The sequence below is a fragment of the Melioribacter sp. genome, from assembly GCF_049325435.1.
Lineage (GTDB): Bacteria > Bacteroidota > Ignavibacteria > Ignavibacteriales > Melioribacteraceae > Melioribacter > Melioribacter roseus.
In genome coordinates this window covers 1-57,671 of record NZ_JBMOLD010000018.1, presented here as the reverse complement: position 1 = coordinate 57,671, position 57,671 = coordinate 1, and the positions used below count along the sequence as shown (strand labels likewise).

The window sequence follows — 57,671 nt, the reverse complement described above, 5'->3', positions numbered from 1 at the left end:
TCATAAAATAGCAATTAATCTCAAAATAATCTTTTTAAACGAAAAATTTACTCCTGTGCGAAAATATTTCGCATGCATTTTTAAAAAAGTAAGAAAATGTACCGTATTTATATATTGAACCTGGAATAATTTTTGAGTAAAATTATTTTAAATATTCATTATTAAAAGGGGGCTCCAATGCTAAAAAAATATACTTTTTTTCTAATTCTTTTTGCTCTTGCTTTTAGTATTCAAGCGCAGCCGTACGCTTACCTGTCGATTAACGACCCGCATGCATGGGGAAATTACAACCCTGTTATTAACAGAGCTCAGGTTGTAGTAACGCCGGAAGGAGTTTTCAGCAAGGTCGACCTCATACTCGAAGTAGCGACTACCGACACATATTTAAACAACGAAAAGCAGCTCGAGATTGTGCTTAATTTTTCATTGCCGGAAGGAAGCGTGGTAACTGATCTGTGGCTCTGGGTAGGAGACGAAATCAGCAAAGGACTTCTGCTCGATACATGGACTGCGTCTACTATTTATGAAAATATCGTCAACCGAAGACGCGACCCTGCGGTATTGTACAAACGGTCTGCAAACAATTATGAACTGCGCGTTTACCCGCTTTTTCCCAAATCCTTCAGGAAATTTAAAATTCAGTATTTGACGCCCAACAATTGGTACAGTGAAAAGGCTCTCCTTCCTTTACCCTACCACATTTTGAATGCCGCAAACAAACCCGTAGGGACTCTTGAAATAGCCGCATTGAACTTTAATGAATGGAGAAATCCCGTATTAGCCGGCAAGGACGGCGAGTTTGTTGACGCCTCCGGAACGGAATATCCAGCCGACTACGAATATGTTTCATTCGCGAATGTTTCAAGTCTGCCGTCGAACTTTGCGGTTGAATATCCCAATCCGATGATAAACGGAGTCTACCTGAAAAAGTACGACGACGGAGAAACGGGATACTATCAAATGGCTCTCTTCCCGGGCAATACGATCATCGATAAAAAGAAGAACAAAGTTTTATTCCTCATTGATTACGACGTAAGAAAAACTACGCTTACAAAAGACGACATAGTTTCAAATCTAAAGACATTGATAAAAACGAATTTGAAAGAAGACGACCAATTCAACATTTTTTATTCGATGCTAGGCACCCAACGGCTGAGCGAGAATTGGATTAACGCCGACACCAATTCAATTAACGCCGTACTGGAATACTTCAAAGGCGGTCATCTTTCTTCCTACAGCAATTTGGCGACATTATTGAACGACGGTTACGAATATCTCCGGAATAACGGAGACAGCGCCGTCGTTTATCTGATGGCTTCTTCCGATCAATTCGGCAGCTTCGAACAGGCAAATCAATTGATAAACGACCTGCAAACTTATTACTCCCCTTTGCCGCCCACATACATTTTCGACTTCAACAACAATAATTTTTACTATTATTATTTCGGCAACAGATCGTATCTGGGCAACGAATATTTTTACACAAACCTTTCGAGATTGACGGGCGGAGACTACAAAAGAATAAACAATTCGCCGCTTGCAACAATGAACGAACTCTTCGGACAAATAAGCGGATTAATAACTTCGTTCGATCTCTATACGACTCTGGAAGCCGGTTTTTGTTTTAGCAGACAGAACTTAAAAAGTATTGAAGCCTCCATCAACATCGGCGAACCGATCGTACAAATTGGCAAATATATCGGTAGTTTTCCATTTACGATAAAAGCCTCAGGAATATACGACTCTAAACCGTTCACGTCGACTTTGAATATTTACGAAAACGAAATAGCCGACGCCGACAGCACAACAGCGCAAATGTGGACGGGATGGTATATAAGCAGTCTCGAAAAAGGGTATTTAACAAACAAAGAAATAATTGAACTGGTCGATTTGAGCGCTCGTTACCGCATATTGTCTACTTATACTTCATTCCTCTGCCTGGAACCCGGGGACACGATTTGTATAGAATGCGTTCAGGAACAGCAGGGGGGCAGGAACGACGGTGGAGGCATAATATCGGTTGACGAAGAGAATGAAGTTCCCACGGAATTCGACGTTAAAGCTTATCCGAATCCGTTCAATTCGCAGGTAAATATTTCCGTTACTTTGCCTGCCGAGGCAACTAAGGAAAATATCAAAATCAAAATTTATAATTTACTCGGACAGGAAGTTAAAACATTCGAGTATACGCCGAACAGTTCAAATATTATTAATCTTTTCTGGGACGGAAAAAACGACGAAGGGGAACAGCTTTCTTCGGGCGTTTATATCTTTACGGTCTCGGGAGGCGCGTTCAAGAAATCGATCAAACTCGTTTACATGAAATAATCCGAGGGCAAAGAGGGGGAGATATCAATCATCTCCCTCTCTTTTTTTATAAGATTAATTATATGTCGGCAAAAACGAATATTCTTTTGCGTAATAGAGCATCTGTTCGGTAAAGTCTTCGGGATATTCAATTTTCACGTCGATAATTTCGTCGCCGTTCATAACCGGGACAAGTACGGGATTTATAAAGCCGGCATACGGAGCGATATTAAGTTTTTTATAACGTTCGAGAACTTCCGCATGGAGCGCCCTGTCGACTTTAACGCCGTAGTTTTCCACCAGATTTTTACCCGCTTCATAGTCGCCTTCCGATTTAATTCTTTGAATTTCCCTCAGAAGTTCTCCGAACAAATCGCGTAATTTCCGATAATCGTTAATTACAAAATAAGTTTTTCCGTCTTTAACTTTCTTTTCGATTACATTGTCGTTCCTACCTTTTTCATAAACCCACTTGGAAACGAGCTGCCGGTTTCTCATGTGCGCCTGTTCGATATCGTCTCCCAATTCAACGCGGGCAAGCTGAGTCATCAAGCCGTTTCTGATATAACCGTCGTATTCCGCTTTACCGACTTCGAGGGAAGGCATAACTCCCAGATCGACAAGTTTGGGATCCATAATGAAATAGAGAGCCACCAGATCGGCGCGCGCTTCTTCCAGTACGGATGCGTAATTTTTGAGAGTTTCATTCGGCTGACCGACGCCCGGATTCAACTGTCCTGAAGCGTGTCCTATCACTTCGTGCATGTCGGTATGAAGATCGCTTGCCAGCGCCCCGTATTTTTTTGCGCGTTCTATTTCTTCCTGCGAGTAGGCGAATTCTTCAATCAATCCGCTGCTTTCCGAAGCTTTATTGTAAGAATGAACTATGTTTCCCAAGTTAACCGATTTAGATCCGTATTCTTTTCGTATCCAATTTGCATTGGGAAGATTTATGCCGATCGGCGTAGAAGGCGAAGCGTCGCCCGATTCAACGACGACGGTTATTACTTTAGCCGAAATTCCCTTAACGTTTTTCTTTTTATGTTCAGGCATTATGGGCGAATTGTCTTCGAACCATTGAGCGTTGTCGCTAATGGCTTTAATTCTTTTGGTGGCTTCGAAATCTTTGAAAGAAACGACGGATTCGAAATTTGCTTTATATCCGAGCGGATCGTTATAAGTTTCGATGAATCCGTTGATAACGTCGACGACGGAATTTGTATCCTTGATCCACTCGATATTATATTGATCCCACAGTTTTAGATTGCCGGTCACATAATATTTAACCAACAAATCGAGAGCTTTTTTCTGCTGTTCGTTTTCCGCCACCGCCATCGCTTTTTCGAGCCAATAAGTAATTTTGTCGATTGCCAGATGGTACATTCCTTTATACCGCCAGGTGCGTTCGAATATCTTGCCGTTTTCTTTAACGAGTTTGGAATTCAGTCCGTACGATACCGGTCTGGTATCTTTCGGGTCGGCAAGACTGTTATAAAAGTCTTCGGCTTCTTTTTGCGTTACCCCTTCGTAAAAATTTACCGCCGATGTTTTAATCAGGTCGGCGTTCGGGTCCTGATTTACCTTTACCGGATCTACTTTTGGATCAAATAAAATGGGAGTCAGTTTGTTAATAAGATCGTCCGGGGTTTCGTTATTTTGCAGAGGTAGTTCCCATTCGTCCGAACCCTTTACAAGTTTTGCAAAATATTCTTTTGAAAATTCCGGCTGGAATTTTTTATTGGAATAATGATGATGAATACCGTTTGAAAACCAGACTCGTTTTGTATATTCCATAAATTTTGCAAACTGAGGGTCGTTTCTGTCGCCGTTATATGTTTTGACGATTCCCTCGAGCGTTCTTCTTATATAAAGATTATGTTTATAATTTTGGTCCCAAATTATATCTCTGCCTGCCAATGCAGCCTGATAGAGATAGTAAACTAATTTTTTCTGATTTAGAGTAAGTTTGTCGAAATTGTCGATTTTATATCTTTGAATTCTAAGATCGGCAAATTGCTCCGCAACATATTTGAAATCGTCTTTCTTTTCGGTAGTGCAATTCATAAGCGAAATTCCTATAATACTAATTAGAAAAAAATTTTTAAGATTCATGACTACTCCGTCATTAATTAATTTTCAGTGTCGCTAAAATATCATTTTGTAAAATGGCAAACAAAAAGTCTTCTATGGGAGAATCAAGATGAACATACAAATTATCGGAACGAAAAAATGCAACGACACAAAAAAAGCGGAACGTTTTTTTAAGGAAAGAGGAATTAAATTCCATTTCAAAGACCTTACCGAAAAAGGTTTGACAAAAGGCGAACTCGATAATATTATAAGAAAAATCAGTCTCGACGATTTGCTCGACAAAGAAGGCAAACAATACAAAAAGAGAAATCTCGAATATATGGTTTACGATATAGAAGAAGAGCTGCTCAACGATCCGTTGCTGTTAAAAACGCCGATAGTCCGGAACGGAAACGACGTAACCCTCGGATATCAACCCGATATCTGGAAAAAATGGATTTCAGAATAGCCCGTCGAGGTTAATATTCCTTGCTTTCAATTCGTCAATTAACGAGTTGTAATCGGTATATCTGACCGCATCCCAGCCGCATCGTTTGGCTCCGTCCGCATATTCCTGAATATCGTCGATAAAAAGGTGTTCTGAAGAAGGAACTCCGGTAAAAGACTCGACCGCGCGGTAAATTTTTTCTTCCGGTTTAACGGCGCCGACTTTATGCGAAAGAAAAAGTTTGTCGAAATATTTCAGGAATTCGTAATGCGAATATCCGTATTCTTCGTGAATCTCATTGGTGTTGGAAAGAAGAACAAGTTTGTAATTTTTTTTCAATACGGGCAGCAATTTTATGACGTCGTCGTTTGTAGTAAAAATGTCCGAAAAGATTCCGCAGAATTCTTCGCTGTCGACTTTGCCTTCGAGCCATTCGCACATCTTATCCAGAAACTTTTCTCGGCTGATCTTTCCCCGTTCAAAGTCTCTGTGAAATTCGTAATTGCTCGCATAAAGCCGCGCAAATTTATTTCCAAGTCCGTCTTCAATTTTATTGATTCTTTCAATTGCTTTATTATAATCAAACGGAATAAGAACGTTGCCCAGATCGAAAACAATAACCGAATAACTCATATAAATCCCCGAAATATTTTTGTAAAGATATGTTATTCCCCGCTCAGTTGAAATTTTCGAGTTGATTTTTAATGTAGCCGATTCTTTTCTCGATAAACATTTTTATGTTTTCAGATTCCCGGTCGATGTCATAACCATTTGCATTAAGCCATCTGTCGTTATTATAAGCCTCCCTTATGACGGTCTTCATCGAATCGATTTTGGGAAATAAAACCGAAGCGTTGAATACTTCTTCGAGCAATCGTTCGAAGCGAGCTTTATAGATTTTTCTGTATTTCGGATAATTCATAAGCTTACGAACAAGATAATTATCTCCCGGGAAAGCGGTTCTGTAATCGTCCCAAACGAACGTTCTGTCGAGGTCCCACGGCACAATCTCGAATTTATTCGAAAACGCATCCCGTCTCAAACAGAAATTATGAATTATCCCGTCCCAATTACATATAAGAACGGTTACAGCCCAGTATTGCAAAAATTTATCCACGTCGAATATTTTTTCGAGCTTTTCGGGGAAATCGGGTCCGTCGTAGCTCGTTGCCGCAATAAGTTTTTCGAGCGTATGATAATTTTCGTCTTCGGGAAATTTTTTTTCGTAGCCTTTCCGTACGTCGGGCAAATCTTTATAATTAAAAAATGCAAATCCGTTGTAGGCTTTATATAATTCCGACGTCTTAATATTCCTTCTGACAAAAAAATCCTCGTCAATCGGCTCGATTAAATAATAGAGCCCTTCGTAAGCGTCATTAATGTAAAAGGCTACGGGTTGAACCTCAAAAGTTATGAGGTCGGTACGTTTAAAAATTTCTATTGCGAGAAATGATTTCAACATAGAAGGATCGATCGCCTGAGAATTCAATATGACTTCCGAACCTTCGAAAAACGGATCGCTCCCCTCTTCGTAAATAATACGGAAGTTCTTTTTAAAATTGCCGCGCGAGCTGAATCCCTGATGCCTTATTTTAACTCTGTGTTCTTTGCCATTCGCATTTAACCGGGCTGTAACTTTCAGATTCGAATATGCGTTTTTCCTCAGAAGTCCGTAGTTCTCTTCCGATATTTCGATACTGTAAACGGGAAGATTATAATTTTCTACGGCAGGCGGATCGGCGATAAAATCACAGGATGCAGTCATAAGCGTCGCGAAAAGCAAGCACAAATATTTTATCGTTTCCTTTACCATCTCACCTGAAGTTGAACAATTACGCTGCTGTCCGTTAACGATCGCTTTGATTTACTAAAGGGATGATTACTTGCCGCCAAGTCGCCGTTAATCATTAATCGCGCATTGTCGTTGAAATAAAAGTTGAAACCTAACATAAGCTGAAGTTTGTTGACGTCGGTATAATCCATATTATTTACCAGAACCGCTCCCGAAAGGACGGGTTCGAAACCGCGGATAATTTTGTTTTCAAACAGAAATATTTTAGACGTAATAAATCTGACCGCTCCAAGGTAAACGTCGTTATCTCCGCCTTCGAGGGCGCTGTAATGCGATTCGACGGGATCGAGCCCGTAATAAACCTCCAGAACGGAAGCAATGCCCGATATAGTATCGAAAATTCCGGCATTAACAGCCGTTGCATTAGGAATTTCCGTATCGCGAGTACGTATTATCTGCAGATTTGCAAAAACACCGTCCAACGACGAAATAGATTTTTTAACAGCTTTAATTACATAACTTGCAGTATGAGACTCGTTATAATGCATTCCTCCCAGCAATAAAAAATCATCCCCTTCCCATTCGATTTGTATTCCCGGTTCACGGTTGACATAACCCAGCGGTTCTAAATACCGGTTAATAATACTGCGTCTTATTGTAGGCAGTTTTTCTCTCGAAGTCCATTCCTCGTAACCGAACCTCTTCTTTAAGTCGCCGACTTCAAGTTCCAAATTGTCCGACAATTCGAACTCAGCCGACGCTTCATAAAGAATAATTTCCCTGTCTTCGGAATTTCCTCTGATATCGAGTTCCACTTCCGTGTACTTATTGATTTTATATTCGAATTCCATCTTGGCTTTGTAATAGCTCTCTATATAAATTCCGTTATACTCGGCTTTGCCGCCTATTTCGAAATAACCGTCGTAGCTTACTTTCTTTTGAGAATAAAGAAGAACGGGTAAAAGTTGGATTGTCAAAAAAATCAATAATAATCTACGCATCTTTAAATTCCAGAACTGTGAAAAAGCTTTCGGCTTTATTGAACACAAAATCGAGAAATACTTTTACGGGAGTATTTTTTTTCAAATTGACTATATAGTCGACAACTAGTTTATCGTTCTTGTCGGTCTTTAGCTGGTAGATATCCCACCATTCGACTTCGGCGTCCAGCAGTTTTTCAATTGCAGCTTTGCCTTCGTTTATGTCGTTTACTAGGATCCTGAGTATGTGAGATTTTCGGGAAACCTCTTCTTCTGTAAAATTGAGCTTGGAAAAGATTATCAGCATTGTTCCGATAAAGACGGTCGAGACAAGCGCGACATAATAATACTTAAATCCGCACGCTACTCCGATAGCCATCACGAAAAAGATATAAGCGGTATCCTGAGGATTTTTAACTTTTGTGCGGAATCGAATAATCGACACCGCTCCTATAAGGCCGAACGCTCCCGCGAGATTATTGCCGATGACGAGCATAACTGACGAAACTACGGCGCTTATAAACACAAGGGTTTGAAGAAATTCCTTGCTGTACTTTTTCTTTCTGTGGGTGATGTGATAGACCCACGCTACGAAGAGCGAGAGGGCTGCAGTTGCCGAAAGGCTCAGCAGCGCCTCTCTAACTCCAAATCGAAATGATTCCAGCAATTTAAGCGTTTCCAGGCTATGCATAATTTCCTCCCCCGGTTTACCGGGGCAATTTATTTATCAAACCATCTTTTCAATATTCCACACAAAAGCGTGAATACCCTGCTCTTCCGCTTCGCGATTGATTTGACGCACTTCCTCGAGCAACGGGTCTACCTTATCGTCTTCTATAACCGTAAGCACAACGGCATTTTGACTCGGCCAGATATGCGTGCCGAGGTGGGGCTCGCCTTTATCCGAGCCCTGACCGTGCACGTTAATAAATCTTGTAAAGCCTCGAATGGATAATTTTTCCAGAGCTTCGTCCACTTCCTCGGTTATACCGTGATTATATACAATCATTACAGCTTTCATTTTTCACCTCTCAGTCTACAATTTTTTTCTGTTTAACTTTAGTTTCGAAATACGAATAGAGAACGGGCACTAGAATCAGCGTAATCAACGTCGAGAAAAAGAGACCGCCGATAGTCGAAATGCCTAGCGGCTGCCATATTTCCGAACCCTCGCCCGTGCTGATTGCCAGCGGCAGCAGACCCAGCAAAGTAGTAAATGTGGTCATCAATACGGGACGCAGTCTGTTTCTGCCCGAATAAATAATCGCTTCGCGTAATTCATAACCGCGGGCTCTTGTAATATTCGTAAAGTCGACAAGCACAATAGCGTTCTTAACTACTATACCGACGAGCATAATACTGCCGAGGAATGCGATCACGCTGAAAGGAATTCCCGTAATAAAGAGAGCGATGAAAACGCCCGTAAAAGCAAACGGCACCGAGAACATAATTATAAACGGATCGAGCAGCGATTCGAACTGAGCGGCCATAACCATATATACCAATATAACGCTAAGCGCAAGCAGCAGCATCAAGTCTTTGAAAGTATCGCTCTGTTGTTCGATCTGCCCGCCGTATTCGATAGTTGTATTCGGAGGCAATTCGATACCGGCAACAAAGTTTTGAATGTCCGAAGTAACTTCGCCGAGGGATCTGCCTTCGACGTCGGAGAGCACTGCAATCACGCGCTCCTGCTCTCTTCTTTTGATAGTAGGAGGAGAATACGCCTGAACTACTTTGCCGACGTCTTTCAGTCTGACGGTCGTTCCCAGCAAGGTTTTAACAGGCAGATTTTCGATGTCGTCTATGCTGGTTTTCTTTTCAGGCGGAAGACTGATAAAGATATCGTACTCGTCTCCCAACTCCCTGTATGTAGTCGAAGTAATGCCGTAATAATGACTTCTCAGAGCGTTTCCAACCATAGCCGTATTTAATCCGCTCATCGCCATTTTATCGCGCTGCAAAACTATCTGCAATTCGGGCCGCGGGTCTCCGATGTCGATACGAACGTCTCTGGTGCCTTCGATTGAATTCATATATTCTTTAATGCTGTTAGCGATTTTGTACGATTCATCGAGGTCGGGACCGATAATATCGACTTCCACGGGAGCGCCGGTAGCCCCTGTTAAAAACGCGCCGGCTCCGGCCGTATTTACGCTAATGCTTTTTATTCCCACAAACGAATTGAGCCGTTCCCTCAGCGCATCAGCCATTTCAAATACGGAACGGTTTCTCTCGTCTATCTTCGACGTTTTGAATTGGAATGTAGCTATATTCGTGCCTTCGCTTTGACCGAACAGAACAGAAGAAAAGCCCTGGTCGTTAACTCCCGAGCGGGCTGTCATATATTGAACTTCCGGAAAATCTTCTTTAACAATACGTTCGATTTCCTTTACGTAATTGATGGTTTCTTCGAGTCTTTTGCCGGGTTCTATTTCCAAAGTGAGCTGGAACTGCGAGGAATCCGATTTCGGTATGAATTCGGTTCCCAACGTTCCCAATAACATTATGGAAGAGGCAAATATCAACAAAGCGGTCAGCACTACGGTTTTGCGATGATCCAAAGCCCATTTGAGAACTCTTGTATAAAAATTATCGACGCTCTCTAAAGCGGACGATAAGCCTTCATCAATTTTTTTAAGCAGAGGATTCTTTATCGGTTTTTCTTCTTTGCGCGATTTCAGAAGTTTAGAAGAAAGCATCGGAATGAGCGTCAACGCCGCGAGTAACGAAACAAGAATCATTACCGTAACAAGAAATCCGAGCTGATTAAAAAGAATTCCGGCTATACCCGAAATAAACACCAGCGGGAAAAATACCGCCACGATAGTAAACGTGGCTGCGGCGACGGCAAGCCCCACTTCGGAAGAGCCGAAAACAGCAGCTTCGCGCGGTCGCGCTCCCCGTTCTACGTGTCGAGCTATATTTTCGAGTATAACTATCGCGTCGTCTACCACCAATCCGACCGCAATAGACAAGGAAGAAAGAGAAATAATATTTATAGTATTGCCCGAAAAATAGAGATAAATAAATGCGCCGATTAATGACACAGGTAATGTTAGCACGATAATGAATGTGGCTCGCCACTTTCTAAGAAACAGCAACACTACAAAAGAAACAAATACGGCTCCGAGCAATACCGCTTCTGTAAGATTATTCACCGATTGAATAATAAATTCGGACGAGTCCTGGGTTATATCGATTTTAACGTCCGAAGGCAGATTCTTTTTGAGTTCCTCGATTTTGGCTTTTACATCTTCGGCAACCTGCACCGTATTGGCGCCGGACTGTTTCTGGACGATAATGAAAAGTCCTCTGCCGCCGTTAAGACGAACGTCGATCGTTCTGTCCTTCAAGCTGTCCTTAACTACGGCTACGTCTTTAAGATAGACTAATCTGCCTCCCGATTGGGAAACGACAATATTTTTTATATCATTAACATCAGTAAATTCGCCTGGTACTCTGAGGTTGTACTCCATGTCTCCGACTTTAATAGAGCCGGAGGGGAGGTTCACGTTTTCAGCCTGTAATATTTGGGATATCTGCGCCGGCGAAATATTGTAGGCCTCGAGCTTTTTAGCGTCGACATTAATCAATATTTGTCTTACCGGGCCGCCGAAAGCCTGAACCGTGCCCACGCCGTTAACGCGTTTGAGCGGGTCGATTATTTCTCTTTCGACAAGTTTGTTGAGTCCTACATAGCTTTCTTCAGCCTGAACCGCAATAAAGAGGATCGGGAATATATTTGTGCTGAATTTAAAGATGATCGGGTCTTCGGCGTCGTCCGGAAGATTTCGCTTTGCAAATTCGAGAGCCGAACGGATATCGTTCGAAGCCTCGTCGAGATTTGTGCCGTATTCGAATTCGAGCTGAACAACCGAAATATTGTCGATCGATACAGATGAAATCTTTTTAAGATTTGTAACGGAGCTCAAACCGCTTTCTATTTTTTTACTTACATTTATTTCAACGTCCTGCGCGCTGGCGCCCGGATATTGCGTCAAAACGCTTATGTAAGGCGGATCGATTTCCGGGAACAAATCGATAGGCAATCTCTGAAAGGAAACCAATCCGATTATAACTATCGCTATAAACAGCATGATAGTTGTTATCGGTCTTCTTACTGAAATTTCTGGTAGATTCATTTCCCTCTCCTTTTACTCTGCTTTAGCTTTGATTTCGACGGCGGAACCGTCTTTCAGGAGTCCCTGACCTTTAGTAACAAGGTAATCTCCCTCGGACAATCCGCTTACTATTTCCACAACAGAATTAAATTCCTTGCCTAATTTTAATTCCACTCGTTTAGCCGTATTGTTCTTTACAATGAATCCGTAATAAGCGTCGGAACCGAGCTGTTTTAACGCAGCCGAGCGGTTTATAATAATGCCGTCTTTAGCTCCGATTTCAATTGAAGCCCTTACAAACATTCCAGGACGCAGAAGATTACCGTCATTTGGCACTTTGACTTCCGCCTGGAATGTCCTTGTAGCGGGATTTATAGCAGGATTAATCCTGTTAATTACTCCCTTAAATTCCTTATCGGGATATATATCCGTTTTTACTATTACAGTTTGACCTGTTTTAACAAGATTAAAATCTGATTCGCTTACATTCAGAATTAATTTCAAAGGATTTAATTGCATCAACGTTACAATTGTGGGAGCCCCTCCTGTGGGCGCCAGCAAAAAGATTTCCCCGTCGTTCAATTTTTTGGACGTTACCACTCCGGAAAACGGAGCTCTGAATTGAGTGTTTGTAAGCAAAAGGTTATACGATTTCTCAGCCGATTCGTAAGCGGCTTTTACCTGATCGAACTGAGACTGTGAAACGGAGCCGGTTTCGTAGAGCGGTTTCATTCTTTCGTAATTGTCTTTTGCCAGTTGGTACTGAAGTTTAGCCTGAATCAATTGGGTGTCGTCCATCTGAAAAAGCAGATCGCCTTCTTTAACATAGCTGCCTTCTTCGACAAAAATCTTTTCGACTCTACCGGTTGTCTGCGCGCCCAGATTGGCTTCTTTCCAGGGCTGCAGAGTGCCGACGAGTTCGATTTCTCTTTCAATGCTGGTCTTTACAACTTTGGTTACTTCGACCGGCACGGTTTTATCCGCTTTAATTTCTTCTTTTTTCGAAGAACAACCGGTAAATCCGATAAACAAGAGAAGCAATAAAGCCGCCAAAATTTTATTCGATTTCATTTTTAGTTCTCCTTGATTTCATAATTAAAACTTTTGCCCGTTATCTCGTGCAGATCGGCAAGCGCCGAATGGAAATCGTAAACCGCCTGCAGACGATTTAATTTAGCCTGTCGCAGCGCAAGTTCGGCGTCGTTAACTTCGAGTTGAGTGCTCAATCCGTTTTCGAGTCGCGTTTTGGCTATTTCATATCCCTTTTGCGCCTGTTCGACGGTTTTCGACTGCGCTTCTATTCTTTTAACAGCCTGCGATATATTGTAGATAACGCTGCTTATCTGAGTTTTAATTGCTTTTAAGAATCCTTCTTTTTGTTCGACCGCCTGGTTGAGCGAAATTTCCGCTTGTTCCACCAGAGCGTTTGTTTTAAAACCGTTGAATATCGGCAGTTGAACCTGCACGCCGACAAGGAAAGTTTTTACCCATTTATAATCCTGGAATTTGAAGTCGTTCGACTGGGTTTGATATTGATAGTTGCTGAAAGCTGCAAGCGACGGATAATATGCGGCTTTCTGAAACGACACGCTCTTTTGGCTGATTTCGACCTGTTTATCGAGCATTTCGAGCTGAGGATTATTTTTCAAAACTTCTTCGAGCGCCGCATTATATTCGGGAACGATATAATTCTCGTCGTAATTAAGTTCGCCCGTTACGTCGATATTTTTAGATGCATCAAGACCAATTGTAACTTTGAGACCGTCGAGAGCCAATTTATAGTTGTTTTCGGCTTGCAATACAGCCGGTCTTAAATTTTCCACCTGGACTTCGGCGCGCAACAAATCATAATCGGACATAAGTCCCTGCGCGTTTAATTTCCTGATATTTTCGAGATTGTCCTGTGCGTTTTTTAAGCTTTGCTGCATTACAATTTTATATTCGCGGGCTAGCAATACGCCGAGGAATGATTTTTTAACGCTGGTAACTGTTTTTATTTCGGTGTTGCGTAAATTTACTTTTGCAATATCAATTCCGAGCGAGGCAGTTTTTGTGCCTTCAATTAAGGAAAGAGAAAAAATCGGAAGGCTCAAGCTGACAGCCGCATTGTATGAATTGTCCGATCCGATTTCGAGCGTCGTTCCGAAAGGGGATCCGGGAGGCAGAAAAATAACCGGTTTATTGATATATCTTTGATACTGCGCGCTTGCGTCGATTTTGGGATAATAGCCGCTGACGGTTTCCCTGAATTTTTCTTCCGACTTGTTAACTTCCATACGCGCAATTTTAACATTCGGATTGTTCTCGAGGGCTAATTTAATAGCCGTATCGATATCGAGGACGAGTTTTTCGTTTGTTTGACCGAAAACAAGTCCCGCCGACATTGCGATTAACAACCAGATTTTTTTCACTTTTTATCCTCTCTTTTGTTTATTAAACTTATTTTTTGGGGAGGTCCAATTCCTTTAACTTTTTCCTTCCTTCATCGGTAAGAATGCCTTCGAAAATAATTCGGGAAAAATAGATGTGGGCATTCTTTTCCGTAATAGGAAGTTCCTTGATTACCTCCGGAGTAATAATATTGTGAACGGAAGAAATCAAAACAGCGACCAGTTCGCTCAGAATATCGTTTCTGAAAAAACCGCTTTTGGTTCCTTCGTCGAGTATTCTGACAATGCGGCTTCGCGCTTGTTCTTTTCGATATTCTTTCAGCTCCGCCCAGATACCGGGATGATTGTGCACAAGGTCTTTTATCATATTTCCTTCAAAGCGGGCTGAATTTTTTGTCACATATTCCATAAGCCGTTTCAGCTTTTCAAAAAAGTCGAGGCTTTCGTTATTAAACAGCTCGTCAAAAAATGTTTCGAAATCGACTTTAATCTTCTTAATTACTTCTCGGAGAATATGTTCTTTGTTGGAAAAATGTTTGTATAATGTCTTTTTACTGATGCCGAGGTCGGCGGCAATTTCTTCCATTGTAACTTTGCCGAAGCCGTATTTTTGGAATTTCTCTTCGGCTAAGGCTAAAATACGATCCTGTAATTCTAAATTTTCGCTCAAAATAACACCTTTAATCCTATTCTATGGAAACGAAATTTGTGTAATTCGTTTCCTCAAATATATAACCTCTTCGTTGTTCTGTCAAGCATATTTCAAAAATCTTCTTAAGAAAAGTGGAGAATATTTGTATTATCTAAAAACATCTATTCGGTAAACGCCCGGATTATGCCGGCAAAATATCCGAAATCACGCATTTTTTAACATTGCTAAATTTATTTTTAGTTCCATTAGGATATTAATTATTATTTACGTATGTTTGTTATTGAAAGACAGTTGATATAGAAGTTTACTAAGAAGTAATAGCAAACCGCTTAACCCTCAGTAGTAGTTCCATAGCACCTGTCATAAAAAAACACAAACAACAATCAAAAAAAAGGAGCACTCTTATGGCAGAGCGCAAAACAGGAACTGTTAAATGGTTTAACAGCTCAAAAGGTTACGGATTTATTTCACAAGAAAACGGCGAAGACGTATTCGTTCATTATCAGGCTATCGTAAGCCAGGGATACAAATCCTTAGACGAAAACGACAACGTGGAATTCAATATTACTCAGGGTCCCAAGGGGCTGCAAGCTACCGAAGTGAAAGTAATATAAAAATAAATTTCAAAAGCCCCGCAACGACGGGGCTTTTTTTTATACAATTCAGAAAACCCTTCTGCAAATGCAACGGCATCGTTTTATACAGACCGCATTTTATTATTCATTTGGAAGTAAAAGAATAATTTCTTAAGTTAGTACCCGTAAGACAGTTGTTTTAGAAGTATACGAAGTAGTAGAAGCAACCCGCTCGAACCCTCAGTAGTTCTTAACCTCTGTCTAAAATAAACGTATTTACAAATTTATTTTAAGGAGCATCTGTTATGGCAGAGCGCAAAACAGGATCTGTTAAATGGTTTAACAGTTCAAAAGGTTACGGATTTATTTCACAAGAAAACGGCGAAGACGTTTTTGTTCATTATCAGTCGATTGTAGGCGAAGGCTACAAGACGCTGAATGAAAACGACAAAGTTGAATTCAGTGTTACTCAGGGTCCGAAAGGTCTTCAAGCATCCGAAGTGAAAGTAATTCAGTAAGCAAATAAACCAAAAGCCCCCGTTTCAGCGGGGGCTTTTTTATCCTCTCTATTTAACCTCAAACAACGAATCCGGCAAACCTGTATTTATCTCAATTCCATTTACGTTTAATTCTATCGACTGAGGTCCGAAACTCTGTATATATTTGAACGGGTATTTAACCCCGTCCACTTCTTTATAATCGCTCATATCCATTGTTTGAGTAAAGCTTCCTTGCGGAGTCGAAATCGAAGATACGCTCCTAATTAACAACCAAGTATCGGGGTCGTAGTATTGCGTGGTCTTTTTGCCTCCGGCGGAGGTCAATACCACCCGGTATGCGTCTTTTCCGTTAATGTTTTCCATTCCCGTCAGTTCGGGTGTGATTCCGTATTTCGAATAATCGAGCACGGCGTCGAGAGCTTCGTTTTTGAGCGACTCGAGTTGATCGCCTTGAAGTTCCTGTTTCTGACCCATTGCTTCCACGTAACCTTTCTCGCCGTCGAAGACGGTCTTTTGCTTAAAGACCCCGGCGTCGACTTCCTGGTACAATTTGTTGGGGTATTTTTGATAGAGCGTCACATTTACATTCATACCCTGCATCGATCCGCTCATTTTAACGGTTCTGTCCTTAACCGCCGCAAGCTTGTCGGCTCCGCCGACCGCCTCGACGTAATTTCTGATTACCTGCTCCGCCGTCAAGCCTTCGGGTATTTTTTTCATTGTCGGGTCATACGGATTGCCGTTAATGTCGTAATATTCGATTTTATTCGTAACTGTAAATTTAGTCAGCTTGTCGGCTACTTCGTCTACGCTGCCGACCACCAGAATGTAAGCATTATTCGGCTTTATATATTTTTTTGCCGTATTGTACACGTCGTCTATCGTAACGGCGGCGAGATTTTTCAGATAATTTTTGTAATAATCTTTCGGAAGATTATAACGCGCTGTATTAACCGCAAAACGGGCAATCGTAGCCGGATTTTCGAGGTCGCGAATAAAATTGCCCGTCAAATAATTTTTGGCTTTTGCCAATTCGTCCTCAGATACCTTTTCGCTGCGTATTCTTTTCATCTCCTTCAATATTTCGGCTACGGCGCTGTCCGTAACGCTGTTGCGCACTTGCGCAAATGCAAAGTAAGTTCCCACTATCGGATCCGGTCGCAGCGCCGAATAAGCGCCGTAGGTATAAGCCTTATCTTCGCGGAGATTCATAAACAATCTACCCGTTGCGCTGCCGCCCAATATCAGATTTGCTACAGACGCTTTGATAGCGTCTTCCGATCCTACGGGCAATTCTACCGGATAACAAACCGATATAACGGATTGGACGGAATTTGCCCTGTCCACCATTGCAACTTTCGTAATAAGAGGAGGCTTGGGCGTGTTATACTTATGTTCCGGAACGTTTCCCTTTTGCCAGCCGCCGAGATATTTTTCCACAAGTTGTTTTGCTTCTTCAAGACTAATATCCCCGACAATTGCCAGATAAGAAATGTTGGGTTTGAAATATGTTTGATAGTAATTTTTACATGCATCCAGACTGATCGCATTCACTGTTTCTTCCGTTTCGAGTTCTCCATACGGATGATCTTTACCGAACATCAACACCGAACGAACTCGTCTTGCTATTGCATTCGGTTCGTCTTTCGATGCCGCAAGAGAGGAAATCATTTGTTTTTTGACCTTGTCGAGCTCTTCCTGTTTGAACTCCGAATTCATAATAACGTCAGCCATAATCTCGAATATTTTGTCTTTATATTTCGAGAGCGCCGACGCCGTTATATTGTCGGCCGAAGTTGAAAACGAAGCGCCCAGAAAATCGATTTCTTCGTCGAGTTTGTCTTTCGTTCTGTTTTTTGTTCCGGTTCGCAATAACTCGCCAACGGCTTCCACATATCCGGTTTGCTCTTTTTGCAGCGCCGGGTCGGAATCGACTTGTAAATAAAAAGTAACTTTCGGCAGTTTGTGATTTTCCACCACGAAAACTTTGAGACCGTTCGGCAGTTCGAACGACTCGTATTCTCCGAGTTGAATTTCGGGCGCGGGTCCCGGCTCGGGCAATCGGCTTCGATCGACTTGAGCCAATACGGGAATCAAACCCGCAATTAATAAAAGTGAAATTATTTTCTTAAACATTTCTATGCTCCGTTAAATTTTTATTTCTTTTCCATTGATTTGGGCAAATAATAAAGAACGACTCTGTTTTCTTTCGTGAAGTATTTATTGGCTACGCGTTTAATATCTTCGCGTGTAACTTTCATATAACGTTCGATTTCCGTATTAATCAGATTCGGATCGCCGAAATAAACCAGATAGTCGGCAAGATTTTCTGCAATGCCAGCGACTCTCGAATTTTGATTGACAAAATCCGATTCAATTTGATTGCGCACTTTTTGGAATTCGTACTCGCTTATCAATTCTTTTTTTACTTTATCGATTTCCGATTCAATAGCATTCTCCAGATCTTCGGCTTTAACGCCTACGTTCGTAAGTCCGTAAACAATAAAAAGTCCGGGGTCTTCCAGAGACAGGGGAATCGAACCGACCGCCAAAGCCATCTGCTTTTTATCCTTTATTTCCTTTTGAAGACGAGCGCTTTCTCCTCCCGACAACAGAGTCGTCAGCAGGCGCAATGCGTAATAATCGGGCGTTCCCTGTTCGGGAATGTGATATGCAAGCACAACCATCGGAAGTTGTACGTTGTCGTAGACTATTTCCCTTATTTCTTTTTGCTGAGGCGGCTCGACTACTTCAGGTCTCGGAATCGGTTTATTCCCTCTTGGAATATCGCCGAAATATTTTTCAACCAGTTTTTTGGTTTCTTCAATATCGATGTCGCCCGCTATCGAAAGCGTAGCATTTTCAGGCACGTAAAACGTCTTATAGAATTCTATGAATTCTTCCAGCTTTGCCTGGTCGATATATTGCGCGCTTCCGATCGGAATCCATCTGTACGGATGCACTTTATATGCGTTGCTGAATATCTTTTCGAGCAGCGAACCGTAAGGACGGTTTTCGTAGCTCTGTTTTCTTTCTTCTTTAACCACTTTCCTCTGGGTTTCCACTCCGATACTGTCGATTTTCAGATGAAGCATCCTTTCGGATTCGAGATAGAGCCCAAGTTCAAGCTGATTCGAAGGGAGTATTTCATAATAAAAAGTTCTGTCGAATGAAGTATTTGCATTCAATTGCCCTCCGGCAGATTCCACAATCTTAAAATATTCTCCCCTCCCAATATTGGGCGAGCCCTCGAACATCAGATGTTCGAAAAAATGCGCAAAGCCCGTACGTTCCGGGTCTTCGTTTTTGCTTCCGACGTGATACAACACCGTAACGGCTACGATCGGAGTCGAGTTATCCCGGTGCAAAATGACATTCAAACCGTTATCGAGTTTATAATGGACAAACTCGATTTTTTTAGTTTGAGCCGTAATAAAACCGGATATCAGAAACAGGAATAAAAATGAAATATGTCTTTTCATTGGTTCTCCATAAATAAATTGGGATGATAATAATTCAATTTGAAAGTATCATTACGGAAAATAAAACAAAATTTTATTTATATTAAATAAAAAAATTACCCTAATTTGCCCGCGGTGGCTCTATGGACAACAACAGTCCTGCTAAATTTACAAATTTTTTGAAGAAAAGACCCCTGAAAATCGCATTGATTTATTTTCTTGTAAGTTCCGCCTTCACTGTAATCTCAATACTCCTGACCTTTGATATTGAGACCGACCCCGATACATTAAAAATTGCCGCAATTACACAAGCAGTTGCCTATATACTTCTTACCGCTCTGATACTTTATTATTTACTCCAATACGACACTAAACAAATACTCCAGCAAAATGAAGAATTGATTGAGCAGGAAAAGAGATGGAACTATGCTTTCGAAGGAGCCGGCGACGGAGTGTGGGACTGGAATATTAAAACAAACGAAGTATTTTTTTCGAAAAATTGGAAGACAATGCTCGGTTACAGCGAGGACGAAATAGAACACGATTATCTTGAATGGGAAAGTCGGCTTCATCCCGAGGATAAAGAAATTGTTCTAAAAAAGCTGAAAGATTACCTGGAAGGCAGGTCGGATATTTATTCTGTGGAAAGCAGACTTCGAACAAAAGACGGCTCTTACAAATGGATTTTAGACCGCGGTAAGATTTTTGAGTGGGACAAAGACGGCAAACCGCTCCGTATGATCGGCACCCATACCGATATTTCAGAATTTAAAAAGCTCAAAGAAGAAAAGGAATATTTGCTGAGTCAATTGCAATTGGAATTCGAAAGAATGCCAATCGGCATGATAATTCTCAATCCCGACTTTACAATAAAGGAGTGGAATCCCACAGCTGAAAAAATTTTCGGCTATAAAAAAGAAGAGACGACGAACAAGAAAATTCACGAATTGATTACGCCTCCGGAAATGCGTTCGGAAATCGCAAGGCATTTTCGGGAATTGATTAAGAAGAAAGAAACTCAAAAATCGACAGAGCAGAATATAACTAAAGACGGCAGACTTATTCTCTGCGAATGGTACGACACCCCGCTTTACGATTCAAAAGGAGAATACAACGGGCTGATGTCGATGGTAATCGATGTAACGGAAATAAAAAGAAAAGAGGAAGAAGTAGTTCGCAACAGAGAGCTTCTGAACCAAATACTGGAAACTAGTCCCGTCGGCATTATCTCCGTCAATCAAAACGGCATAATAACCTTTGCAAACGAAGCCGCCCAAACCATTCTTTCGGCTAATAAAGACAACCTGGTAAACAAAAACTGTCATTCGGACGAACTTACTTTTTATACGGCCGAAGGAGAAAAACTAGAGGATTCCGCACTTCCGTTTAACATCGTAAAAACAAGCGGCGCCGCCATCAGAAATAATCTTTACGGTTACAAAAGCGCAGAAGGTTTCAAAATTTTGTCGGTCAATTCCACGCCGTTAAAAAGTCCGGACAATGAATTCGAAGGAGTCGTTTGCACGGTCGAAGACATTACGGAACGCTATAAAATCGAAAATGCGCTTAAAGAAAGCGAAAAAAAATTCAGAATTTTATTTATTGACAATCCCCATCCGATGTGGATTTACGACGTCGAAACAATGAAATTTGTTGAAGTTAACGACTCCGCGGTATATCATTACGGTTATTCCAGAGAAGAATTTCTCAACATGACAATTGCAGATATTAGACCCATAGAAGATGTTCCATACCTGATTAGAAGCGTACGCGAAGATACCGAACCGACGCAGAGACACCGGGGATGGCGTCATCGAAAGAAGGACGGCACAATCATCTATGTCGAAATCAGTTCTCATGCATTGCCTTATACGCTCGGGGGAAATTACCGGCTCGTAATGTCAATCGACATAACCGACCAGTATCTGGCTGAAAAAGCGCTTCAGGAAAACGAAGAGAAATTCCGCATTTTAACCGAGACGACGTCGAGCGCCATTTTTATCTACCAGGGCAAAAAATTTGTTTATCTAAATCCATACACCGAAATAATGACCGGCTATTCTAAAGAGGAATTAATGGGAATGGAAATTTGGGATATTATTCATCCTGATTTCCGAAACGAAGTAATGAAAACGGGAATAGCTCGACTGAAAGGGGATTCCGTACCCGGCAGATATTCATTCAAAATAATTACAAAGGATGGCAGTGAGCGTTGGATCGACTTTTCCGCAGGCACAATCACATTCAAGAATAAACCGGCAGTAATCGGAACGGCATTCGACATTACGGAAATGAAGAATGCAGAAGCAAGTTTGAACGAATCCAGAGAACGATACAGGCAGCTGGTATTGCACATGCAAACGCTCAGAGAATCCGAAAGAGCCGCCATAGCTCGTGAAATGCACGACGAATTGGGTCAATTGTTGACGTCCCTTAAAATGAATTTATCGATTATAAAAAAAGACATTAACGAAAAACAAATAATGGACATGTCTACCGTTGTCTCAGAATTGGATTCGATGTCGGAGCTCATTGATCGTGCGGTTAAGGGCGTAAGAAAAATGATAACGGAATTGAGACCCGAAGTGCTCGATAAACTCGGATTGGTTCCCGCTGTTGAATGGCTGGTGGAAAATTTCAAGAAAACTTCAAAAATCGACTGCAGTTATAAATACTCTCACGAATCGATTCAACTCGATTCTGAAAAAGAACTGGTCATATTCAGAATTATTCAGGAAGCTCTGACAAACATCGGCAGACATTCGAAAGCTACAAAAGTAACCGTCTCGCTAATAAAAGAAGGAAACTCTGTCCGTCTAACAATTAAAGACAACGGCATTGGCTTCGATAATAAAGCGCTGAGAGGCAAAAAGACGTTCGGATTGATGGGAATGCAGGAACGCGCCGCTTCGATTGGCGCCTCCTTCGAAATCGAAAGTAAAAAAGGGGAAGGAACAGTCATCACATTAAAATTATGACAGATATCACAAATTTTTTTATTTTTTAGCTAAAATAACCTTAGATTATAACCATAATTAAGGTTAGTTATGTTAACTATATATATAGCCGACGATCACTCTTTGATAAGAGAGGGCATTAAGAATTTAATAAAACACGAATCCGACATGAAGGTAGTCGGAGAAACCGGCAATCCTCTCGATATCATAGACGACGTAATGAAATTAAAACCCGACCTGATTATACTCGATCTGTCTATGCCGGGCAGAAGCGGGCTCGATGTGTTGAAGGATATTAAAACTCTCCTGCCCGAAAGCAAGATTCTTGTAATGACAATGATGCCGGAAGACCAATTCGCCAAAAGAACTTTAAAAGCGGGCGCCTCGGGTTATATTACAAAGGATTCCGCAGTCGACGAGATAATTAATGCTATTCGTAAAATTTCATCGGGCAGAAAATACATCTCGCAGACTCTTGCCGAAAAACTTGCCGAAGACCTCGAAGAGAATAAAGCCGACAAAGAGCCGCTAGAGCTTTTATCCGACAGGGAAATGTTAATTCTAAAATTAATCTCTACCGGCAAATCGCAAACCGATATTGCCCGCGATCTGAATCTGAGCGTCTCGACAGTAAACACCTACCGTAGCCGTATTCTTGAAAAACTCGATCTGAAATCGACCGCCGACCTTATCCGCTTCGCTATTCAGCATAACATTAACGAGTATAACTCGTAGTAATTTTACTACGCCTCTTTAATTATTTTTGCTACTTTTTTCTTCAAACGCGAGTTTTATATTTATTACGACTTAATTTATTTATTTAAAAACGGCAGAACCGATAATGAAAAAAGTGCTGATCGTTGACGATTCTCATATTGTACGACATAATCTTAAAAAGATTATCGACTCAATAGAAGGAATTGAGCTCTACGACGAAGCCGAAGACTATCAATCTGCCATAGAAAAAATTGTCGACGAAACGCCCGACATTTTGATTCTCGACATCAATCTCGGCGAACAAAGCGGCATCGACATTTTGTACAAAATCAAGAGCGGATTAAATTCCAAGCCGATTGTCATAATGTTTACAAACTATACCGATCCTATTTTCAGGAAAGCCGCTAAAGAAGCCGAATATTTTTTCGACAAGTCCGCCGATATTGAAAAACTGATATCGACGCTGAAAAAATTGGGCGGCAACGGAACGGTTGAGTAGTAATTTTACTACGGTATTTGCGAGCGATTTTCGACGCAAAAATAATTTTTTTACTATTTGACGCCTTCCGTTTGTTCTTTAAGTTGCTGATAAAATTTAAGCCGGTTGTAGTTGTATGAGATTACTTGTTTTCGAATATTCAAATGACGTAAGAAAAATTATCGCTAAACAAATTGAGTTGATTAATTCGCAGGCAGATGTTATTTTGACACGTAATCTCTACGGAACGGTTAAAGAATTATCCAAGTGTTCTTTTGATATTGTAATTATTGACGGCGACAGCACCGAAGGCGAGTTGAAAAAAGTAATCGAGTTAACCAAATCGAAAAACAAAGACGCTGTTATAATTCTTTTGACGTCGTACGACATTCCGATACTAAGGAAAAGATTTTTCGACCTGGGTGTTGATTACAATTTTGACAAGTTGACAGAATTCGACAGTTTTTTGAAAATATTGAAAACCGTTATTTCGGACGTTAAAGAAAAAGAAAAAAACAAAGCGGTGTAAAAATTTTTCTCGAATTTTTTTGTGGCTTTTTATTATGTTCTTTTTATATTTGTCTAAGTAAATTCTTACTGACTCAAAACAGAAAAAAGTTTAAAACACCCTCAACTACTATATAGAGGGGAGCATGCTCAGAGAGATGTTTTGCCCTCGACATCTCTTTCCTCAGCTTCCCTCTATCCCCTTCCTAAATTAAAATCCAATTATAAATCGAAGTACATTTTAATGTAAAAATGCCGATTGTCATTCCGGCGATTTTCCGTTATGTTTTTTGTGGAATGATAAAAGTAGGAAACTTCGAAGTGGAAATCCCTCACGGGTTCGTATTTTATGGTTAGCAATATTAAATCGTTGCCGAACCTTATCCCGTCGAGGAAATCGATATGTTCGGGGTCAATGCCCTGACGGTGCGACACAAGCGGATCGCCGCCCGCGTTGAACACCAAGTTGCCCAATGCGTCGTATATATTTTCGCCGTTTCTTACGTATCTGTATTCCGCTTCCAATCTCAATTTTTCGTTCACATTATAAGCGGTTTTAATAAGCAACTCGTCGGAATTTGGTCCGATCCGGTGCCCTAAAAGCTGGCTGTGGGCCGTATAAGAATTTTTAAAAGTGATATGCGAATAAACATACGGTCTTATTTTAGTATATTCCGCAATCAACGATAAATCATCCAAACCGAACGGCGAATACCAGAAAGCGCCGATTTGGTAAGCCGTTTTATTCGAATAAAGATTCAGTTCCTGCAGGTGCGACAGGATATTTTCATCGAGGAAAAACGTTCCCTGCAATTCGAGATTTTTCAAGAATTTTGTTTGCATATCCAGAAACAGAACGCCGTTATCCCTGTCCTGCAACGACATTTCTTCGAATTTATAGAACGCAAACGGATTCAAATACGCCAAATCGAGACTCCTGCCCGTATAGATAACCGCTTCGCCTATACCGGCATTAAACAATCCCGGAAACGAGAGGGTAAATTTATTATAAGCGATATATTTTGTGTAATTGAGAGAGCGGTCTTCATGAAATTCACCCACTGTTGAACCGTGCAACGAATAGAAGTTTAATATGCCGTAGCGAAAATTCATCCTGATAAAATCGATATAAGGATGATTGCCGGTAAGCGCGAGCGGCTCTCCGTAGCCGTAGCCGAGTTTTATTTTTTCCCTACCGATTTGAAAAGCCAGATCCATCCCTTCCGCAGGTTCGGTATTGTAGCGCAAATATCCTTCGGTAAAATCGTAATTGGAAATATTCTCGATGTTCTCGTAGAATTTGAAATTGTAATTCAACCTCGGGTCGAAAATCGGCGCTTTGCCTGAAGAGCCCCACACTCCGCCTTTTTGTATCGTCATACTGTAACCCAATTTTCCGAACAATGTACCGCGCATGCGAAATCCGATATCGAGCAATTCGGAATTATTGATTTTTGGTTTAACAATTTGTCCGTGCATAGCGCGGCCCAGTATTTCGAAGTAAAGATTTGCGTTTTTGTCGTTATACGAAAACGCGTTTTTAACCCTGTCTTCAAACAGACCTTTCAATCCCGCTCCGTCAATCAGATTAACGACATTCGATTGCGCCGGGTCGAATTCCTCCGCGAATTTGGCGAGCAATCCCGTTTCTGTTCCGGACAGTTCGTTACTCTTCTTCCGTATGTTCTCAAGAAAGTTCCACACCTCTTTGCGGGATAAATTGGAATTGTCTTCATAAATATTGTCAAGAATACCTTTGACTTTCATTTCTTTTAAGAAAATATAGACCGGGTGGTCTAAAGGCACATTTTCCTGTTGAGAAAAAACAGGCATAACGATAACGAATAACAATAACGAAATAATTTTTCGCTTCATATTTTCTTACACATCTTCTGTTTTGGGACGCAAAAATTTGTTGTATAAAAGCAAGCCGACAATTGTGGCAAGTCCTATAGAACTGAAAATGAGCCATAAGATTTGGGGATTTTTCAAATTGTCGACAAAGTGAACATACAGGTTTGCTCCAAGAACGCCTCCTATTCCGCTGCCGATTACACCGTAAAGAAACGCATAACCAAGATAGAGCGCCTTTTTATCCTCCGGAGCAATAAGACCCACGTAACTTATAAATTTAGGATGCGCGGTCATTTCGCCGACGGAAAAAATAAAAATTCCCAGAATAAAAACGTAAGGGTGAGTTGAAATTGCGAGTATTCCCATTCCTATTGTTCCGAGAGCTATACCCGTAATCATTGTAGGCAGCGCCTTCTTGTTTTTTACCAGATTGGAAATGAATATCTGCAGTAAAATGATTGTGCCGGCATTAATAACCGTTACATGTTCCACGTCGAATTTCCAATTCGGATTCGAAACAAAGATTCCGAGAGCGGAATTTACAAGATTATTTACCGGCGTTGTATCCACATATTCTCTTACGTACCAGAGCACCGTGTCGAACTGTTGGAAATAGAGAATCCAGAATCCCGAATAAATTACAATCATAATTACGAATCTGAAATCTCCGAGAACTTTTACCATATCGACAAGAACCCGCGCCAACGACTTTGTATTGCTCGGTTTTTCCGGTTCCTTGTACACAAATATGTTGAGCAAAATAAGCCAGCCCGTTCCCACAGCCGCCATTACGAAAATATACGACCACGATATTTGCTTCAGCATCGGTACGAGAATAAGAGGGAATAAAAACGCGCCCAGATTAATTGTCCAATAAAATATTCCGAAAGCAAGCGTTGAATTCGATTTGTCCGTGCTGCGCGCAATCGTACCCGATATAACGGGCTTAAAAAATCCCGCGCCGATCGCCATCAAAATCAAACTTGCAAAAACCAGTCCGTAAGAAGTAAAAAGAGAAGTCAAAAAATATCCGCTGCTCATAAGTACGAATGCAAACATAAGAGTTTTTTTATAGCCGAATCTGTCGGCTATTGCTCCGGAGAGAATGGGCAAAAAATAAAGCAGCGGCGTAATGGTGCTTTTGATTATACCCACGCTCTCTTTTGAAAATCCGAGCCCGCCTTCGTCTTGGCTTATGACAAGATAAACCGACAGGACAGACATAACGCCGTAATATGAGCCTCGCTCAAAAAATTCCATTGTGATTACTGTCCAGAAATTGCGGGGGAATTGAGTGAGAGTTTTTTTGAAAGACATAGCTATCCTTACAATATGGAGAAAATCTGTACCCCCGGCGGGAATCGAACCCACATCTCGAGCTCCGGAGGCTCGCGTTCTATCCTTTGAACTACAGGGGCATTTTTTTCTACTTCCAAAATAATAAATTTGCGCTTAACGGAAATTATATTTTCATTATTTCTTTTCTATATATATATTATCCTTTGTCAGTAAAACTATTTTTATGATATCATTTTAAATGAGAGGAATTTATGTCCAAGACAATGAAAAAATTAGTCGACGATGTAATCACGTCTTTAAAGAAACTCCCGGAACCGGGCAAAAGAAGCGGCTCTTTCTGGGACTTCATGAAAAGTCAATTAACCGAAGAGGGCGAGTGGGAGCAAAAACATATAAATACGATTGAAAAAGAAATCGACAAATTTCTCTCTAAGCTCGACAAGAAAAACATCGAGGAATTATGGGAATCGACTCCCGCAGCCGAAGATTCGCTCGGGGCGAAACCTTCAGTAAAACAAATGAAGAGCGATATAACCGACGAGCTGGTTGGACAGGTAATGGACCGAATGGACGAGAATTATTCTAAGCGGGATACTTTTTTCAGCGAAGACGACGAATATATTTCCGCCGATGACGATGAAAAAGCGGATTCGGAAGACGAACCGCCGCTGGTGGACATCGACAATGTCGATTTAGACGACGAGGATATCGATATCGACGATCTATTCGGCGACGACTTCGAAGACGACGAAGAACTGTATTAAAACGGAACGGAAATGGAACTCGATATTTACCAGGTCGACGCTTTTACGTCAGAATTATTCAAAGGCAATCCCGCCGCTGTTGTGCCTCTGGAAAATTGGCTCGACGATAATTTAATGCAAAAAATTGCGGCGGAAAACAATCTTTCGGAGACGGCGTTTTTTATCAAAAACGGGGACAATTACAAAATTCGTTGGATGACGCCGGTTTCGGAAGTTCCTCTTTGCGGTCACGCCACGCTCGCCGCTGCGTTTGTCATTTTCAATTTCATCGAAAAGAATGCGCGGGTTTTAAATTTCGTTTCAAAAAGCGGACTTCTTTCTGTCTCGAAAGAAAATGATTATTTAACGCTCGATTTCCCTTCTCACAAACCGAAACCGACGGCTGCTCCCGAAGGAACATTCGAATGTTTTGGCAGAAAACCGATCGAATCGCTCGAAGACGGTTTTTTCCTTCTGTTGATTTTCGACGACGAAGATTTTGTTCGCAATTATATTCCCGACATCGAAGCTATTAAAAAATTGCACCGACATGCCGTAATCATTTCTGCAAGAGGAAAAGAAGTCGATTTCGTCTCGAGAGTATTTGTGCCAAACGAAGGTATCGACGAAGATCCGGTTACCGGCTCGGCTCATACCGTTCTAACGCCTTATTGGTCCGAAAAATTAGACAAAAAAACTTTAACCGCGCGCCAGGTTTCGAAGCGAGGGGGCGAATTAATTTGCCATTACCTGGAAGACCGAACAAGGATTAAAGGCAATGCTGTTCTCTATCTAAAAGGTAAAATTTATTGCTAAATGAGATAATTACCCAAAAAAATTTTCGCATTGCGAAAATTTTGCGCAAATATCATATCTTAATAGAGTCAATTTTAATCAATTAGATGAAAAAGCAGATATTATTTCTTTTGGTTTTGGCGGCGTTTGTTTCGTGCGACGCTCCGCATTTGAATCCCTTCGACCCCGAAAATCCGGACAATAATCTCGGTTCGGTTGAAGGCGCGGTTTATCTGTCGGGCGAATCCAAACTTCCGATTGCCAATGCCAGGATTACCTGGTCGAATCAAAATGTGTACTCTCTTTCGGATTCAACCGGAAAATTCAAACTCGAAAACCTGACTTTGTCCGAAGGATGGCTCTTTGTAGAAAAAGACGGCATGACGAAAGATTCGGTTTTTATCAACTGGAATTCGGGCAAACACATCGGCAATCTGGAATTTCAGCTTTCTTATAGAATCGGTTCTTTTGACGGCTATGTCTTTACAATAAACAATCAGCGCTTGGCAAACGCAAAAGTTTATTGGAAAAACCAGAACAAATTTTCGCTTACAAACGAAGAAGGCTACTATCTGATTGAAGACGTACAAATGGAAGACGGTTGGATTTATTTTGAAAAAAAAGGCTATGCGGAGGATTCGGTTTACTTGAGCTGGGAAAATCGAAATAAGGTGCGTATCGACAATCTGGTGCTGTTTCCGACCGTGGGGCAGCTTGACGGTTATGTTTACTCCGGTTCGGGCGGCGAACTTTCCGACGTAAAAGTATATTGGAAAAATCAGAATTTGCTTGTATTCACAAACTCAAACGGCTTTTATAAATTCAATGAAATTTCGCTTGAAGACGGTTGGTTGATTTTTGAAAAGGAAGGATACTTTGCCGACTCCGTTTATGTTATCTGGAGCGGCGCAAACATTAAGCACCTTGAAAATATATTCCTTTCGCCCTCGCTGGGTTCCATCGACGGCTTTGTCTATTCGGCGCCCCGAAACCCCGCTTCGAATGTAAGGGTAATCTGGCAGAATCAAAATATAATCACTTATTCTAATTCTCTCGGATATTATAAACTTTCCGGCATTACAATAAAAGACGGATGGATTAAATTCGAAAAAGACGGACTGAGTCCCGATTCGGTTTATATTGAATGGAACGGCGGCAACAATATAAGAGCGCAGGAAAAAATTCTTAATTACACAAAAGTCCGCCTGTACGGATACGTCAGGACTCTTTCTCTGCCGCGCAAACCGATACCAGGCGTAACGGTATTCTGGAAAAACAAATCGATAATAACTCAAACGAATTCCTCCGGATTTTATGAGTTCAGAGACATTGAACCGGAAAACGGCTGGCTCTATTTTGAAAAGGACGGCTACAGTAACGACTCGCTTTACGTTGAATTCTCCACTTCGTCTTCCAAATTAGCCGACGATAAATACCTCAACTCGACGCCCGTTTTGCAAAACCTGCAAATTTATTCGAGCGTGCAGAATAAATATCCGGACGTAAAAAATTACAGAATGATCGTTCAGGCGACCATTACCGACAACGAAAACGACATCGACACGGTTTTTGCGGCGAATAATTCGCTCGGATTCAAAAAACGGCTGGTCTTTAATCCCGACAACGGATATTTTGAGAACACATTTCGAACTACGGATTTAAAAGTTGCCTCGTTAGAAGATCTCATCGGATTCGATTTCACTATTCTGGTAAAAGACAAATTTGCCAGAGAGTTTAATGTAGGCAAATCGAATATCAAGAGAATAATCAATCAGGAAATATCGATAGAAAGTCCCGTCAACAAAGCGGAAACCGGCGCCAGCCCTACATTTAAATGGAAACGCTTTACGCCGGGATTCAAATTCAGATTCAAAATACAAGTTTATACGGACGAACTTTCTCCGATTCTTGTTTGGGAAAAAGACAATATTTCAAAAGACGCAATAGAGCAGGTATGCGAAACCTCGTTGCCAGCAGGAGATTATTACTGGGTAATCTGGTGCATCGACGATTACAACAACAACTCTATTTCAAAACCGGGAACATTTACGGTAAAGTGAAATGAAATTTATTCCTCAAAATATCAATCACATAAAAAATCTCGACAAGGAAGAATTCGAGGCATTGTTTCAATTCAGTCAGATATTGAACTCGTCGCCGGGACAGGATTCTCTGATTGAAGACGCAATGGATATAGTAATCAATATAATAAATGCCGAACGCGGTCTGTTTGTCAAGTACAATGAAGAAGAAAATAATTTCTCGATCATAAGCGCGCGAAAAATTTCAAATGAATCGATAACCGATTTGAATCAATTTTCATCCGGCATTTTACAAAAAGTAATTTCGGAAAAAAGACCTTTGCTTTATCACGACGTTATGGGCGACCCGAATCTCTCGCAATTTGCAAGCGTTCAGATTCACAGTATAAAATCGGTAATCGGCGTTCCAATTATCAGGGACGATAAAGTGTGGGGAGTAATAATTGCCGACAGCACAAAAAACCGGCAGGAATTCACCGAAGAGAATTTGATATTTCTGAATTTTTTTTCGAACCTGCTGTCGCTGGCGCTCGACAGAATATTAAAACTGGAAGAACTCGAACGCGAAAACAGAATTCTGATAAACAAACTCGAGTCCGTCGAAGAAATACCCGAGATGGTCGGTCGTAGCGTGGTAATGAAAAATCTGACTCAGGTTATTCATAAAGTAGCCCAGACCGACGCGACTGTATTAATTACAGGAGAAAGCGGCACAGGAAAAGAAATTGCCGCAAAGGCAATTCACCAGCTCAGTAAAAGAAAAGACTTTCCGTTTCTGGCGCAATTCTGCGGTTCTATACCCGACAGCCTTCTCGAAAGCGAACTCTTCGGGTATAAAAAAGGAGCTTTTACCGGAGCGACCGCCGACAAGCAGGGACTGCTCGAAGCGGCTGATAACGGCACTTTCTTTCTCGACGAAATTGCGGATATCTCTACCGCCCTTCAAGCCAAATTGCTGAGAGTTTTGGAAAACAAAGAAATTATTAGACTGGGCGACACCAAAGTAAAAAATGTAAACGTAAGGATTATAGCGGCGACCAACAAGGATTTGTCCGCGCTTGTCAAAGAAGGTAAATTTCGCGAAGACCTTTTTTACAGGCTCAATGTATTTCCGATTGTAATGCCGCCTCTGCGGGAACGGCGGGAGGACATTCCCCTGCTGGCTACTCATTTTATTAAAAAGATTTCAGGCAAAAACATCCCGATTGAACCCGCGGCAATAAAAAAACTCGAAAATTATTACTGGCCGGGGAATATTCGTCAACTGATTAACGTTATTCAGCGAGCGGTTATACTATGCGATTCCCAAAAAATAACCGCCGACCATATAATCCTCGAAGGCACGCAGGAGCTTATGGATTTCAAGGGCACTCTGCGCGATTTCGAAATGATGCTTTTGAAAAAGCGACTCGAAGAATTCAACGGAAACAGGACTTTAACAGCAAAATCTCTCGGAGTTTCGGTGCGCTGGATCCAAATGAAACTGAAAGAGATGGAACAAAAAGCCGATGAGCGGTAATCCGGAAATAATGTTCGAGAAGTTCGAAATTCTGGAAGTTCTCAAAAAAGACGAACACGCAGGCGTCTATCTCGCCAATCATATTTATTTGAGCAAAAAAATTATACTCAAAGTTCTGAACACCGCCAAGATTTCCGATCCTTCATTGGTCGAACGCTTTAAGCGAGAAGCCAAATTGCTTGCGCGACTCGACCACCCGAATATCATCAAAGTTCTCGACTTCGGAACTTCAAAAGAATTCTTTTATATCTCATTCGAATATATCGAAGGCAAAAGCCTGCGAAACGTATTGCAGGAATCCGATTTAAGCAAAGAAGAAAAACGACGGTTAACCGTCCAGCTCTTTAAAGCGTTGAACTTTGCTCATGCGAATCGAATCATTCATCGCGATATCAAGCCCGAAAATATATTCGTCGACAAAAACCTGAATCTCAAACTGGGGGATTTCGGTCTCGCGCTTTCTGCCGAAGACAATTTTGTTACAAGTCCGTATTCCATTGTGGGCACGCCGAGCTACATGTCGCCCGAGCAGGTATCGGGGTCGCAATTGACGCACAAGAGCGATTTATTTTCCGCCGGCGTTGTTATTTATGAATTGTATACCGGGAAAAATCCGTTTCTGAAAGACAACGTCACGCTTACGTTAAACGAAATAATGTCTTTCAATGAGGATGCGATTAAAGAAAATCTCGAAGGACTCGACGAAGACATCAAAGATATACTTACAAATCTTTTGAAGAAAAAACCGGCGGCGAGATTTGAATCGGCGAAAGAAGTTCTTAATAAACTCAATGTAAAAGACGAACCTGTCGAAATCGAGAAACAGGCAAAACCTGTGCTATCGAAGAGAAGATACGGTATAATTGCGCCTTTGATTGCGCTGCTTATTATAATCATTGCAGTTACGATTATAGTAAAAGAAGAAGCAACTCCGGAACTTAATCAGCCCGAAAAAGAAATTACGTCGAATTTAGACGCCTCCGCAAAAGATAATACCCCGGTTAAAAATACCGAGCCGGAACATAATCAGTCGAATGAAATCAGAGAGCCCGAAAAGACTAATAACAATACTGAAACGGCAAGCAAGTCAGCGGAAGAACAGCTGCTGCCGGCTAATGAGACGGGGGAAGGCGGACTCTTTATAGAATGCTATCCCTGGGCTGATGTTTATATAGACGGCGAGAAAATCGAAACCACTCCGTTGAAAAAGCCGTTGACCTTACCCGCAGGAGAGCATACATTGAAACTGGTTCATCCCGATTACCCGATTTACTCGGATATATTAAGAATTGAAAACAATAAACTTATGAATCTGAAAATCTCCCTGGAATCGCTTCTCGGATTCCTGGATATTAAAGTAAATCCGTGGGGAAACGTCTATATAAACGGGAACTACAAAGGTCAAACCCCGTTTAAGGAATACATTAAGGTAAATCCCGGTTTCGTCAGATTAAAAATTACAAACCCTAATTTTGCAGATGTCGACACAACCGTTTATTTGAAACAGGGAGATACTCTCGGTTTAAAATTTATACTCTACAAGAAATGACTGGTATAATAATTGATAAAAGAATTTAAAACGCAGGCAGCAAATGAAAAAACTGATACTAATTTTAATATTGCTCACGCAACCGTTATTTAGCCAATATTATCAATGGCAAATAATTCCCGGACACAATATGCCCTACCCCGTTTCGGGAGGTCAGGTGGTTTTCGATACCACCTCAAAGAACAATCAATATTTCTATCTCCTCGGCGGACGCGACGCTTCGAATCAGCCTGTAGATTGGATTCAGGAATACGACGTAATAAACGGACAATGGAAAATAGCGGGGAATCTGGATCAGCCGCGTTCGGAGTTTGTGGCAGACATTTGGGGAAATTCCATTTTCTATTTCGGAGGAGTAACCGATACGTCGTTGCTCAAAAATAATATCGGAGCATGGAATTTCAAATCATACCCATCGGAGCCGGAAATTTATGATACGTCGCTAATTTTCGCTAGGCGCTACTCGACGGGTCATATCAAAAACGACGAGCTCTACATAATAGGCGGAAATCCGGTTCCCGGTATAGACGCCGAAATGCCTTACATCGTAGGTTACGATTTGAAAAACAAAGAAATTAATTTTACCTATGGTACAATAAGCGCAAACTTGCCCGAACAACAAATGACCGTCCTTTACAATAAATATATTTATATCTTCGGCGGAATTCTTCACGGAGCATTAAACCAGATAAACAGGCTCGACCTTGAAAACAAAGAATTCGTAAAACTCGACAATGTGCTACAGACGCCGCGCGCAGGCGGCGTTGCGATTTACAACAGCTTTTTGAAAAAAGCTTTGATTATCGGAGGATACAACGAATCCGAGCCGGCGCTCAGCAAAGTCGAAGCGGTCGAATTTCTCAGCGGCGGTTCAATACTCATATCCCAGTTTGCTTCTCTGAGAATACCGCGCCGTTACCCGATGGCTGTAAATTACTACGGCACGATTTTAGTCTTCGGAGGAATCGATCCGCAAGGCAACATAGTCCCGCAAATCGAAAAACTCGTCAACAGTCCTACCACGCTCAATCAGGACGACGACGTCTTGCCGTATCAAAACACATTGCATCAAAATTATCCCAATCCTTTTAATCCCGAAACGAAGATCACGTTTGAACTTGCCAAAAGTTCGTATATTTCGCTCGACATTTATTCTCCTACAGGCGAGCTGTTAATCAATTTGAAAAAAGGCGAATTGAACGCCGGTCGACATAATTTAATCTGGAGCGGGGTCGACAGATACGGAAACAAAGTCGGTTCCGGTATTTATTTGCTGAGATTAGCGGGCGAAGACTTTCAATTATCCAGAAAAATCGTTCTTATGAAATGAAACAAAAATTCTATTTAATCATATTATCGATTTTCGCGTGGTCGTCTTTATTTGCGCAGGTTATTTCTTACGAAGCTCTCAAAAAAGAATTCAATTTATTCGAATACGAAAAAGTAATACAGCTTTCGGATTCTTTGCTTAAAAGCGATAAAAACCTGCCCGATTCGTTAGCGATTGATATTTATTTGATGAGAGCCGTTTCTTATTACTCTATCGCCAGGGAAGACTCCGCTGCAAAAAACTTCGAGGAAATTCTAAATATAAACCCGAATTATTCACCCGATCCGTTAATAATTTCTCCAAAACTGATCTCGCTTTTCGATCAGGTTAAATTGAATTATAGGCCGAAGCAACCGGTTCAATCCGACTCGACATCGGCAAAACCCACCGAAGCGTTAAAAGAAAAGACGCAGTCACAAAATTTTGCCCGATTAAAAAACCTGATATTGCCGGGTTGGGGTCATCTTTCAAGAGAATTTTCTACGAAAGGAGCGGTTATAACTTCGGTATCGTTGTTAAATCTTGCCGGAATGATCTACTTCATATACGATACCAATCAAAAAGAGAAAAGTTATCTCAACGAAACCAACAAGATTTTAATCCCCTCCCGCTACAACGATTATAACAATGCCTATAAAATCAGAAACGCATTAATAATTTCATACGCGGCGCTTTGGATCTACAGCCAGGTAGATATGTTAATCTTCGATAAAGACGAAGAAACTTTTGGCAAAACAGTCTCCTATGACGCAAATACAAACACCGTCTTCTTTGGAATAAGTCTGGGCTTTTAAAACACACGCATATTTTTCCTTTGCTGCGCATTTTTTTCGCACCGATACTCAAAATATTCAGCCCCTAATGCCTTTAATAGCTTACGGCATAAATTTTGCGGCTTATTTACCGCACACAAACAAACTTACCCAATGCAAATTGGGCTCCGTCCTTAATAGGTGAAGGTTTTTTGCCTTCACCTTTTTTTTGAATAAACTTTGCCTATACTCAGTTAACATAAATTTCATTATATTTACCGCAGTAAATTATTAAATCTGATATTATGGAATTTAAATCCGAACAGTTCGAAGACGTTACCGTAGTGTACGTATATCTCAAAAGAGCCACGCTTGCCAAGGCGGTAAAATTTAAAGAATTCGTCACGGAATTAATTGATCGGGGCAGCAACAAAGTAATAATTGATCTGACTATTTGCGAGTATATCGACTCCACATTTTTGGGGGCGATGGTATCTTTATTGAAAAAAATCAACTCGATTCAAGGGGATTTACGCTTGGTATACAACAAAGAAGCGCCTTCGCTAGTGTTTGTAATTACGCGCATGGATAAAGTTTTCAAGATTTTCGATACGCTCGACGAAGCGCTCGACAGCTTCGGAATCAAAAGGTCTAAACCCGGACTAGACTGGGTCAATTAACTTTGATTATTTTGTAGACCTTATCGTTTTCCCTAACTTTTTCTTCACAATAAATTGTAACATCCTCGCCTTTGACCGCTTTGTTTTTCGGTTCGTCGTCTTTCAGCATTGAATTTACCTTGAGTTCCACCACGCCTGTCGTATTGCCGATTATGTAGAGTTCATCGCCGGTTTCCAGTTGGTCGGCGTCAATAACTATGTGAGCAACCTTATTCTTCTTATAATAATTAATTACTCTGCCAATAAATCTTTTTCGAGTTGTAGCTAAACTGCCGTATGCCTCCGCGTAATCTATTTCGCCGGGGGCGCCCAGATAAAAACCCGCAGAGAATCCTCGGTTATATACTTCGGTCAATTTGTTTTTCAACTCCGATTTAATTTCATCGTTCAGTTTATTTTCGTAGTAGAGGTCGATTGCTTTTCTGTATGCAGAAACTACTTTATGGATATATTCCGGACTTCTCTTTCTGCCTTCGATTTTAAAAGAATCGATGCCAGCTTCAATCAGGAGTTCAATAAAATCGATTGTACATAAGTCTTTCGGAGAGAGGACATAATTTTCGCCGAGTATCATAGAAAATTTTTCGTCGCTGTCCTTAATTTCGTATTCCCTTCTGCATGGTTGCAGGCACTCGCCGCGATTGGCGCTTTTATTAAATACTTCGTGACTCATAAAGCAGCGTCCGCTTACGGCAATACACATTGCGCCGTGAACAAACGTCTCTATTTCAATGTCGACTTTATTCTTTATTTCTTTGATTTGATCGAGCGAACATTCGCGCGCAAGAACTATTCGTTTTGCGCCGAGCTGCCGGAAGAATTCCGCGCTTACGGAATTGGATATCGAAGCTTGAGTGCTGATACAAAAAGGAACGCCGTGTTTTTTGCATAGCCGAATTACCGAAAAGTCCCACCCGATTACAAGGTCTACTCCGGCGGCTTTAGCTTTTATTATTATTTCCTCGAGTTCTTCGAGTTCGTTTTCATATACAATCGTATTTAATGTCAAATGAACGTCAACGCCGTTGTCTTTACAGTGTTTTACTATTTCCGGCAGTTCATTCAATTCGAAATTCTTTGCAAGGGCGCGCATATTCAAACTTTCTACACCGAGATAAACGGCGTCCGCCCCGGCTTTAATTGCCGCATTGAGCATACTCCAATTTCCGGCGGGAGCAAGCAATTCCGGTTTTCTGTCCTTCATTAGCCATCCTTTCAATCTTATCGTACAAAATTATATAATTATTATCCATTAATCTATTCTTCGTATTTTTGCCGGGTAATATGGATTTATTTATGCACAAAAATTTCTATCTGTCGCTCATTGGAATTGCAATAGGAGGAATCGGATTCGGTTTAATCAATCCGGTTACGGTTATTCTGTTAGAAAAAGCCGAGACTCCGGCTCTCTTAACGGGCATAGCCACTACTGCCGGTTACGTCAGCATCGTGTTGTTTTCCCCGCTTGCGGGCAGGCTGCTTAAAAAATACAGCATTAGGAAAATTGGGTTAATCGGATTCTTTATATGGACAGCCGGAGCTCTTGCACATATATATTGGCACAATTATCCTGTCTTGCTATCGGTTAAATTTTTAATGGGTATAGGCGGTACGATAATTTTCGTATCTACCGAGTTCATAATAAATTACTACAGCGACTCTTCCAACCGCGGAAAAAACACAGGAATTTATGTAGTGCTTTTATCCATCGGAATTGCCCTGGGAACGCTTTTAATATGGACATTGGAAATTTCCGACTGGGTGCCTTTCGTTATCGGTTCGGCGGTAATGTTTATAGTCTGGATCTTATATTTTTTGTTCTTTGAAGATTTTCAATTCGCCGGCGGAAATTCAAATAATCGTAAAATGCGGTTGAGGGATATGCCTTTAATCAGTTTAGTCTCCTCCGCAGTTTACGGCATAATGGAGTCTTCGCTTGTGGTTGTAATACCGATATACGGTTTGAGAAGCTCCTACGACACAACCGAAGTGTCTTCTTTTTTAACGTCGTTCGTGATTGGAGGCATAATACTGCTTTATCTTATCGGATACATGGCAGATAAAGTAAACAAAACGAATCTCCTTTCCGCCGTATCCTTAATATTAGCCCTGCTTTTCGTCTTTCCGCTTTTTCACACAAATTTTGTTTACTTGGTCGTTCTATTTTTCTTAATTGGCGGAATAGTGCCGGCATATTATACACTGGGACTTAATTATACAATGGAAAAAGTGAACCGACATTATATTGCGGAAGCAAACGGATACTATGTCATGTTTTACGGTATCGGCACTATTGCAGGACCCGTCGTCGGATCGCTTATGATTGACATCGAGACAAAAGTCGCCTATTGGATCTTTGCTTCGTTTTTATGTCTGTTCTTCTGGCTTATTTTATGTAGCAATAAAAAGGAAGGAGGAGGTAATCTGACTGCGTCGTAGCAAAAAATGTGTTTTTAAACAAAAATAGATTTATTTTATACCGTTCATAATAATTTTTTCAAAAAAGTAAATGACAAAAACCAAAGTCGAAAAATATACCGAGAACCTGAATTTGCCGGCTCTCGAAATTGTGGAAAGCACGGATAATTTATTCGTGTCCAAAAAACTCAAGAGCCTTTTGGGAATCCGTAAGGAACCGACAACAGAATTCTTTGATTCCGATCTGTTCTACGACGACAAGGGAAAAAAGATTGCCTTCGACAAATTGCCGTTTATTAAGGCTTTCAAAAACGGTAAAAGTATATTGAACTCGCCGTTAATTTACAAAAACGGAAAAATTGAAAAATCTTTTTACATCGATTCTATTTTTTTGGGCGGTAAGAACTTGTCGAGACTACTGGCTATTTTCAGAGAAGCCGAAAAACCGGACGGAGAAGAAAATCTGCGGGAAACTGTAGACAACCTCAACGCGGTTGTATTTTCCACCAATTATGACGGGAGCGAATATTATTATATCAGCGGCGCGGTAAGAATGATCTTCGGCTTTACGCCTCAGGAAATTTATGAAAACAAATTTCTGATTCTCAGGACTATCAAAAAGGAACACTTCGGCAGATTCAAAGAATTTATCGATACGCTTCGCGGCGGCGACGCGGCCTGCGTGGAATATCAAATGAAAGATCGTTACGGCAAAGAACATTGGGTGCGGCATAACGGCATTCCGATAATACGCGACGGAAAAGTTCAAAAAATTATCGGGATGATAATCGACATTACCGAAGAAAAGATAAACCAGCTGAAGCTCGAAAATTCCGAAGAGAAATTGAGGGTGCTGGTCGACACAGCCGACGACCTGATTTTCATATTGAACGGTTTCGGATACATCAGTACGATCAACAAAAACGGTTCAAAAACGCTCGGTTATAATCCCCAGGAAATGACCGGCAAACATATACTCGAATTTGTCAATAAAGACAACGAATTTATTGTAGCCGACGCTTTTTCCAAACTTATCGACTCGCGGGACAAAGTGTTTTTCGAAGTCGAGTTTATGGACAAGCACGGCAATCCGATAATATTCGAAGTTCATGCCAAACCGCTGATAATCGACGACGAGGTCACTGGCATTGTATGCGTGGGAAGAAATATCTCCGCCCGTAAAGCCGACGAAAAGAAAATAAAAGAACTCAATTCAAAATTGATCGAAGCAAACAGAATCATATCAATAGAGAGAGAACGGGCAAAACAAAAAATTAACGTGCTCGAAGAAGTAAGCAAACTCAAGAGCGAATTTATATCGAACATATCGCACGAGCTCAGAACTCCCCTGGCTTCGATTGTGGGTTTCGCCGAAACTATCTCTACGGACAGCGAACTGCCTCCGGAAACAATCCGGGAGTTCAGCAATATTATACTGACCGAAGGCAAAAGGTTGGCCAAATTGATAAACGACGTGCTCGATTTTTCGAAGCTCGAATCGGGCGAAGAAAAATTATTAAAAGAAGAATTCGATTTAACCGACGCTCTAAACGAATTGCTCGCTTCATACAGCGAACATATCAAAACAAAAGAATTGAGCCTGTCCGTACGGTTCCCCGAAGAAAAAATCGTAATCTATGCGGACAAGAACCGTCTAATGCAGGCAATAGGAAATCTGATATCGAACGCCGTTAAATTCACGCCGTCAAACGGCAGAATATCTGTAATTGTAGAAAACTTCGACAAGGAAATTGAAATTGCCGTTAACGACACCGGAATAGGTATTCCCGAAAAAGAGATTCCCAAACTATTCCAAAAATTTACAAAAATATACCGGCAGGGAACGCTACAGCCGGGAGCCGGATTCGGGCTTACGCTCGTAAAGCAAATTGTCGACCTTCACAAAGGCGTTATACGCGTTATCAGTCAGGAAAACAAAGGTTCGACTTTTATAATACGACTTCCAAAGAAGAAAGACTGAGCTATGGAGAAAACAATTTATATTGTAGACGACGAAGAATCGATTCTGAAGATGCTGACGCACTGGTGTAAAAATCAGTGGGGTTACAATGTAAAAACATTTTCGAACGGGAAGGATTTTCTGAAATCCTTAAACGAAAATCCCGACCTGGTTCTGCTCGACATTATGCTGCCGGATATAAACGGCAACGAGATACTCTCAAAAATCAAAACTTACGAGCCCAGCTTACCGGTAATAATGTTGTCCGCTCAGGGAAGCGTGGAAGTGGCGCTCGAATCGATTCGATTGGGCGCATTCGATTACTTCCCTAAGCCGATCGACAAAAACAGACTTGAATCATCCGTTCGGAATGCGATCAAAAATTACGACCTCGAACGCGAGCTTAAAAATCTTAAAGAGGATATAAGAAAAGAATTCAGTTTCGACAATATAATTTCCGCAGATAAAAAAATGCAGGAAGCCTTCAGAATGGTTTCCAAAGTTCTGCATAACGACATTACGGTCTTGATTCAGGGCGAGAGCGGAACGGGAAAAGAATTGATTGCGCGCGCAATTCATTACAACGGCAGCAGAAAAGACGCTCCGTTTGTCGTCGTCAACTGCGCTTCGATACCCAGAGAATTGCTCGAAAGCGAACTCTTCGGTCACGAAAAAGGAGCGTTTACCGGAGCGCATCAAAGAAAGATCGGCAAGTTCGAGCTTGCCAACGGCGGAACGATTTTTCTCGATGAAATCGGAGAGATGGACATCGCATTGCAGGCAAAAATTCTGCGCGTAATTCAAGAGAAAGAATTCGAACGGGTCGGGGGCAACGAGATCATTAAAACCGACGTAAGAATAATCTCCGCTACAAACCGCGACCTGCGCGAATGCGTCGAGAAGAAACTCTTCAGGGAAGACCTTTATTATCGACTCAGCTCTTTCCCAATCACAATCCCTCCTCTCAGAGAGAGAAGGGGCGACATTGTAGTTTTGATAGATCACTTCATCAAAAAGAACAATGAGAAACTCGGAAAAAATGTCAAAGGCGTTACCAAAAAAGCGCTAAAACTCCTCTACGACTACGACTGGCCGGGCAATGTGCGCGAACTGGAGAATACAATCGAGAGATGCATTATACTTACCGAGGGCGATTACATCGACACCGACGTTCTGCCGCCCTCGATTACGTCGGGCGAAATCTCCGCGGTTTTGCCTTCCAACGGTATCCTGTTCGACGACAATTCTCCGATTATTCCGCTTGAAAAGTTAAAAGAGGAGGCTATAAAACACGCTCTGAAAGTTACAGACGGCAATATTGTGGAAGCCTCGAAAAAATTGAAAATCGGACGCGCTACTCTTTACCGGCTAATGGAAAAATATAATATCGATTATAAAAAATAATCGGGGAAAGCCATGAACGTACAAGAAAGAACTTACGATGATATAGTATTAATAAAGCTCGACATCGACAGAGCTACAATAAAAGACGCCGAACAGCTAAAAAAAATATTTTACGCAAAAATTGAACAGGGTTTTAAAAAAGTTATTATAGATCTGAGCAAAGTCGATTTTATCGATTCTACTTTTCTGGGCGTGCTGGTAAGCGCATTAAAAAGGACGATAAATCAAGGCGGCGACCTTAAACTCGTCGGTCTGAGACAGAACGTACGCGCCATGTTCGAACTAACGCGACTTCACAGAGTATTCGAAGTTTATACAGACAATAATTCCGCAATCAACAGTTTTAAATAATCGGAACGCAGGAACTATGGCAACTTTATCTTCAAATAAAATATTACTCGTAGAAGACGAACCGAATATCGCCAGATTATTTATTCACAATTTAACAAAGGCGGGGTTTGAATGCGTTCACGCCGAGAACGGCAAAGCGGCTCTCGATATGATCGACGAAGTTCAACCCGCATTAATTATAAGCGATATAATGATGCCTGTCATGGACGGATTCGAATTCCGAAAAGAACTGCTAAGCTATCCCGAATATAAATCGATCCCATTTGTATTCCTTACGGCCAAAAGCGGCGAAGAAGATATGCTCTTGGGTTACGACCTTGAAATCGAAGATTATATAGTAAAGACGTCCAGCCCCAAAATTGTAATTGCCAAAGTATCGGCAATTCTTAAAAGCCTCGAAAAAGAAAGGGAAAAAGTCGTAGACGAAGTACAGAAAGCAGCCGATTCAATGGCGGCAAAAGTTGTGCCCGAATCGCCGCCTCAATTTAACGGACTTAAAGTTCTGCAATGGCACGCGCCCTATAAAAATGTTCCGGGCGGCGATTTTATCGATTACATAAAAATCAACGACGAAAGCATCGCCGTTATATTAGGCGACGTAATGGGAAAACGGTGGGGCGCATGGTACTTTGCGGTTGCATACGCGGGCTACGTTAGAACCGCCGCAAGAATAGTGCTTGAATCCACCGCTGAATTAAATCCGGATATAATACTTCAACGTATTAACGAATCAGTTTACAGAGACGAGCGCATTTCGGAAGTATTTATTACTCTTTCGGTAGTAATCATCGACACCAAAAATAAAACCGCCAAATATTCAGGCGCAGGCGACTTGCCTATTATATACCGATCCGGAAACAAAGCGGAGTTTATCGAATCCTCCGGACTCCTTCTCGGCTTTAATCCCGACGGCCAATATTCGAACAAAATTATCGATATAAAAAGCGGCGACGAGATAATACTTTTTACAGACGGAATTACGGAGTCGAGAAATAAAGAAGGAGAATTATTCGGCAATCAACGGCTGCTTGATTTCATTGGAAACGTCAGTCCCGAAGACAACACCGTAGATTTGCTGCGAGAAGAATTATTGAAATTTACTGGCGGCGAACTGGAAGACGACGTAAGCGTGATTGCAATAAAGATTCTCTAAACGCGTATATATTTCTCGAAAAGCTTTTTCTTCAGAAATTCGTAATATTCTTTCGTAAAGGAAACCTGTTTGTAAATATCGATTAACTTATCCCGATCGATTTTATCGAGATCTTCCTTACGGGGAACTATAACCAATCCCGCCATATCGAGAGCCGCTGGACTGACAATCAATTCGCCCGAATAAAATTCGGCAGGGCGGTGTTCCCTTCTAGGAAAAATAAACAGGCTCCATTTATTCCCTTCGTAAGTGGACACAATATTTATCATCGGTTCTTCTTTCGGTTCGTATATTTTTTTTAATCCGTTAAGAATGGTTCTGAAGGCTTTCAGTATTTCGCCTTTATGTTCCGATTCTACAATAACAGGTTTACCCGGATACGTCTCGGCTGCAGTAATAGAAATGCGGGATTTGTCAATTCTGAAATTTCTCGAATCGCCGATTAGTTTTTTAAAATCATCCTCCAACGGCATTTTCTTTTTTTCGATTGCCTGAAAATGCATATGGTCGGGAGCCGATGCCCCGCATTTGGGACCGTTATAAAAAAGCGTAAAATATTTGCTCATATGTCGCGTCAAATCGAGCAAATCTTCAATGTTGCCGACAATTTGCTGGGGCATGTGTTTCAGCTTGACTATCGTATAATGTTTTCCGACAACCGGATAAGGATTACATAGCAAGTAATATTTTTTATCGTAAACGATTCCTCTTTGTTCGACCGGAAGGTTTTCTTTGCACAGAAAACATTTTCTGTTTTTTATTCCCGAATCGGATACATCCGCCGCCGTCGATTTAATTCGTTCCGGGTTATGCAACGCTATAAATTTATAATCCTCGTAACGAATTTCTTTGGCAATTATATCGGCGAGCTTTTCGTAATTAGCTTTTAAGAACTCCCATTCCGCCAACTGCATTTCCAGCAGTCCGGCTGCTTCATCGGCTAATCTGAATTCGTTTTTCTCAATTTTGTTGGTCAGCATATTTATTCATCTTTTGTCTTTCGATTATTTCGTTTGTTCTGAGTGAGTCTTTATAGTAGTTGTTTTTATTTATTTTCTCTTGAGAAAGATTGGCGTCGGAATTTCCCTCCCACCTTCGGCAGATGTAAATAGGTTCATAGATTCTCGATATTTTATAATTGCGCGAGATGGTAATGCCGAGATAATAATCTTCTCCGTAACTTACGTTCGGGATATCAATTTGCCTCAATAGAGGCGTATAAAAAGCCCGGGGAGCTCCCAGACCGTTTATTCGCAATGCATTGTTTGCGCCGTTCTCGTCAGTCCATTCGCGATGATCTACAATGCCCGGCGGAATTTCGTTGAGATTAAAATCGGTCAATTTGTATGACCCGATTACCATCGCCGAATTTTCATCGTAGAACGTTTTAATTATTTTTGCCAGCGTGTTTTCGTCGTAATAAAGATCGTCGCTGTCTAGCTGAACCGCAAATTTGCCGCAATGACCGCTCTTAACCGCATATTTCCAGCAGCCGCCTATTTGCAGATTTCTTTCGTCCGGAATCAGATGTATCAGTTTTTTGTTCGAAGACGCTGTTTTTTTCAAAATCTCCGTAGTGGCGTCGTCGGAATGATTGTCGACAACAATAACGTTAAAATCAAAGTCGGTTTTTTGCGACAAAGCGGAATTGACGGCAGATGCGATAGTCTTTTCTCTGTTTTTAACCGGTATAACAACGGAGGCTTCGACCGGAAAATTTTCTTTCGGATTTTCGAAATCGATTAATTCTCCGCCGGGTTTAATATAAGCGCCGATTCTTTTCAGATGTTCCGTAGCCGCTTTCTCGAATTCGATTTGCATCGTTTTCCTTTCGGCAGACACATATTTAAAATGTTCTTCCATTGCCTCTGTTTTCCGCTCAATGTCGACGGAATAGAGAAATTCGCTAATATGAATCAAACCCGAAATTTCCGAAAGTCTCAGACGCAAATCGTAAAAACCCGCGTATAAGTAATCTTCTTTCATTTCCACTGCTATTTTTTTAATTAACTCGCCGTTCAAAACAATCGCCATACCAAAGTCGAAATCGTCTCTTATACTCCCTGTTTGATAGGGAATAAGCGGGTGTTCGTATTTTTTTCCGGTCTCAGTATCATATTCCGCGAAGTTCGAGTAAACCATACCGGCATTTTGTATTGACAATACATCAATTAATTTTTGCAGGGTTTTGCCGTTAAAATTTATTCTATTGATTTTTTTGTTCTCGTATTCTCTTATCCACACTACAAATTTATTCGAAATCAATTCCGCAGCTTTTTTTACCGCCTTAGAAGAAAACGGTTCGATTTCGGCAATATTTATGAGTCTTTCGTCGTTTATTGCCGACCCGAAAGAGATAAACTCCATATCGTCGCCGAGCTTTTCGAAATCGTTTATCAAATTCCTTGTCGTTGATTCACGCAGATTTTCTAATACTACCGAAACCATACGCTCCTTTAATTTGTTGAATAGTCTAAACTAATTTTATAAGTACAAAATAAAATAAAATTACGAGAAACTTGTCATTGATAATCGTTAATGCGATCAGGCATTTTTTATTAAATAATTCAATGTTTAACTATGTATTGCTTCTTTGTCTGCTTTAACATATATTTGTAGGCTATAATGAAAACGAAATTCAGGAAATATAGTTTTTTAGCATTTGCCGGTCTATTGTTCGCATATCATACGGGAATTACAACCAATCAACATGCGCTTCAGAATAATTCAGCTATTCCGGTAATTGAAAACATAATTTCGGATGAAACCGTAAATATAGTTTCGGCGGAAACTAATATGACATATACGGAGTTCAAGCCGGAATATATCGCACGTACAATTCAGTATAACGATAACAGCTCCAACAACTCCATTCACAAAGACGAGGCTCAAAGAGCGCTCAGAAGAAACCTGAAAATATAGTATCCCCGATTTTACTATTCTGATTTATTCTCATTCAATTAACGGTTATGTATAACAAAACAGAGGTAATATTTGCGTATAATTAAAACGACACTTATAATTACGACAGCAGCATTGGTAATAGGACTGGTAGACATAGGAAGCTCGTCAGCAAGCGTAAACGACGAGGATTCAAAAGTGATTCTCAGCATAGATTCAAGTCCTACAATTGCCGATGTGGAATACGAGCCGGTAGGCAACTGGGTAGCATCCTGGTACGGACCCGGATTCCACGGCAGATTAACGGCGAACGGCGAAATTTACGACCAGATGGCATTGACCGCGGCACATAAAGAATTGCCGTTCGGCACATATCTCCGCGTTACCAATTTAAGAAACGGAAAAAGCGTTGTGGTTAAAATCAACGACCGCGGTCCGTATATCGAAGGACGCGATATCGATTTATCTAAAGGCGCAGCGACGGCTCTCGGTATGATTCATCCGGGCGTCATTAAAGTGCGCATCGAAAAGCTAAAACCGAGCGAAGAGGTTCTGCCTGTCTATGCTCTCAATTAAAAACGACGAATCTAACAAATTAGATATAACCCGCATTTTTTAATGCGGGTTTTTTTATATTTATCAGCGCTATTTTTATGAGGAATTAATGTTTTTAAAGAAAGAATTCTTGGGCAACACAATCGAAGATTATTTGTTGGCGTTGGGCGTTTTTCTCGCCGTATTCATAGTAATAAAGATTATTAAGAAATTCGTGCTTCATAGACTGAAGGAACGTTTTGAATCTTCTTATATTTCGAAATACAACTTTCTGAACAAAAGCATTAATAAATTTTTTGTTCCCGCCATTTATCTCGGCATACTCTATCTGATAATAGGGCGTCTGAAATTAAGCGAAGAAACGGAGAAAATAGTTTCAGCAGTCTATTCCGTTTTAATTACCTATTTCGTTGTGCGCTTCACGGTTGTTATTATCAAGTATTTTATTGAGCGTTATTTTATTCAACGCGACCGCGAATCGGATTACATCCGCATTCAACCCCTGCTGGGATTGGTCGATTTGACAGTGTGGTCGGTTGGCGTAATATTTTTACTCGACAACTTCGGTTTTGAGGTTTCCGCGGTAGTTACCGGACTCGGTATATCAGGCGTGGCGGTGGCTTTGGCTGCTCAGGCTATTCTGGGCGACCTTTTCAGTTACTTTGTTCTCTTTTTCGATAAACCCTTTGAGGTCGGGGATTTTGTCAATTTCGAAGGTCAGTTGGGTAATATCGAAAAAATCGGTCTCAAAACTACTAAAATAAGAGCGCTATCGGGCGAACAAATTATCGTTAACAATTCGCGCCTTACAACCGCTACGGTTCATAATTTCAAACGGATGGAAAAAAGAAGAGCTGTGCTAAGAATCGGCGTGGTTTATCAAACTCCTCACGACAAATTAAAAGCCATTCCGGAAATGGTAAAAGAAATCATTACGCGACACGAACTTGTTCAATACGACAGAGGTCATTTCATAAGTTACGGAGATTTCAGTCTCAATTACGAATTTGTCTACTATGTTCTGTCTCCGGAAATGGTCGTCTATCTCGACATTCAACAAAGCATTAATCTGGAAATTTATAAACTCTTCGAGCGAGAAGGAATCGAATTCGCTTATCCTACTCAAACAATATTCGTCAATCAGGAAGCCAATACAGATCCGGGGAGCAAACAATGACCGTTTTCTTTTCGAAAGCATGCGAATTGGGCATTCAGGCGGTTCTCTTTCTTTCAATCAAAAAAGAAAAAGTCGTATTCAATGCCGAGGAAATATCGAAAGAGTTGAAAGTGCCGAAAGAGTTCGTCTCGAAGGTACTGCAAACGCTTACCCATAAAGGGATTGTCGGCTCAAAAAAAGGCAAAAACGGCGGTTTTTATCTGGCAAAAAATCCGAACAACATTTATCTCATCGACATCATTGAAGCCATCGACGGCGATAAAATTTTCAAAAGCTGCGTGCTCGGTTTTCCGGGCTGCTCCAACGAGAATCCCTGCCCTGTTCACAATAAGTGGGGGCGTCTAAGAGACGAAGCATACAAAATGTTTAAAAAGGAAAGCCTGGCGCAACTGAAGGAAAAAACGGTAAAAAAAATTCTGAGCCTTTAATTTATTTCCGGCACAGAATAAACATCTCTTTTGAAATCTTGTTTTCGAATGGTTTCAAATTCATATCGGCATAAAAAGCGACGCTCTGAAATCCCGCCTCCGCAAGCATCGACTTCAACTCTTCTTGATTATGAATATAATGCGTGACTGAATGGAGCCTGTAATCTTTAGGACTGCCGACTGCAAATTCAAGAATATTGAAACGCGCTTTTTTTCTCCCGAAATCGTAAAAACGTATGATTATTCTTTCGCCCGTTTTAATACTGTTTATTCTGATTGAATTCTTTATAAAGAAATCGTAATTGAGCTGATGCAAAAAGAGCGTTCCTCCGGGCTTTAATATTTCATAGATCCTTTTAATTCCTTCCGCAAGATTTTTTTTGTTAAGGTGCGCAATAGTATTTCCCATCGAAACCGCATAATCGAAATTATCATCGAATTTTCCCGGAATATTTTCCATTCCGAATTTCCCGGTTTCAATTTGAAGCCTGAATGACTCCGCTTTCCTTTTTAACGCTTCGATCATCTTATCCGACGGATCGAAAGCCGCAACGTCGAAACCCGATTTAGCCAGAGCTATCGAATCGAGCCCGCTGCCGCATCCTATGTCGGCGACTTTGCCTTTTTCTGTATCGAATATTTTTTTATAAAATTCTTCTCTCCTGGCTAAATTCGATTCAAAAGAAATCATTTCGTCGTAAAAAGAAGAGATACCGTCGTAGAATTTTTCGGCTTTCATGTCGAGTCCTTTTGTTTCTCAAATATAACGATTTCGCTTAAGTTTCGTATCTTTGCATACCAGTTTTCCAGCATTGGAGGAATAATGATTTCCAAGGAATTATTAGATATTATCTGCTGTCCCGAATCGAAAGCCGACCTGATTCTGGACGGCGATTTTTTGGTTTCGACCGACAGAGAAACGCGGAGACGCTATCGAATTGAGAACGACATTCCGGTTCTTCTTATTGAAGAATCAGAACAGCTCGATTATGAGACCTGGAAAGAAATAATGATAAAACACGGAAAACCAGTCGATTAAAACAAGGGAATCTTCTGATATGATCATAAAATCGAATCCGGACGAAATACAAAACTATCTTACGGACGCTTCGAATTATTCGGGTAAATGCGACGCTGTTTATATACCCGAATCGGAAGACGAAATTTCGGAAATAGTCAAAAACTGCAACGCCGAAAAAATTAAAATAACCGTTGCGGGAAACGGCACGGGACTTACAGGAGCGCGCGTTCCCGAAGAAGGCGTCGTTCTTTCAATGGAAAAACTGAATAAAATTATCGAAATAAATTCAGACGACAAATACGCTATCGTTCAGCCTTCTGTAATTTTAAGCGAATTCCAGCATGAAGCGGAAAGCAAAAATTTATTTTATCCCCCCGACCCGACTGAAAGGAATTGTTTTATAGGCGGAACGGTCGCAACGAATGCTTCCGGCGCCAGAACGTTCAAATACGGTCCCACGCGCTCTTACGTTCTCGGACTTAAGATCGTTCTGCCCGACGGCAGAAAATTGAATATCGAACGGGGACAGCATATTGCGGACGGTTCGCACGCAATTCTCCCGACCGAAGACGGCTCCATTATTTCATTTGAATTGCCGCGCTACGAAATGCCTGACACAAAAAACGCAGCCGGTTACTACTGCAAAGAAAAGATGGATTTAATCGATCTTTTTATCGGAGCCGAAGGCACGCTCGGCGTTATTACAGAAATTAAATTGAAATTAATCGATCTTCCGCAGAATATTTTATCGTGCATAATATTTTTCGAATCGGAAGAAGACGCTCTCGACTTTATCGAAGATGCGACACGACTTTCGAGGTTTAACGAAGATTCAATTATCTCGGCGCGGGGAGTTGAATTGTTCGACAAGTTTACGCTCAAATTTCTGCGAGGCGATTATTCCAATATTCCGGAAAACGCGAATGCCGCCGTCTGGTTCGAACAGGAAATCGACGACAACGAAGACGAATTAATTTCCGGATGGATGGAACTTATTAGCAAGCATAACGGAATGGAAGAAGAGTCCTGGATTGCCAACGACAGGAAAGAGATGGACAAATTCAAAGATTTCCGGCACGCCATCGCCCTGAAAGTTAATGATTACATGTCGCAGAGAGGACTCAAGAAAGTAGGCACCGACGTAGCGGTTCCGTTCGAATCGTTCAAAAGATTTTATTTCGACACAATTAAATTGGTATCGGACGCTGGGCTCAATTACGTAGTTTACGGTCATGCCGGCGACTCCCACATCCATTTGAATATGCTGCCTGACGACGCCGGGCAATACAATCGGGCAGTAGAAACTTACAGGCAGATCTGCGCCAATGCAGTCAAGCTCAAAGGCACCGTATCCGCAGAGCACGGCATCGGAAAACTAAAACGCGAGTACCTCAAACTGATGTACAACGACGATACAATTAAAAAAATGGCGTTGATTAAACTGGCTTTCGACCCGAATCGCATATTAAACATAGGTAATATTTTTGAAGAGAAGTATCTTATATAAAATTCTATTAGTAAGTTTTCTTGTTTTACCTTCGGTAATTTCAGGGCAGGACGCCGAAACAAAATACAAACTCGCTCAGAACTACGAACGCTCCGGCAATTTCGAAAAAGCGGAAAACCTTTTAAACGAACTAATCGAACAACAGCCGTGGAACTATTCCTATTTTAATTCTCTCTACAATATCTACATAAAACAAAAGAAATACGACGAGGCGGTCGGGATAATTTCCCAAAGACTTACTTATTCTCCGAACGACCCGTCGCTCTACGGTTTAATGGGTTCCGTCTATTTTATGAAAGAGATGTCCGATTCGGCTTATTTTTATTGGGACAAGGGAATCGAAACGAATCCCTCCTCGATTTCCACGTACAGAATAATTGCTAATTACGCTATCGAAAGCAGGGCGCTCGACCGCGCTCTCGAGTATTTGAAAATGGGACGCCAATTGTCGAGCGACAAATCGATCTTCACGCTTGATCTGGCTAATATCTATTCCTTAACTCTCCGCTACAAGGAAGCTACGCTTGAATATTGTTATCTCCTTTCGATCAAACCCGACCAGATCGGTCTGGTCAAAACCAAATTCAACTCTTATTCGGGCAATAAAAAAGCGCTCGACGAAATTACCGAAACGTTGGAATCGTACTACAAAGAGAACCCTCAGCCGATTTATCTCGATTTGATTGCATACTGCAATATGTTAAACGGCAATTATAATGCTGCGTTGAACTTCACCATCGAATACGAAAAAAAGATAAACGGCAACGGGGCTTCGATTTATTCTATGGCTCAAACCGCACTGAGAAGCAAGGCTTACGACGCAGCCCTGACCGGCTACAGATATATTGTCGATAATTTTCCCGGGTCAAATATAGTTCCGATTGCCAAAATATCGCGCGTAGAAACGTTAAGGGCGAAATTGAACAAGAACCCAAAAAACGATTTATGGCATTATGCGAAAATTATCGATACGGTCGAATACAAAAGGCTTTCGGAAGAATATAAAAAGATTGCCGGCGAATACGTCAACAGTAACATTTTTATTCAAGCCCTCTATTCGAGAGCCGAGATTGAATTCGAGAACCTTCGAAATTACCGTCTTGCCGATTCGATATTTACTATTATAAATCTGCGCGCGCCGGGAACCGAATATTCCGCCAAAGCTTTCCTCAAGCGAGGCTTAATTGCAATTTATTCGGATAATCTTGAACAAGCCAAAACTTTTTTCGATAATATATTGTTGAATAACAAACTGTCTGCGGATTTAAAAGCCGAAGCTTATTTCCGGAAAGCCAAAATCGATTTCTGGCAGAATTATTTCGAGTCGGCGCTGTCGAATCTGAAATCTGCTTCCGGAGACCTGTCGTCTGCTTTTGCTAACGACGCTATTGAACTCTCGGCTCTTATTTCCACTTTAAAACGAGATTCTTCGAATCTTGCTATTTATGCAAAAAGTGATTTATTTGCATTTCAAAAAAAGTACGAAGAAGCGGTCGCTTTATTAAAAGATTTAATTAAACGCGATAATTTGTTTATTTTAAAGGACTTTGCATTATACAGGCTTGCCGAAGTCAATATTTATACGAAAAGTTACGGAGAAGCGTTAGAATATTTGAAAGAATTAACCGGTAAGTCGGAAAACGGTATTTTGAGCGACAAAGCTCTTTTACTAACGGCGCAAATTTATCAGTACGGCTTGAAAGACGAGAGCAAAGCCGGCGAATTATACGAAAATTTTCTTGAGAAATATCCCGATTCATTATATCTTGAAACGGCAATACAAAATTTAAATTACATACAAACAAAAAAAGGCAAAGATGGCTAATAAAAGAGAACCCAAAACGATTAAATGCTCATTTTGCGGAAGGGACGGAAGCGAAGTATCGAGTATGGTTGCCGGTCCCGATGTGTATATTTGCGATATCTGTATTAAAACCAGCGTTGAAATACTGAAAAACAACCTTTCGAATTTCAACAAAAAGGAAACAGTAAATCTATCGATTACCCCGGAAATTATTAAAAAGAATCTCGACGAATACGTAATCGACCAGGAAAACGCAAAAAAGATTCTGGCAGTGGCTGTTTATAATCATTATAAAAGAATAAACGCGCCTGCGTCTTTTTTCGACGTTGACGACGTCGAAATCGAAAAAAGCAATATATTGTTAATCGGACCTACTGGCGTCGGAAAAACGCTGCTGGCGCAGACATTGGCAAGAATACTCGACGTTCCCTTTGCAATTGCCGACGCGACCACAATTACCGAAGCCGGTTATGTCGGCGACGACGTCGAGACGGTTCTGGTGCGCCTGCTTCAAGCCGCCGATTACAATCTCGAAAAGGCTCAAAAAGGCATCGTTTATATCGACGAAATCGATAAAATTGCGCGCAAAAGCGAAAGCGTTTCGATTACCCGCGACGTTTCGGGCGAAGGCGTTCAGCAGGCATTGCTCAAAATTCTGGAAGGCACAATTGCAGGCGTTCCTCCGAGAGGAGGCAGAAAACATCCCGAACAAAGCCTAATTAACGTCAATACGAAAAATATCCTTTTCATCTGCGGCGGAGCTTTCGAAGGCATCGAAAATATTATCGCATCGCGAATCAACAGAAACGTGATCGGATTCGACGCCAACATCGAAAGCAACGAAGAACTCGACCGGGACAATCTCGTTGAAAAAGTTCAGCCCGAGGATCTTATTAAATACGGAATGATTCCCGAACTAGTGGGCAGAATTCCGATAATCGCTCCGTTGCACGCATTGAGCGCCGAAGCTCTCAAGAATATCCTGACGGAACCGAAAAACGCGATCATTAAACAATACAAAAAACTGTTTGCGCTCGAAGGAGTCGAACTCGAATTCGATCCCCGCGCGCTCGACGCAATTGTTAATAAAGCTCTCGAAAGAAAAACAGGCGCCCGAGGATTGCGTTCGATTGTCGAAAGTATTTTGCTCGACGTTATGTACGAACTGCCCGGTTTAGACAATATCGACAAATGCCTTATTACCGAAGACGTGGTGCTCAAAGGCGAAAAGCCGATTTATATCGAATCCGACAGGAAAACCGCTTAGATTTAACGGGGCTGTTCTTTGAACGGCCCTCTCTTATAAAAATGAAAAAACTTCTATTAATTTTTATCGTTTCGCTCCAGATTTCAGCCCAGTCGAAAATCCTAATCTACATGGACAATACGCAGACCGACCATCTGAAAGCTTACGGAATTGCATTCAACGCACTCGTACAGGGCTACAAAGGCGATTGGCTTTTGAATTACAGAGGCGGCTCGTTCATGTTCGACTACAGCGAGGAACTCGCGTTGCGATGCAGATTGAAAGGAGTGGCGTTTGAAAAAATATCGTCTCAACAAGCCGTTTCGATTTATGCGTTTGTTCAGAGTCCCGATCAAAACATGGACGTAGTCCGACTCGAAAAGGCGCCGAAAATTGCGGTTTATGTTCCGCCGAATTTCAAGCCGTGGGACGACGCCGTTACGCTGGCGCTCGATTATGCCGAAGTGCCTTACGATAAAATCTGGATTGCCGAAATACTAGGAGGAGCGCTCGATAAATACGACTGGCTGCATCTGCATCACGAAGATTTTACGGGTCAATACGGCAAGTTTTACGCTTCGTTCAGCGGCGCTCCGTGGTATATCGAACAGCAGCGACTCTACGAATCGGAAGCCCAAAAACTCGGTTTCAAAAAAGTATCCGATATGGAAAAAGCCGTGGTTCTTGAAATCCGGAATTATATTGCCCGCGGCGGTTTTCTGTTTGCAATGTGTTCGGCTACCGATTCTTACGATATTGCGCTAGCGGCTCTTCGGGTCGATATAGTCGACAGAATTTACGACGGCGACCCTCCCGATCCCGACGCTCAGAACAAGCTCGATTTTTCCGAAACTTTGGCTTTCGAAAATTTCAAACTCGAGATGAATCCGTTGATTTACGAGTACAGCGATATCGACATACAACCCGCGGAAGTCGGTCCCGAACAGAACGATTATTTTACCCTCTTCGATTTCTCCGCCAAATACGACCCCGTTCCGACAATGCTCACGCAAAATCACGTCAATGTGATTCACGGATTTATGGGACAGACGACAATGTTTCGAAAAAGTCTAATTAAAAAGTCCGTTTATATTTTAGCCGAACGCGAAGGCGCCGACCAGGTTAAATATATACACGGAAATTACGGCAGGGGCACATTCACGTTTTACGGGGGACACGACCCGGAAGATTACCAGCACGCGGTGGGCGATCCGCCCACGGATTTGAGTTTTCATAAAAACTCGCCGGGATATCGTTTAATCCTCAATAACATTCTATTCCCCGCCGCCAAAAAGAAAAAACAGAAGACATAAAGAAATTATAATTTCCTTCCCTCAAATCGATCTCAGCGGTTAATTAGAGTTTGCTTTCCCCGTTCTTTCAGAGTTTGTTTTTTCCGTAGCCGGCGATTTCTATTCGCTATTTGTCATTACGAGCCCCGCTTTCAGCGGGGCGAAGTAATCTCTGCTTACCTTAATTAGAGTTTGCTTTTTTCAGTAGCTGGCGCCGGCATAATTTCTTTTCGCTATTTGTCATTACGAGTCACGCTCGCAGCGGGGCTAAGTAATCTCTGCTGACATTAATTTGAGTTTGCTTCCCACATACCACACGTACACAAAGACCTACTCGATCCCTAATTTGTCATACAGACCCCGCCGCAGGCGGGGAAGTATCTCACCTGTATTCATTTGAGCTTGCTTCGTTGTTCGCTTTGCTCGCTCCTCGCAAAGACGAAGTTTTGTTTAGAGTTTGTTTCCCCCCGCATTCTGGGGTCGCAAAGACGAGTTTGTGTTTGAAGCAAGGGAATGCAGGGGCCCGGCATTGAGCGCACGAACCCCTGCGCAATTTGCAGATGACCAACGGCTTATTCATTCTATTTATTTTACCATCATCAGTTTTATGCTCTTATTATATTTGTTCGCTTTTATCGTGCATATATATACTCCGCTCGACAAATCTCTTCCGTTCAACTCTACTTCATAATATCCCGAATCTCTTATCTCATTTACCAGCTCCTTTACCTCTTTGCCCGTTACGTCATATAACTTTATCGTCACGTGTCCTCTCTCCGGCAATTGATATTTTATTGTGGTTGCCGGATTAAACGGATTCGGATATGCTCCGATCGAATACTCCGTAGGCTTTCCCGATAAACCCGACTTATAAAGCGGCTCGGGCCGTAGACCGATACGTAATCCGGATCGGAATACGTGCTTTCCACCGAATAATAGCCCCTGACATCGTAGTAGATTATGTCGTCAGTGTAACCCGACGTCAATACGTAATCGCGGTCGGTATATTGTCCCGTTCCTCTGCTTACCGTCGCTATTAATTGTTCGCTACCCATTACTCCGTTATGTTTTACTTTTCTCCATATTTGATATTGAGTTACGTTCGCATTCGGATTGTCCGTCCAGTATATTACTATGGGTTGTCCCACCTGCGTTCCGAAATGGATATACTCGCCGGTATTTGTCGGTTTGCCTCTGTAATTTGCTTTTATTGCTTCGTGCTGGCTAATCGAAAACGCATGGCTGCGCGAAGTCGATCCGTCGCTCCAATTCAGGAAAGTATAGTTAATACCGTTTATGTGGTAATAATATTCAGCCTCGGCTGTTATTGTGTTGCCTTCCACGACCTGAAATTGGGACGTGGGAGAACTGTATTGAACCCCGTTGACTTTAATCGTGCCTCCGTTGCCCACGCTTGTGAAATTATTCTCGAAGGTTACGTTGCAAACCTTACGCAATCCGGCTATTAGTTTAGTATTTACATCATTACTTTGAACTGTGTATGAAGTATATTGAGCATTGCTGAAGCTAGCATTTCCAGTAACAATATTTTCTTTTCTCCATTCACTATTATTAATACCGTTTAAATTCCAAATCCAATGATAATAGCCATAATCCTGTTCAATTGCTCCCAATGATATATTATCACCCACAGAGGAAGTTCTATATAGTGGAGAATTTCTTGTAGTTCCATCCACCATTATTTCACCACCGCCAAAAATATTTTCTACACTTACTTGAAACTTCACATTAACCGTAAATTCATACTCTTTAACAAATTGATCTTTCCCCCAAAAAGTATACAACAAGTTAAGCAACTCTTTCTTTAATTTCTTCCTTATTTTTTTCTTCGAATTCAACCGGAGATAAATAACCCAAAGCTGAATGTAATCTCTGCCTGTTGTAAAATATTTCAATGTATCTAAATATACTT

The 57,671-nt window shown here is 41.4% G+C and carries 51 protein-coding genes, 1 tRNA gene and 1 pseudogene (1 of these 53 running past the window's edge); 30 read left to right on the top strand and 23 right to left on the bottom strand.

The window, feature by feature from the left end; all coding sequences use genetic code 11:
• Positions 1–4: the beginning of an HAD family hydrolase gene (locus tag ACOYVE_RS13380; RefSeq protein WP_422882372.1), read on the bottom strand. 650 nt of this gene lie to the left of the window's left edge; only the first 4 of its 654 coding nucleotides appear in the window; its start codon is at positions 2–4; its stop codon lies off the left edge, out of view.
• Between the two features lie 173 nt (positions 5–177).
• On the opposite strand from ACOYVE_RS13380, the gene ACOYVE_RS13375 reads away from it, so the two are divergent.
• Positions 178–2,328, top strand: a complete 2,151-nt coding sequence (locus tag ACOYVE_RS13375) for a VIT domain-containing protein (RefSeq protein ID WP_422882370.1) — start codon at positions 178–180, stop codon at positions 2,326–2,328.
• A gap of 54 nt (positions 2,329–2,382) precedes the next feature.
• Here the strand turns inward: ACOYVE_RS13375 and ACOYVE_RS13370 are convergent, their stop codons facing one another.
• Positions 2,383–4,419, bottom strand: a complete 2,037-nt coding sequence (locus ACOYVE_RS13370; protein WP_422882368.1) for a dipeptidyl-peptidase 3 family protein — start codon at positions 4,417–4,419, stop codon at positions 2,383–2,385.
• Between the two features lie 88 nt (positions 4,420–4,507).
• Between ACOYVE_RS13370 and ACOYVE_RS13365 the strand changes: the two genes are divergently transcribed.
• Positions 4,508–4,846 (top strand): arsenate reductase family protein, encoded by a 339-nt coding sequence (locus ACOYVE_RS13365; RefSeq protein ID WP_014855946.1) that lies wholly within the window; start codon positions 4,508–4,510, stop codon positions 4,844–4,846.
• Here ACOYVE_RS13365 and ACOYVE_RS13360 read toward each other — a convergent pair.
• From ACOYVE_RS13360 to ACOYVE_RS13320, 9 genes are read right to left on the bottom strand one after another with little or no spacing between them, the layout of a single operon-like run.
• Positions 4,838–5,458 carry an HAD family hydrolase gene (locus ACOYVE_RS13360; protein ID WP_014855945.1) on the bottom strand — a complete coding sequence of 207 codons (621 nt, stop codon included), beginning with the start codon at positions 5,456–5,458 and terminating at the stop codon, positions 4,838–4,840. The genes ACOYVE_RS13365 and ACOYVE_RS13360 overlap by 9 nt on opposite strands.
• 43 nt (positions 5,459–5,501) lie before the next feature.
• On the bottom strand, positions 5,502–6,590 hold the full coding sequence (locus tag ACOYVE_RS13355; RefSeq protein ID WP_422882366.1) for a CotH kinase family protein: 1,089 nt from the start codon (positions 6,588–6,590) through the stop codon (positions 5,502–5,504).
• 41 nt (positions 6,591–6,631) lie between these two features.
• Complete coding sequence (locus ACOYVE_RS13350; RefSeq protein WP_422882364.1) at positions 6,632–7,618, bottom strand: porin; 987 nt, start codon at positions 7,616–7,618, stop codon at positions 6,632–6,634.
• On the bottom strand, positions 7,611–8,288 hold the full coding sequence (locus tag ACOYVE_RS13345) for a DUF4956 domain-containing protein (RefSeq protein ID WP_422882362.1): 678 nt from the start codon (positions 8,286–8,288) through the stop codon (positions 7,611–7,613). Before ACOYVE_RS13345 ends, ACOYVE_RS13350 begins: the two co-directional genes overlap by 8 nt.
• A 36-nt stretch (positions 8,289–8,324) precedes the next feature.
• Positions 8,325–8,618, bottom strand: coding sequence for a PG0541 family transporter-associated protein (locus tag ACOYVE_RS13340; protein ID WP_422882360.1), 294 nt, complete (start codon positions 8,616–8,618; stop codon positions 8,325–8,327).
• A 10-nt stretch (positions 8,619–8,628) separates the two neighbouring features.
• Entirely contained in the window at positions 8,629–11,742 is a 3,114-nt protein-coding gene (locus tag ACOYVE_RS13335; protein ID WP_014855925.1) for an efflux RND transporter permease subunit, read from the bottom strand.
• 12 nt (positions 11,743–11,754) lie between these two features.
• Positions 11,755–12,792 carry an efflux RND transporter periplasmic adaptor subunit gene (locus ACOYVE_RS13330; protein WP_422882358.1) on the bottom strand — a complete coding sequence of 346 codons (1,038 nt, stop codon included), beginning with the start codon at positions 12,790–12,792 and terminating at the stop codon, positions 11,755–11,757.
• A 2-nt stretch (positions 12,793–12,794) separates the two neighbouring features.
• Complete coding sequence (locus ACOYVE_RS13325; protein ID WP_422882356.1) at positions 12,795–14,132, bottom strand: TolC family protein; 1,338 nt, start codon at positions 14,130–14,132, stop codon at positions 12,795–12,797.
• Between the two features lie 28 nt (positions 14,133–14,160).
• The gene (locus tag ACOYVE_RS13320; RefSeq protein ID WP_422882354.1) at positions 14,161–14,781 is read right to left on the bottom strand and encodes a TetR/AcrR family transcriptional regulator; all 621 of its coding nucleotides are present in this window, start codon (positions 14,779–14,781) and stop codon (positions 14,161–14,163) included.
• A gap of 386 nt (positions 14,782–15,167) precedes the next feature.
• Between ACOYVE_RS13320 and ACOYVE_RS13315 the strand changes: the two genes are divergently transcribed.
• Both ACOYVE_RS13315 and ACOYVE_RS13310 read left to right on the top strand, forming a co-directional pair.
• On the top strand, positions 15,168–15,377 hold the full coding sequence (locus ACOYVE_RS13315) for a cold-shock protein (protein ID WP_014855921.1): 210 nt from the start codon (positions 15,168–15,170) through the stop codon (positions 15,375–15,377).
• A gap of 266 nt (positions 15,378–15,643) precedes the next feature.
• On the top strand, positions 15,644–15,856 hold the full coding sequence (locus ACOYVE_RS13310; RefSeq protein WP_014855920.1) for a cold-shock protein: 213 nt from the start codon (positions 15,644–15,646) through the stop codon (positions 15,854–15,856).
• 48 nt (positions 15,857–15,904) lie between these two features.
• Here ACOYVE_RS13310 and ACOYVE_RS13305 read toward each other — a convergent pair whose 3' ends face one another.
• Positions 15,905–17,974: an insulinase family protein gene (locus ACOYVE_RS13305; RefSeq protein ID WP_422882352.1), complete on the bottom strand. Its 2,070-nt coding sequence runs from the start codon at positions 17,972–17,974 to the stop codon at positions 15,905–15,907.
• A gap of 20 nt (positions 17,975–17,994) precedes the next feature.
• Positions 17,995–19,320, bottom strand: coding sequence for a M16 family metallopeptidase (locus ACOYVE_RS13300; protein WP_422882351.1), 1,326 nt, complete (start codon positions 19,318–19,320; stop codon positions 17,995–17,997).
• 122 nt (positions 19,321–19,442) lie between these two features.
• Here ACOYVE_RS13300 and ACOYVE_RS13295 point away from each other — a divergent pair, with 122 nt between their 5' ends.
• The 4 genes from ACOYVE_RS13295 (at position 19,443) to ACOYVE_RS13280 (ending at position 23,980) form a co-directional block, all read left to right on the top strand.
• A complete protein-coding gene (locus ACOYVE_RS13295) occupies positions 19,443–22,277 on the top strand; it encodes a PAS domain-containing sensor histidine kinase (protein ID WP_422882349.1) in 2,835 nt (944 codons plus the stop codon).
• Between the two features lie 69 nt (positions 22,278–22,346).
• Positions 22,347–22,991 carry a response regulator gene (locus tag ACOYVE_RS13290; RefSeq protein ID WP_041355942.1) on the top strand — a complete coding sequence of 215 codons (645 nt, stop codon included), beginning with the start codon at positions 22,347–22,349 and terminating at the stop codon, positions 22,989–22,991.
• Between the two features lie 106 nt (positions 22,992–23,097).
• On the top strand, positions 23,098–23,472 hold the full coding sequence (locus tag ACOYVE_RS13285) for a response regulator (RefSeq protein ID WP_014855915.1): 375 nt from the start codon (positions 23,098–23,100) through the stop codon (positions 23,470–23,472).
• Between the two features lie 115 nt (positions 23,473–23,587).
• On the top strand, positions 23,588–23,980 hold the full coding sequence (locus tag ACOYVE_RS13280) for a hypothetical protein (protein ID WP_422882347.1): 393 nt from the start codon (positions 23,588–23,590) through the stop codon (positions 23,978–23,980).
• A 200-nt stretch (positions 23,981–24,180) separates the two neighbouring features.
• Here ACOYVE_RS13280 and ACOYVE_RS13275 read toward each other — a convergent pair whose 3' ends face one another.
• The 3 genes from ACOYVE_RS13275 to ACOYVE_RS13265 all read right to left on the bottom strand — a co-directional run bounded on the left by ACOYVE_RS13275 (position 24,181) and on the right by ACOYVE_RS13265 (position 27,230).
• Positions 24,181–25,833: a capsule assembly Wzi family protein gene (locus tag ACOYVE_RS13275; protein WP_014855913.1), complete on the bottom strand. Its 1,653-nt coding sequence runs from the start codon at positions 25,831–25,833 to the stop codon at positions 24,181–24,183.
• Between the two features lie 6 nt (positions 25,834–25,839).
• Positions 25,840–27,129, bottom strand: coding sequence for an MFS transporter (locus ACOYVE_RS13270; protein ID WP_014855912.1), 1,290 nt, complete (start codon positions 27,127–27,129; stop codon positions 25,840–25,842).
• 29 nt (positions 27,130–27,158) lie between these two features.
• Positions 27,159–27,230: transfer RNA gene (locus tag ACOYVE_RS13265), tRNA-Arg, on the bottom strand.
• A 132-nt stretch (positions 27,231–27,362) separates the two neighbouring features.
• Between ACOYVE_RS13265 and ACOYVE_RS13260 the strand changes: the two genes are divergently transcribed.
• From ACOYVE_RS13260 to ACOYVE_RS13225, 8 genes are all read left to right on the top strand, one after another.
• Positions 27,363–27,875, top strand: coding sequence for a hypothetical protein (locus ACOYVE_RS13260; protein WP_014855911.1), 513 nt, complete (start codon positions 27,363–27,365; stop codon positions 27,873–27,875).
• Positions 27,876–27,887: 12 nt separating this feature from the next.
• Complete coding sequence (locus tag ACOYVE_RS13255; RefSeq protein WP_422882345.1) at positions 27,888–28,670, top strand: PhzF family phenazine biosynthesis protein; 783 nt, start codon at positions 27,888–27,890, stop codon at positions 28,668–28,670.
• Between the two features lie 86 nt (positions 28,671–28,756).
• Complete coding sequence (locus tag ACOYVE_RS13250) at positions 28,757–30,709, top strand: hypothetical protein (RefSeq protein ID WP_014855909.1); 1,953 nt, start codon at positions 28,757–28,759, stop codon at positions 30,707–30,709.
• Between the two features lies 1 nt (position 30,710).
• Positions 30,711–32,210, top strand: a complete 1,500-nt coding sequence (locus tag ACOYVE_RS13245) for a sigma-54 interaction domain-containing protein (protein WP_014855908.1) — start codon at positions 30,711–30,713, stop codon at positions 32,208–32,210.
• 10 nt (positions 32,211–32,220) lie between these two features.
• The gene (locus ACOYVE_RS13240; protein WP_422882344.1) at positions 32,221–33,759 is read left to right on the top strand and encodes a serine/threonine-protein kinase; all 1,539 of its coding nucleotides are present in this window, start codon (positions 32,221–32,223) and stop codon (positions 33,757–33,759) included.
• A gap of 43 nt (positions 33,760–33,802) precedes the next feature.
• Positions 33,803–35,089, top strand: a complete 1,287-nt coding sequence (locus ACOYVE_RS13235) for a T9SS type A sorting domain-containing protein (protein ID WP_014855906.1) — start codon at positions 33,803–33,805, stop codon at positions 35,087–35,089.
• A complete protein-coding gene (locus ACOYVE_RS13230) occupies positions 35,086–35,883 on the top strand; it encodes a hypothetical protein (RefSeq protein WP_014855905.1) in 798 nt (265 codons plus the stop codon). Before ACOYVE_RS13235 ends, ACOYVE_RS13230 begins: the two co-directional genes overlap by 4 nt.
• A gap of 263 nt (positions 35,884–36,146) precedes the next feature.
• Positions 36,147–36,521, top strand: coding sequence for an STAS domain-containing protein (locus ACOYVE_RS13225; RefSeq protein ID WP_014855904.1), 375 nt, complete (start codon positions 36,147–36,149; stop codon positions 36,519–36,521).
• On the opposite strand, the gene ACOYVE_RS13220 is transcribed toward ACOYVE_RS13225, so the two are convergent.
• Positions 36,514–37,725, bottom strand: a complete 1,212-nt coding sequence (locus tag ACOYVE_RS13220; RefSeq protein WP_422882341.1) for a peptidase U32 family protein — start codon at positions 37,723–37,725, stop codon at positions 36,514–36,516. The genes ACOYVE_RS13225 and ACOYVE_RS13220 overlap by 8 nt on opposite strands.
• A 92-nt stretch (positions 37,726–37,817) precedes the next feature.
• Between ACOYVE_RS13220 and ACOYVE_RS13215 the strand changes: the two genes are divergently transcribed.
• The 5 genes from ACOYVE_RS13215 (at position 37,818) to ACOYVE_RS13195 (ending at position 43,807) form a co-directional block, all read left to right on the top strand.
• Positions 37,818–38,960, top strand: coding sequence for an MFS transporter (locus ACOYVE_RS13215; protein WP_422882339.1), 1,143 nt, complete (start codon positions 37,818–37,820; stop codon positions 38,958–38,960).
• Positions 38,961–39,030: 70 nt separating this feature from the next.
• A complete protein-coding gene (locus tag ACOYVE_RS13210; RefSeq protein WP_422882338.1) occupies positions 39,031–40,920 on the top strand; it encodes a PAS domain-containing sensor histidine kinase in 1,890 nt (629 codons plus the stop codon).
• Between the two features lie 3 nt (positions 40,921–40,923).
• On the top strand, positions 40,924–42,303 hold the full coding sequence (locus ACOYVE_RS13205; protein ID WP_422882336.1) for a sigma-54-dependent transcriptional regulator: 1,380 nt from the start codon (positions 40,924–40,926) through the stop codon (positions 42,301–42,303).
• A 12-nt stretch (positions 42,304–42,315) separates the two neighbouring features.
• Complete coding sequence (locus ACOYVE_RS13200; protein ID WP_014855899.1) at positions 42,316–42,654, top strand: STAS domain-containing protein; 339 nt, start codon at positions 42,316–42,318, stop codon at positions 42,652–42,654.
• Between the two features lie 16 nt (positions 42,655–42,670).
• The gene (locus ACOYVE_RS13195; RefSeq protein ID WP_014855898.1) at positions 42,671–43,807 is read left to right on the top strand and encodes a PP2C family protein-serine/threonine phosphatase; all 1,137 of its coding nucleotides are present in this window, start codon (positions 42,671–42,673) and stop codon (positions 43,805–43,807) included.
• Here ACOYVE_RS13195 and ACOYVE_RS13190 read toward each other — a convergent pair.
• The gene (locus ACOYVE_RS13190; RefSeq protein WP_014855897.1) at positions 43,804–44,787 is read right to left on the bottom strand and encodes a DUF4922 domain-containing protein; all 984 of its coding nucleotides are present in this window, start codon (positions 44,785–44,787) and stop codon (positions 43,804–43,806) included. The genes ACOYVE_RS13195 and ACOYVE_RS13190 overlap by 4 nt on opposite strands.
• On the bottom strand, positions 44,768–46,255 hold the full coding sequence (locus tag ACOYVE_RS13185) for a glycosyltransferase family 2 protein (RefSeq protein WP_422882334.1): 1,488 nt from the start codon (positions 46,253–46,255) through the stop codon (positions 44,768–44,770). Before ACOYVE_RS13185 ends, ACOYVE_RS13190 begins: the two co-directional genes overlap by 20 nt.
• Positions 46,256–46,432: 177 nt before the next feature.
• Here ACOYVE_RS13185 and ACOYVE_RS13180 point away from each other — a divergent pair, with 177 nt between their 5' ends.
• From ACOYVE_RS13180 to ACOYVE_RS13165, 4 genes and pseudogenes are all read left to right on the top strand, one after another.
• Positions 46,433–46,729 (top strand): hypothetical protein, encoded by a 297-nt coding sequence (locus ACOYVE_RS13180; RefSeq protein ID WP_014855895.1) that lies wholly within the window; start codon positions 46,433–46,435, stop codon positions 46,727–46,729.
• Between the two features lie 243 nt (positions 46,730–46,972).
• Positions 46,973–47,284, top strand: a pseudogene (locus ACOYVE_RS13175) (septal ring lytic transglycosylase RlpA family protein); the annotation flags it as partial.
• 88 nt (positions 47,285–47,372) lie between these two features.
• Positions 47,373–48,440: a mechanosensitive ion channel family protein gene (locus ACOYVE_RS13170; protein ID WP_014855893.1), complete on the top strand. Its 1,068-nt coding sequence runs from the start codon at positions 47,373–47,375 to the stop codon at positions 48,438–48,440.
• A complete protein-coding gene (locus ACOYVE_RS13165; RefSeq protein WP_014855892.1) occupies positions 48,437–48,868 on the top strand; it encodes an RrF2 family transcriptional regulator in 432 nt (143 codons plus the stop codon). Before ACOYVE_RS13170 ends, ACOYVE_RS13165 begins: the two co-directional genes overlap by 4 nt.
• Before the next feature lies 1 nt (position 48,869).
• On the opposite strand, the gene ACOYVE_RS13160 is transcribed toward ACOYVE_RS13165, so the two are convergent.
• The gene (locus ACOYVE_RS13160; RefSeq protein ID WP_014855891.1) at positions 48,870–49,607 is read right to left on the bottom strand and encodes a class I SAM-dependent methyltransferase; all 738 of its coding nucleotides are present in this window, start codon (positions 49,605–49,607) and stop codon (positions 48,870–48,872) included.
• An 84-nt stretch (positions 49,608–49,691) separates the two neighbouring features.
• Between ACOYVE_RS13160 and ACOYVE_RS13155 the strand changes: the two genes are divergently transcribed.
• Genes ACOYVE_RS13155 through ACOYVE_RS13135 form a run of 5 tightly spaced genes read left to right on the top strand, consistent with a single transcriptional unit; the run spans position 49,692 to position 55,759 of the window.
• Positions 49,692–49,907 (top strand): Trm112 family protein, encoded by a 216-nt coding sequence (locus ACOYVE_RS13155; RefSeq protein ID WP_014855890.1) that lies wholly within the window; start codon positions 49,692–49,694, stop codon positions 49,905–49,907.
• Between the two features lie 19 nt (positions 49,908–49,926).
• Positions 49,927–51,396 carry an FAD-binding oxidoreductase gene (locus ACOYVE_RS13150; protein WP_014855889.1) on the top strand — a complete coding sequence of 490 codons (1,470 nt, stop codon included), beginning with the start codon at positions 49,927–49,929 and terminating at the stop codon, positions 51,394–51,396.
• Positions 51,374–53,221 (top strand): tetratricopeptide repeat protein, encoded by a 1,848-nt coding sequence (locus tag ACOYVE_RS13145; protein ID WP_014855888.1) that lies wholly within the window; start codon positions 51,374–51,376, stop codon positions 53,219–53,221. The genes ACOYVE_RS13150 and ACOYVE_RS13145 overlap by 23 nt, the downstream gene beginning before the upstream one ends.
• Positions 53,214–54,467, top strand: coding sequence for an ATP-dependent Clp protease ATP-binding subunit ClpX (gene clpX / locus ACOYVE_RS13140; protein ID WP_014855887.1), 1,254 nt, complete (start codon positions 53,214–53,216; stop codon positions 54,465–54,467). Before ACOYVE_RS13145 ends, clpX begins: the two co-directional genes overlap by 8 nt.
• Positions 54,468–54,508: 41 nt before the next feature.
• Complete coding sequence (locus ACOYVE_RS13135; RefSeq protein ID WP_193364602.1) at positions 54,509–55,759, top strand: asparagine synthetase B; 1,251 nt, start codon at positions 54,509–54,511, stop codon at positions 55,757–55,759.
• 564 nt (positions 55,760–56,323) lie between these two features.
• Here ACOYVE_RS13135 and ACOYVE_RS13130 read toward each other — a convergent pair.
• The 3 genes from ACOYVE_RS13130 to ACOYVE_RS13120 all read right to left on the bottom strand — a co-directional run.
• Entirely contained in the window at positions 56,324–56,521 is a 198-nt protein-coding gene (locus ACOYVE_RS13130; RefSeq protein WP_264358303.1) for a T9SS type A sorting domain-containing protein, read from the bottom strand.
• 8 nt (positions 56,522–56,529) lie between these two features.
• Positions 56,530–57,486, bottom strand: coding sequence for a hypothetical protein (locus tag ACOYVE_RS13125; RefSeq protein WP_157867314.1), 957 nt, complete (start codon positions 57,484–57,486; stop codon positions 56,530–56,532).
• 61 nt (positions 57,487–57,547) lie between these two features.
• Positions 57,548–57,671 (bottom strand): IS3 family transposase (locus ACOYVE_RS13120; RefSeq protein ID WP_422882432.1); only part of this gene is annotated, 124 nt, incomplete at its 5' end.

Excerpts from the sequence above, each read along its gene's own strand:
- ACOYVE_RS13375 (WP_422882370.1), top strand. The coding sequence starts at position 178 with ATGCTAAAAAAATATACTTTTTTTCTAATTCTTTTTGCTCTTGCTTTT.
- ACOYVE_RS13370 (WP_422882368.1), bottom strand. The coding sequence starts at position 4,419 with ATGAATCTTAAAAATTTTTTTCTAATTAGTATTATAGGAATTTCGCTT.
- ACOYVE_RS13365 (WP_014855946.1), top strand. The coding sequence starts at position 4,508 with ATGAACATACAAATTATCGGAACGAAAAAATGCAACGACACAAAAAAA.
- ACOYVE_RS13360 (WP_014855945.1), bottom strand. The coding sequence starts at position 5,458 with ATGAGTTATTCGGTTATTGTTTTCGATCTGGGCAACGTTCTTATTCCG.
- ACOYVE_RS13355 (WP_422882366.1), bottom strand. The coding sequence starts at position 6,590 with ATGACTGCATCCTGTGATTTTATCGCCGATCCGCCTGCCGTAGAAAAT.
- ACOYVE_RS13350 (WP_422882364.1), bottom strand. The coding sequence starts at position 7,618 with ATGCGTAGATTATTATTGATTTTTTTGACAATCCAACTTTTACCCGTT.
- ACOYVE_RS13345 (WP_422882362.1), bottom strand. The coding sequence starts at position 8,288 with ATGCATAGCCTGGAAACGCTTAAATTGCTGGAATCATTTCGATTTGGA.
- ACOYVE_RS13340 (WP_422882360.1), bottom strand. The coding sequence starts at position 8,618 with ATGAAAGCTGTAATGATTGTATATAATCACGGTATAACCGAGGAAGTG.
- ACOYVE_RS13335 (WP_014855925.1), bottom strand. The coding sequence starts at position 11,742 with ATGAATCTACCAGAAATTTCAGTAAGAAGACCGATAACAACTATCATG.
- ACOYVE_RS13330 (WP_422882358.1), bottom strand. The coding sequence starts at position 12,792 with ATGAAATCGAATAAAATTTTGGCGGCTTTATTGCTTCTCTTGTTTATC.
- ACOYVE_RS13315 (WP_014855921.1), top strand. The coding sequence starts at position 15,168 with ATGGCAGAGCGCAAAACAGGAACTGTTAAATGGTTTAACAGCTCAAAA.
- ACOYVE_RS13310 (WP_014855920.1), top strand. The coding sequence starts at position 15,644 with ATGGCAGAGCGCAAAACAGGATCTGTTAAATGGTTTAACAGTTCAAAA.
- ACOYVE_RS13305 (WP_422882352.1), bottom strand. The coding sequence starts at position 17,974 with ATGTTTAAGAAAATAATTTCACTTTTATTAATTGCGGGTTTGATTCCC.
- ACOYVE_RS13300 (WP_422882351.1), bottom strand. The coding sequence starts at position 19,320 with ATGAAAAGACATATTTCATTTTTATTCCTGTTTCTGATATCCGGTTTT.
- ACOYVE_RS13295 (WP_422882349.1), top strand. The coding sequence starts at position 19,443 with ATGGACAACAACAGTCCTGCTAAATTTACAAATTTTTTGAAGAAAAGA.
- ACOYVE_RS13290 (WP_041355942.1), top strand. The coding sequence starts at position 22,347 with ATGTTAACTATATATATAGCCGACGATCACTCTTTGATAAGAGAGGGC.
- ACOYVE_RS13285 (WP_014855915.1), top strand. The coding sequence starts at position 23,098 with ATGAAAAAAGTGCTGATCGTTGACGATTCTCATATTGTACGACATAAT.
- ACOYVE_RS13280 (WP_422882347.1), top strand. The coding sequence starts at position 23,588 with ATGAGATTACTTGTTTTCGAATATTCAAATGACGTAAGAAAAATTATC.
- ACOYVE_RS13275 (WP_014855913.1), bottom strand. The coding sequence starts at position 25,833 with ATGAAGCGAAAAATTATTTCGTTATTGTTATTCGTTATCGTTATGCCT.
- ACOYVE_RS13270 (WP_014855912.1), bottom strand. The coding sequence starts at position 27,129 with ATGTCTTTCAAAAAAACTCTCACTCAATTCCCCCGCAATTTCTGGACA.
- ACOYVE_RS13260 (WP_014855911.1), top strand. The coding sequence starts at position 27,363 with ATGTCCAAGACAATGAAAAAATTAGTCGACGATGTAATCACGTCTTTA.
- ACOYVE_RS13255 (WP_422882345.1), top strand. The coding sequence starts at position 27,888 with ATGGAACTCGATATTTACCAGGTCGACGCTTTTACGTCAGAATTATTC.
- ACOYVE_RS13250 (WP_014855909.1), top strand. The coding sequence starts at position 28,757 with ATGAAAAAGCAGATATTATTTCTTTTGGTTTTGGCGGCGTTTGTTTCG.
- ACOYVE_RS13245 (WP_014855908.1), top strand. The coding sequence starts at position 30,711 with ATGAAATTTATTCCTCAAAATATCAATCACATAAAAAATCTCGACAAG.
- ACOYVE_RS13240 (WP_422882344.1), top strand. The coding sequence starts at position 32,221 with ATGTTCGAGAAGTTCGAAATTCTGGAAGTTCTCAAAAAAGACGAACAC.
- ACOYVE_RS13235 (WP_014855906.1), top strand. The coding sequence starts at position 33,803 with ATGAAAAAACTGATACTAATTTTAATATTGCTCACGCAACCGTTATTT.
- ACOYVE_RS13230 (WP_014855905.1), top strand. The coding sequence starts at position 35,086 with ATGAAACAAAAATTCTATTTAATCATATTATCGATTTTCGCGTGGTCG.
- ACOYVE_RS13225 (WP_014855904.1), top strand. The coding sequence starts at position 36,147 with ATGGAATTTAAATCCGAACAGTTCGAAGACGTTACCGTAGTGTACGTA.
- ACOYVE_RS13220 (WP_422882341.1), bottom strand. The coding sequence starts at position 37,725 with ATGAAGGACAGAAAACCGGAATTGCTTGCTCCCGCCGGAAATTGGAGT.
- ACOYVE_RS13215 (WP_422882339.1), top strand. The coding sequence starts at position 37,818 with ATGCACAAAAATTTCTATCTGTCGCTCATTGGAATTGCAATAGGAGGA.
- ACOYVE_RS13210 (WP_422882338.1), top strand. The coding sequence starts at position 39,031 with ATGACAAAAACCAAAGTCGAAAAATATACCGAGAACCTGAATTTGCCG.
- ACOYVE_RS13205 (WP_422882336.1), top strand. The coding sequence starts at position 40,924 with ATGGAGAAAACAATTTATATTGTAGACGACGAAGAATCGATTCTGAAG.
- ACOYVE_RS13200 (WP_014855899.1), top strand. The coding sequence starts at position 42,316 with ATGAACGTACAAGAAAGAACTTACGATGATATAGTATTAATAAAGCTC.
- ACOYVE_RS13195 (WP_014855898.1), top strand. The coding sequence starts at position 42,671 with ATGGCAACTTTATCTTCAAATAAAATATTACTCGTAGAAGACGAACCG.
- ACOYVE_RS13190 (WP_014855897.1), bottom strand. The coding sequence starts at position 44,787 with ATGCTGACCAACAAAATTGAGAAAAACGAATTCAGATTAGCCGATGAA.
- ACOYVE_RS13185 (WP_422882334.1), bottom strand. The coding sequence starts at position 46,255 with ATGGTTTCGGTAGTATTAGAAAATCTGCGTGAATCAACGACAAGGAAT.
- ACOYVE_RS13180 (WP_014855895.1), top strand. The coding sequence starts at position 46,433 with ATGAAAACGAAATTCAGGAAATATAGTTTTTTAGCATTTGCCGGTCTA.
- ACOYVE_RS13170 (WP_014855893.1), top strand. The coding sequence starts at position 47,373 with ATGTTTTTAAAGAAAGAATTCTTGGGCAACACAATCGAAGATTATTTG.
- ACOYVE_RS13165 (WP_014855892.1), top strand. The coding sequence starts at position 48,437 with ATGACCGTTTTCTTTTCGAAAGCATGCGAATTGGGCATTCAGGCGGTT.
- ACOYVE_RS13160 (WP_014855891.1), bottom strand. The coding sequence starts at position 49,607 with ATGAAAGCCGAAAAATTCTACGACGGTATCTCTTCTTTTTACGACGAA.
- ACOYVE_RS13155 (WP_014855890.1), top strand. The coding sequence starts at position 49,692 with ATGATTTCCAAGGAATTATTAGATATTATCTGCTGTCCCGAATCGAAA.
- ACOYVE_RS13150 (WP_014855889.1), top strand. The coding sequence starts at position 49,927 with ATGATCATAAAATCGAATCCGGACGAAATACAAAACTATCTTACGGAC.
- clpX (WP_014855887.1), top strand. The coding sequence starts at position 53,214 with ATGGCTAATAAAAGAGAACCCAAAACGATTAAATGCTCATTTTGCGGA.
- ACOYVE_RS13135 (WP_193364602.1), top strand. The coding sequence starts at position 54,509 with ATGAAAAAACTTCTATTAATTTTTATCGTTTCGCTCCAGATTTCAGCC.